This window comes from Achromobacter sp. Root170 (assembly GCF_001428165.1).
GTDB classification, from domain to species: Bacteria; Pseudomonadota; Gammaproteobacteria; order Burkholderiales; family Burkholderiaceae_B; genus Achromobacter; species Achromobacter mucicolens.
In genome coordinates, this window is sequence record NZ_LMHN01000015.1 from 110,903 (window position 1) to 167,497 (window position 56,595).

At 63.5% G+C, this 56,595-nt stretch carries 53 protein-coding genes and 1 pseudogene (2 of these 54 only partly in view); 25 read left to right on the forward strand and 29 right to left on the reverse strand.

Annotated features, from left to right (window positions below; genetic code table 11):
• Window positions 1–794 carry the 3' portion of a GTP-binding protein gene (locus tag ASD87_RS14920; protein WP_056322990.1) on the forward strand. Its footprint begins 208 nt before the window's first position, so the window shows 794 of its 1,002 coding nt (coding positions 209–1,002); its start codon lies beyond the left edge, outside the window; the stop codon is at window positions 792–794.
• Between the two features lie 110 nt (window positions 795–904).
• Here the strand turns inward: ASD87_RS14920 and ASD87_RS14925 are convergent, their stop codons facing one another.
• From ASD87_RS14925 to ASD87_RS14955, 7 genes are read right to left on the reverse strand one after another with little or no spacing between them, the layout of a single operon-like run.
• Window positions 905–1,852, reverse strand: a complete 948-nt coding sequence (locus ASD87_RS14925) for a 2-hydroxyacid dehydrogenase (RefSeq protein WP_056322994.1) — start codon at window positions 1,850–1,852, stop codon at window positions 905–907.
• A gap of 18 nt (window positions 1,853–1,870) precedes the next feature.
• Window positions 1,871–2,569 (reverse strand): GntR family transcriptional regulator, encoded by a 699-nt coding sequence (locus ASD87_RS14930; RefSeq protein ID WP_235512710.1) that lies wholly within the window; start codon window positions 2,567–2,569, stop codon window positions 1,871–1,873.
• A 5-nt stretch (window positions 2,570–2,574) separates the two neighbouring features.
• Window positions 2,575–3,576 carry a biotin-dependent carboxyltransferase family protein gene (locus ASD87_RS14935; RefSeq protein ID WP_056322999.1) on the reverse strand — a complete coding sequence of 334 codons (1,002 nt, stop codon included), beginning with the start codon at window positions 3,574–3,576 and terminating at the stop codon, window positions 2,575–2,577.
• The gene (gene pxpB / locus ASD87_RS14940; protein ID WP_056323002.1) at window positions 3,573–4,340 is read right to left on the reverse strand and encodes a 5-oxoprolinase subunit PxpB; all 768 of its coding nucleotides are present in this window, start codon (window positions 4,338–4,340) and stop codon (window positions 3,573–3,575) included. Before pxpB ends, ASD87_RS14935 begins: the two co-directional genes overlap by 4 nt.
• Entirely contained in the window at window positions 4,337–5,368 is a 1,032-nt protein-coding gene (locus ASD87_RS14945; RefSeq protein ID WP_056323004.1) for an ABC transporter ATP-binding protein, read from the reverse strand. Before ASD87_RS14945 ends, pxpB begins: the two co-directional genes overlap by 4 nt.
• Window position 5,369: 1 nt before the next feature.
• The gene (locus ASD87_RS14950; RefSeq protein WP_056323007.1) at window positions 5,370–7,076 is read right to left on the reverse strand and encodes an ABC transporter permease subunit; all 1,707 of its coding nucleotides are present in this window, start codon (window positions 7,074–7,076) and stop codon (window positions 5,370–5,372) included.
• Between the two features lie 52 nt (window positions 7,077–7,128).
• Entirely contained in the window at window positions 7,129–8,178 is a 1,050-nt protein-coding gene (locus ASD87_RS14955) for an ABC transporter substrate-binding protein (RefSeq protein ID WP_056323009.1), read from the reverse strand.
• A 143-nt stretch (window positions 8,179–8,321) separates the two neighbouring features.
• Here ASD87_RS14955 and ASD87_RS14960 point away from each other — a divergent pair, with 143 nt between their 5' ends.
• Complete coding sequence (locus ASD87_RS14960) at window positions 8,322–9,098, forward strand: LamB/YcsF family protein (RefSeq protein ID WP_056323012.1); 777 nt, start codon at window positions 8,322–8,324, stop codon at window positions 9,096–9,098.
• On the opposite strand, the gene ASD87_RS14965 is transcribed toward ASD87_RS14960, so the two are convergent.
• Window positions 9,092–10,030 (reverse strand): LysR family transcriptional regulator, encoded by a 939-nt coding sequence (locus ASD87_RS14965; RefSeq protein WP_056323015.1) that lies wholly within the window; start codon window positions 10,028–10,030, stop codon window positions 9,092–9,094. The two genes, ASD87_RS14960 and ASD87_RS14965, sit on opposite strands and share 7 nt — an antisense overlap.
• Before the next feature lie 299 nt (window positions 10,031–10,329).
• On the opposite strand from ASD87_RS14965, the gene ASD87_RS14970 reads away from it, so the two are divergent.
• The 4 genes from ASD87_RS14970 (at window position 10,330) to ASD87_RS14985 (ending at window position 14,967) form a co-directional block, all read left to right on the forward strand.
• On the forward strand, window positions 10,330–11,319 hold the full coding sequence (locus tag ASD87_RS14970; RefSeq protein ID WP_056323018.1) for an N-carbamoyl-D-amino-acid hydrolase: 990 nt from the start codon (window positions 10,330–10,332) through the stop codon (window positions 11,317–11,319).
• Between the two features lie 35 nt (window positions 11,320–11,354).
• Entirely contained in the window at window positions 11,355–12,383 is a 1,029-nt protein-coding gene (locus ASD87_RS14975; RefSeq protein ID WP_174245432.1) for a threonine/serine dehydratase, read from the forward strand.
• 137 nt (window positions 12,384–12,520) lie between these two features.
• Window positions 12,521–13,507, forward strand: coding sequence for a tripartite tricarboxylate transporter substrate binding protein (locus ASD87_RS14980; protein ID WP_082586294.1), 987 nt, complete (start codon window positions 12,521–12,523; stop codon window positions 13,505–13,507).
• Window positions 13,508–13,512: 5 nt separating this feature from the next.
• Window positions 13,513–14,967 carry an amidohydrolase family protein gene (locus ASD87_RS14985; RefSeq protein WP_056323022.1) on the forward strand — a complete coding sequence of 485 codons (1,455 nt, stop codon included), beginning with the start codon at window positions 13,513–13,515 and terminating at the stop codon, window positions 14,965–14,967.
• Between the two features lie 17 nt (window positions 14,968–14,984).
• On the opposite strand, the gene ASD87_RS14990 is transcribed toward ASD87_RS14985, so the two are convergent.
• The 7 genes from ASD87_RS14990 to ASD87_RS15020 form a co-directional block, all read right to left on the reverse strand.
• Window positions 14,985–15,818, reverse strand: coding sequence for a PhzF family phenazine biosynthesis protein (locus tag ASD87_RS14990; protein WP_056323025.1), 834 nt, complete (start codon window positions 15,816–15,818; stop codon window positions 14,985–14,987).
• An 83-nt stretch (window positions 15,819–15,901) separates the two neighbouring features.
• Entirely contained in the window at window positions 15,902–16,243 is a 342-nt protein-coding gene (locus tag ASD87_RS14995) for a DUF3325 domain-containing protein (RefSeq protein WP_056323027.1), read from the reverse strand.
• Entirely contained in the window at window positions 16,240–18,120 is a 1,881-nt protein-coding gene (locus ASD87_RS15000) for a PepSY domain-containing protein (protein ID WP_056323030.1), read from the reverse strand. The genes ASD87_RS14995 and ASD87_RS15000 overlap by 4 nt, the downstream gene beginning before the upstream one ends.
• Window positions 18,121–18,122: 2 nt before the next feature.
• Window positions 18,123–20,600, reverse strand: a complete 2,478-nt coding sequence (locus tag ASD87_RS15005) for a TonB-dependent receptor (RefSeq protein ID WP_056323032.1) — start codon at window positions 20,598–20,600, stop codon at window positions 18,123–18,125.
• 122 nt (window positions 20,601–20,722) lie between these two features.
• A complete protein-coding gene (locus tag ASD87_RS15010; RefSeq protein WP_056323035.1) occupies window positions 20,723–21,703 on the reverse strand; it encodes a FecR domain-containing protein in 981 nt (326 codons plus the stop codon).
• Entirely contained in the window at window positions 21,700–22,206 is a 507-nt protein-coding gene (locus ASD87_RS15015) for a sigma-70 family RNA polymerase sigma factor (protein WP_056323038.1), read from the reverse strand. The genes ASD87_RS15010 and ASD87_RS15015 overlap by 4 nt, the downstream gene beginning before the upstream one ends.
• Window positions 22,207–22,346: 140 nt before the next feature.
• The gene (locus ASD87_RS15020; protein WP_056323041.1) at window positions 22,347–23,264 is read right to left on the reverse strand and encodes a LysR family transcriptional regulator; all 918 of its coding nucleotides are present in this window, start codon (window positions 23,262–23,264) and stop codon (window positions 22,347–22,349) included.
• 142 nt (window positions 23,265–23,406) lie between these two features.
• On the opposite strand from ASD87_RS15020, the gene ASD87_RS15025 reads away from it, so the two are divergent.
• From ASD87_RS15025 to ASD87_RS15045, 5 genes are read left to right on the forward strand one after another with little or no spacing between them, the layout of a single operon-like run.
• Complete coding sequence (locus ASD87_RS15025; protein WP_082586295.1) at window positions 23,407–24,435, forward strand: ketopantoate reductase family protein; 1,029 nt, start codon at window positions 23,407–23,409, stop codon at window positions 24,433–24,435.
• Entirely contained in the window at window positions 24,432–25,172 is a 741-nt protein-coding gene (locus ASD87_RS15030; protein WP_056323046.1) for an SDR family NAD(P)-dependent oxidoreductase, read from the forward strand. Before ASD87_RS15025 ends, ASD87_RS15030 begins: the two co-directional genes overlap by 4 nt.
• Before the next feature lie 32 nt (window positions 25,173–25,204).
• Entirely contained in the window at window positions 25,205–26,122 is a 918-nt protein-coding gene (locus ASD87_RS15035) for a polysaccharide deacetylase family protein (protein WP_056323047.1), read from the forward strand.
• A 17-nt stretch (window positions 26,123–26,139) separates the two neighbouring features.
• Window positions 26,140–27,153 carry a tripartite tricarboxylate transporter substrate binding protein gene (locus ASD87_RS15040; RefSeq protein WP_056323050.1) on the forward strand — a complete coding sequence of 338 codons (1,014 nt, stop codon included), beginning with the start codon at window positions 26,140–26,142 and terminating at the stop codon, window positions 27,151–27,153.
• On the forward strand, window positions 27,153–28,355 hold the full coding sequence (locus ASD87_RS15045) for a M20 aminoacylase family protein (RefSeq protein WP_056323053.1): 1,203 nt from the start codon (window positions 27,153–27,155) through the stop codon (window positions 28,353–28,355). Before ASD87_RS15040 ends, ASD87_RS15045 begins: the two co-directional genes overlap by 1 nt.
• A 28-nt stretch (window positions 28,356–28,383) precedes the next feature.
• Here ASD87_RS15045 and ASD87_RS15050 read toward each other — a convergent pair whose 3' ends face one another.
• The 4 genes from ASD87_RS15050 to ASD87_RS15065 all read right to left on the reverse strand — a co-directional run bounded on the left by ASD87_RS15050 (window position 28,384) and on the right by ASD87_RS15065 (window position 32,074).
• Window positions 28,384–29,391 (reverse strand): tripartite tricarboxylate transporter substrate binding protein, encoded by a 1,008-nt coding sequence (locus ASD87_RS15050; protein WP_162256782.1) that lies wholly within the window; start codon window positions 29,389–29,391, stop codon window positions 28,384–28,386.
• Window positions 29,392–29,452: 61 nt separating this feature from the next.
• Window positions 29,453–30,082 (reverse strand): fumarate hydratase C-terminal domain-containing protein, encoded by a 630-nt coding sequence (locus ASD87_RS15055; RefSeq protein ID WP_056323059.1) that lies wholly within the window; start codon window positions 30,080–30,082, stop codon window positions 29,453–29,455.
• Entirely contained in the window at window positions 30,079–30,948 is an 870-nt protein-coding gene (locus tag ASD87_RS15060) for a fumarate hydratase (protein ID WP_156403430.1), read from the reverse strand. Before ASD87_RS15060 ends, ASD87_RS15055 begins: the two co-directional genes overlap by 4 nt.
• Window positions 30,932–32,074, reverse strand: coding sequence for a ketopantoate reductase family protein (locus tag ASD87_RS15065; RefSeq protein WP_082586334.1), 1,143 nt, complete (start codon window positions 32,072–32,074; stop codon window positions 30,932–30,934). The genes ASD87_RS15060 and ASD87_RS15065 overlap by 17 nt, the downstream gene beginning before the upstream one ends.
• Between ASD87_RS15065 and ASD87_RS15070 the strand changes: the two genes are divergently transcribed.
• Window positions 32,052–33,872 (forward strand): tripartite tricarboxylate transporter substrate-binding protein, encoded by a 1,821-nt coding sequence (locus ASD87_RS15070; RefSeq protein WP_082586297.1) that lies wholly within the window; start codon window positions 32,052–32,054, stop codon window positions 33,870–33,872. The two genes, ASD87_RS15065 and ASD87_RS15070, sit on opposite strands and share 23 nt — an antisense overlap.
• 98 nt (window positions 33,873–33,970) lie before the next feature.
• Here the strand turns inward: ASD87_RS15070 and ASD87_RS15075 are convergent, their stop codons facing one another.
• A complete protein-coding gene (locus ASD87_RS15075) occupies window positions 33,971–34,915 on the reverse strand; it encodes a LysR family transcriptional regulator (RefSeq protein ID WP_056323067.1) in 945 nt (314 codons plus the stop codon).
• 135 nt (window positions 34,916–35,050) lie between these two features.
• On the opposite strand from ASD87_RS15075, the gene ASD87_RS15080 reads away from it, so the two are divergent.
• The 6 genes from ASD87_RS15080 (at window position 35,051) to ASD87_RS27325 (ending at window position 40,504) form a co-directional block, all read left to right on the forward strand.
• Window positions 35,051–36,487, forward strand: a complete 1,437-nt coding sequence (locus tag ASD87_RS15080; protein WP_056323076.1) for an NAD-dependent succinate-semialdehyde dehydrogenase — start codon at window positions 35,051–35,053, stop codon at window positions 36,485–36,487.
• A 14-nt stretch (window positions 36,488–36,501) separates the two neighbouring features.
• Window positions 36,502–36,852 (forward strand): carboxymuconolactone decarboxylase family protein, encoded by a 351-nt coding sequence (locus ASD87_RS15085; protein WP_056323079.1) that lies wholly within the window; start codon window positions 36,502–36,504, stop codon window positions 36,850–36,852.
• The gene (locus ASD87_RS15090) at window positions 36,849–37,838 is read left to right on the forward strand and encodes an NAD(P)H-quinone oxidoreductase (protein ID WP_056323081.1); all 990 of its coding nucleotides are present in this window, start codon (window positions 36,849–36,851) and stop codon (window positions 37,836–37,838) included. Before ASD87_RS15085 ends, ASD87_RS15090 begins: the two co-directional genes overlap by 4 nt.
• 246 nt (window positions 37,839–38,084) lie before the next feature.
• Entirely contained in the window at window positions 38,085–38,861 is a 777-nt protein-coding gene (locus ASD87_RS15095) for an EAL domain-containing protein (RefSeq protein WP_056323084.1), read from the forward strand.
• 56 nt (window positions 38,862–38,917) lie between these two features.
• Window positions 38,918–40,183 carry a diguanylate cyclase gene (locus ASD87_RS15100; RefSeq protein WP_056323086.1) on the forward strand — a complete coding sequence of 422 codons (1,266 nt, stop codon included), beginning with the start codon at window positions 38,918–38,920 and terminating at the stop codon, window positions 40,181–40,183.
• A 117-nt stretch (window positions 40,184–40,300) separates the two neighbouring features.
• Window positions 40,301–40,504 (forward strand): zinc-binding dehydrogenase, encoded by a 204-nt coding sequence (locus tag ASD87_RS27325; protein ID WP_369818553.1) that lies wholly within the window; start codon window positions 40,301–40,303, stop codon window positions 40,502–40,504.
• Window positions 40,505–40,582: 78 nt separating this feature from the next.
• Here the strand turns inward: ASD87_RS27325 and ASD87_RS15105 are convergent, their stop codons facing one another.
• From ASD87_RS15105 to ASD87_RS15125, 5 genes are all read right to left on the reverse strand, one after another.
• The gene (locus tag ASD87_RS15105; RefSeq protein ID WP_235512712.1) at window positions 40,583–41,209 is read right to left on the reverse strand and encodes a hypothetical protein; all 627 of its coding nucleotides are present in this window, start codon (window positions 41,207–41,209) and stop codon (window positions 40,583–40,585) included.
• Window positions 41,210–41,248: 39 nt separating this feature from the next.
• Complete coding sequence (locus tag ASD87_RS15110; protein ID WP_162256783.1) at window positions 41,249–42,586, reverse strand: S41 family peptidase; 1,338 nt, start codon at window positions 42,584–42,586, stop codon at window positions 41,249–41,251.
• A 352-nt stretch (window positions 42,587–42,938) separates the two neighbouring features.
• Window positions 42,939–43,559 (reverse strand): hypothetical protein, encoded by a 621-nt coding sequence (locus ASD87_RS15115; RefSeq protein ID WP_056323093.1) that lies wholly within the window; start codon window positions 43,557–43,559, stop codon window positions 42,939–42,941.
• Between the two features lie 61 nt (window positions 43,560–43,620).
• A complete protein-coding gene (locus ASD87_RS15120) occupies window positions 43,621–44,784 on the reverse strand; it encodes a hypothetical protein (RefSeq protein WP_156403431.1) in 1,164 nt (387 codons plus the stop codon).
• Window positions 44,785–44,847: 63 nt separating this feature from the next.
• Window positions 44,848–45,246 carry a hypothetical protein gene (locus ASD87_RS15125; protein WP_056323095.1) on the reverse strand — a complete coding sequence of 133 codons (399 nt, stop codon included), beginning with the start codon at window positions 45,244–45,246 and terminating at the stop codon, window positions 44,848–44,850.
• 264 nt (window positions 45,247–45,510) lie between these two features.
• On the opposite strand from ASD87_RS15125, the gene ASD87_RS27505 reads away from it, so the two are divergent.
• Window positions 45,511–45,636: a hypothetical protein gene (locus ASD87_RS27505; protein WP_255357261.1), complete on the forward strand. Its 126-nt coding sequence runs from the start codon at window positions 45,511–45,513 to the stop codon at window positions 45,634–45,636.
• A gap of 219 nt (window positions 45,637–45,855) precedes the next feature.
• Here ASD87_RS27505 and ASD87_RS15130 read toward each other — a convergent pair whose 3' ends face one another.
• Window positions 45,856–46,152, reverse strand: a complete 297-nt coding sequence (locus ASD87_RS15130; protein WP_235512713.1) for a hypothetical protein — start codon at window positions 46,150–46,152, stop codon at window positions 45,856–45,858.
• A 264-nt stretch (window positions 46,153–46,416) separates the two neighbouring features.
• On the reverse strand, window positions 46,417–47,136 hold the full coding sequence (locus tag ASD87_RS15135; protein WP_056323097.1) for a hypothetical protein: 720 nt from the start codon (window positions 47,134–47,136) through the stop codon (window positions 46,417–46,419).
• Window positions 47,137–47,418: 282 nt separating this feature from the next.
• Here ASD87_RS15135 and ASD87_RS15140 point away from each other — a divergent pair, with 282 nt between their 5' ends.
• Both ASD87_RS15140 and ASD87_RS27120 read left to right on the forward strand, forming a co-directional pair.
• Entirely contained in the window at window positions 47,419–48,129 is a 711-nt protein-coding gene (locus tag ASD87_RS15140; RefSeq protein WP_056323098.1) for a hypothetical protein, read from the forward strand.
• Between the two features lie 433 nt (window positions 48,130–48,562).
• Complete coding sequence (locus ASD87_RS27120) at window positions 48,563–49,273, forward strand: hypothetical protein (protein ID WP_162256778.1); 711 nt, start codon at window positions 48,563–48,565, stop codon at window positions 49,271–49,273.
• Between the two features lie 148 nt (window positions 49,274–49,421).
• Here ASD87_RS27120 and ASD87_RS26610 read toward each other — a convergent pair.
• Window positions 49,422–49,601: pseudogene (locus ASD87_RS26610) on the reverse strand (transposase); the annotation flags it as partial.
• An 829-nt stretch (window positions 49,602–50,430) separates the two neighbouring features.
• Window positions 50,431–50,952, reverse strand: a complete 522-nt coding sequence (locus ASD87_RS15150) for a tyrosine-type recombinase/integrase (protein WP_235512714.1) — start codon at window positions 50,950–50,952, stop codon at window positions 50,431–50,433.
• A 345-nt stretch (window positions 50,953–51,297) separates the two neighbouring features.
• Between ASD87_RS15150 and ASD87_RS26615 the strand changes: the two genes are divergently transcribed.
• The 4 genes from ASD87_RS26615 to ASD87_RS15175 all read left to right on the forward strand — a co-directional run.
• On the forward strand, window positions 51,298–53,490 hold the full coding sequence (locus ASD87_RS26615; RefSeq protein ID WP_162256785.1) for an AAA family ATPase: 2,193 nt from the start codon (window positions 51,298–51,300) through the stop codon (window positions 53,488–53,490).
• A complete protein-coding gene (locus tag ASD87_RS15165; RefSeq protein WP_056323102.1) occupies window positions 53,487–54,824 on the forward strand; it encodes an McrC family protein in 1,338 nt (445 codons plus the stop codon). The genes ASD87_RS26615 and ASD87_RS15165 overlap by 4 nt, the downstream gene beginning before the upstream one ends.
• 443 nt (window positions 54,825–55,267) lie before the next feature.
• The gene (locus tag ASD87_RS15170) at window positions 55,268–56,230 is read left to right on the forward strand and encodes a tripartite tricarboxylate transporter substrate binding protein (RefSeq protein WP_056323105.1); all 963 of its coding nucleotides are present in this window, start codon (window positions 55,268–55,270) and stop codon (window positions 56,228–56,230) included.
• A 28-nt stretch (window positions 56,231–56,258) separates the two neighbouring features.
• Window positions 56,259–56,595, forward strand: partial view of a glutathione S-transferase family protein gene (locus tag ASD87_RS15175; RefSeq protein ID WP_056323107.1) — the 5' portion only. 308 nt of this gene lie beyond the right edge of the window; the window shows 337 of its 645 coding nt (coding positions 1–337); it begins with the start codon at window positions 56,259–56,261; the stop codon falls past the right edge of the window.

Here is a 56,595-nt window from a genome sequence, read left to right on the forward strand (position 1 = left end):
TCTGCTGCGCGGCGACAAGCTCGCTGCAAGACACGCTTGAGTCGCTGTACTACCGTCGCCAGCGCGGTGAAATTCCGCAATTTGAGCGGGTGGTGGTAGAGACCTCAGGGCTGGCCGACCCGTGTCCGGTCATCAACACGCTATCTGCCGACCCCCTGATCGCCCGCCATTACCGGTTCGGCGGCGTTGTGGCGACGGCGGATGCGCTGCACGGGATGGCGACGCTGGACGCCTATCGCGAAGCCAGCACCCAGGTCGCCATCGCCGACCGCATTGCGCTGACCAAGGTGGATCTGGCCGGGGATGGCGCGATTCAGGCGGTAAAGGCAGCGCTAAGGGGATACAACGCCAATGCGCCAATCCGCGCTGTGTCGCCTGGCACGGTGGACGAGGACGCGCCCGCGCTGTTTGACGGCCTGCGTCCAGAACATCTGGACGCGGCTGTGTTAAAGGAGGCAGCGCCAGCCGCCTTCAAGCCGGTGGCACATGTGTTGCGCTACGGCATTGTGTCCTATGCATTCCGGCAGCATACGCCCGTAACCTGGGAAGCCTATGCGAACTGGACCCGGCACATGCAACGCCATGTCGGAGAGCGCCTGTTAAGGGCCAAGGGCGTGCTGCGTTGGGACGACGGCAGTCTGCGCGCCGCGCATGGCGTGCGGCTCGTATTCGCCACGCCCGAGCCGATTGCCGAGCCGGAAGGCGCTGCACGGGCGACGGGCGCCATGGTCGTGATCGTGCAAGACCTTTCCGCAGATGAAGTTGAGCAAGCAATGCAGCCGCTAGGCATGTGAGGTCCGGGAAGCGCTTCCCCGGATGCGTGTCTGATACCAGGCACGGGTTCGGCTGGCAGCAGCGCCAGGCAAGCAGGGCATTTCGGCCCTGGCTGAATGACAATCCCGCCTCAAAGCGGCGTCAACAGCGGCTCGCCCGCATACACCCGGCGCGTATTTTCCAGGAATTTATCCACCATCAATTGCATGGCCTCAGGCGACCAGCCGGCAATGTGAGGGGTGAGCACCAAGTTGGTCAAGTCGGCCAAAGCCGCAGGCAACTCGGGTTCGCCCTCATAAACGTCCAGTGCCGCGCCGGCGATGGTCCGCTGGCGCAGGGCGCGTTCCAAGGCAACGGTGTCCACGACACTGCCGCGCGCGATGTTGATCAGGTAGCCGTTGGGGCCGAGCTGGTCCAGGATGGCGCCATCGATCAGATGGTGGGTTGAATCGCCACCTGGGATGGCGACGAGCAGCACGTCGGACCACCCGGCCAGTTCGCCTACGGAAGGAAAGTAGCGGTGCGGCGACCCCGGGCGCGGGCGGCGGTTGTGGTAACCGATCTGCATCTCGAACGCCTGCGCGCGCAGCGCCACTTTTTCGCCGATACCGCCCAGGCCGATGATGCCCAGCTTTTTTCCAGAGACGTTGGGCGGCAGGGGCAGCTGCGTGCGCCAGACGCCTTGCCGCGTGAGCTGGTCCAGGCGGGGAATGCCGCGGATGACGGCGATCATCAGGCCCATGGCGTGGTCGGCGACGCAGCTGTCGTTGGTGCCCGCGCCGTTGGCGACCTTGACGCCGCGCCGCCTGGCGTAATCCAGGTCGATCTTTTCGTAGCCGGCTCCCATCGAGTAGATCAGCTTCAGGTTGGGCAGCGCGTCGATCTGGCCTGCAGTCAGGCCAATCGCGCCGATGGTCATGACCACTTCGACGCGCGGCGCGTGCTCGGCGACGGCTTGCGCATACCGCTCCGGCGTCGGGGCGAAGACGACTTCGAAGTGACGGGCGATCTGGTCCCGGTCGGCCTGCGTGACCGGGTTCATGATGATGAGCAGAGGCTTCGGGGTGGGGAATGACATGCGGATAAAGGGAGGCAGTTAAATCTGGGTGTGGCGGGCGACCAAGCCAACGCGCACGTTGCAGAGGTGCGCCTGCATCGCGGCGCGCGCGGCGTCGGGGTTGCGATCCAGGATGGCCTGCAGGACGGCCATGTGCTCGTCGCAGCCCGGAATCAGCCGTTCGGGCGCGCCGTTCTGGTCGAAGCAGCGGGCCTTGATGCGCAGGTCGTGGATGGTCTGTGCCATCAGCCGGTTGCCGCTGGCCTGCGCGATGCTGTCGTGCAGCAGGTTGTCGACCCGATGGTTCTCCTCGTGGGTGGTTTCGTTGCGGCGCCGGATCTCGCTGACTTGCTCCAGGAGGGCTGCGGCCTCCTCCGGCGCCATGCGGGTGGCGGCGGCCGCGGCGGCGTCGCCTTCCAGCAGCACGCGCATCTGGAAGATCTCCAGGTATTGCCGCAACGAAGGTTCGGGCACGATGAGCTGCCCGCGCGCCGTGCGCATGGCGAATCCGGCACCGATCAGGCGGCTCATCGCCTCGCGCAGCGGGGTGCGCGACACGCCCAGCGCGCTGGCCAGGTTGCGTTCCTGCAGCGGTTGGTTGATGGGCAACTGGCCCAGCTGGATCATGTCCAGCATGGTCGAGTAGGCCTCGTCGACCAGGTCGCGCGCGTCGTCGGCGACCGGGGCGGCGGCCGTGGCGTTGAGCAAGGGGCTTTCCATGGCATGAATGATGGACATAGGAATCATGGAAACAGTAAGGGGAAGATGGGAAAGTTCGGGTCTGCGCGCAGGTCGTCTTCGCGGGCGTGGACCCATTCCGTGTAATCGCGCCAGCGCTGCACGGCCTGCGCCAGGTCCAGGGCTTCGAACCGTAGCGGCTGGCCCGGGCGGATCTGGGCAAGACGAGGCAGGTCGGCCGAGATGACGGTGGCGATCTTGGGGTAGCCGCCGGTGGTCTGGCGGTCGTTCATGGCAATGAGGGGTTGTCCCGCGCCCGGGATCTGGATGCTGCCCGCGGCGATGGGATCGGTGATGATGTCGGCGCCCCGGGCGTGCGCAATGGCCGGCCCATCCAGACGCAGGCCCATGCGGTCGGACTGCGGCGCCAGGCGATACGTGGCGCCGAGAAAGCGGTCGATCTCGGCGGGCGCGAAGTGATCCTGCTGGGGACCGAGGACGACACCGATGGGCGCATCCCGATAGAACCAGCCGGTGTCGCGGGCGGCCAGCCAGCGGCGCGGCGAACGGCGCCGGGCGTCGCCGGTGGCAAGCACGTAGCCGCGCGCCAGCGCACGGCCGTCCAGGCCGCCCAGCCCGGCACGCGTCAGGGTGGACGCGCTGCCCAGCACGGGCGTCACGGCGATGCCGCCACCGACGGCCAGATATCCGCGTACGCCGCGCTCCAGCGGCCCGATCGTCAAGGTGGCGCCCGCCGGTACACGGTGGGATTGCCACGGACTCAGTGACCGGGCGGGCGAGGCGGCCGTGGCGCTGGCGTGCAGCAAGGCGTCGCCGGCGAAGGCGACGGTGCAATCCGCATCCAGCACCTGCAACGCGCCGCCCAGCAGGGTGAATTCCAGTGCGGCCAGGCCGGGTGCGTTGCCGACCAGTCCATTGGCGATGCGCAGCGCGCCGGGATCCATGGCGCCCGACGGCGGCACGCCCATGTGTTCATAGCCCGGGCGGCCCAGGTCCTGCACCGTGGTCAGCAAGCCGGCCTTTTCGACGCGAAGGCGCGCGCTCATGGGCCGTCTCCTGGCAGCGGTCGCGGCCGGCGGGCGGGGTCGTCCTGCAAGGCGGCAAGGCGTTCGAACTCGTCTTCATCGATGGGGGTGAACACGATCTCGTCGCCGGCCTCGAACAGAAATGGATTCTCGTGGCGCAGATCGAAGCTGCGCCACGGCGTGCGGCCGATCAGGTGCCAGCCGCTGGGTCCGGACACCGAGGCGATGGCCGTCTGCTGGCCGCCGATGTTGATGCTGCCGGCGGGCGTGTGCGCGCGTGGCATGGCGCGGCGGGGTGTGTGCAGCGCAGGATCCAGGCCGCCCAGATACGCGAAGCCCGGCAGGAATCCCACCATGTAGATCCGGTAGACGGGCGCGGTGTGCCGGGCGATGACCCGCGCGGGATCAAGCCGATGCTGATCCGCCAGCGCCTGCAGATCCATGCCGTGGGCGCCGCCATAGCAGACCGGGACTTCCCAGCGGCGCGGTGCGGGGACAGGCGCGAAGGGGCTGGCTTGCAGGCTGCGGCCGATCAGCTCGCCAATGGCGTCGTGCCCGATCAGTAGCGGATCGAAGTTCACCGCGAGCGAACGGTATGCCGGCACCACGCTCAGGAGTCCGCGGACCTTGCGCAGGCTGCCCCGCAACGCCTTTGACAGCGCGAGCACGCGCGCATTGGTCTCGGCGTCGATGCGGTCGGGAAACTCGACCAGCAGCGTGCGATCGCCCGCCGCCACGATGCGCGGCGCGGCAGTCCCGCAAGAAGTTGGCGCGTCGGTCGTCATGCTGCGTTGGCGAATTCCATGGCGTCGTCCGGATGAAAGCCCCACGTGACCGCCTGTCCGGGCGTGCGCTGGGCTGAGTCAACATCCAGCGGCGCGTAGGCCAGGATCACCTTGTCGAAGGCTTCGATGAAGACTTTCCAGTGCACGCCGCAGAACGTCGACGCCACGATCTTGCCCGGGTGGCGCTGATCGGCGCCGGCCAGGCGGCTGCCCAGGCGCAGGTGCTCGGGGCGCACGCCCAGCACGCCGTCGTTGGCGGGCAGGAAATTGCATTCGCCCAGGAAGCCGGCGACAAAAGCGCTGGCGGGCTTGCGGTACAGGCTTTCCGGCGAGCCGGCCTCGACGATGCGGCCCTGTTCCAGGATGACGATGCGGTCCGACAGGTTCATGGCCTCTTCCTGGTCATGCGTGACGAAGACCACGGTCAGCCCCAGTTCCTGGTGCAGCCGGCGCAGCTGCAGCTGAATGGATTGCCGCAGATTCTTGTCCAGCGCGCCCAGCGGCTCGTCCATCAGCAGGATGTCGGGCGTGAACACCAGGGCGCGCGCCAGCGCGACGCGCTGCTGCTGGCCGCCGGACAGCGCGCCGGGCTTGCGGTCCTTCAGCGGCGCCAGGCTCACCAGGTCCAGCGCGTCAAATACGCGGCGGCGGATGTCCTCTTCGTTCAGGCGCCGCATGCGCAGCGCGAACGCGACGTTCTCGAACACGCTCATGTGCGGAAACAGGGCGTAGTTCTGGAACACCATGCCGATGTTGCGGTCCGCGATCGGCGTATGCGTGACGTCGCGCCCGCCGATCTTCACCACGCCGGCGTCCGGCGATTCGAAGCCGGCGATGATCTTGAGCAGCGTGGTCTTGCCGGAGCCGGACGCGCCCAGCAGCGTGCAGAACTCGCCGCGCGCCACGGTCAGGTCGACGTCGGGCAGCGCAATCGAATCGCCGTAGCGCTTGTGGATGCCGGCAAGCGTCAGCTCCTTGCCCTGGCGTTCCGGCGGGCGTTGCGGGAGGATGTCGTTGGCGATATGCATGTCAGTGTTCCTTCTTCCTGCTGATCAGCAGGTTTGCAAGCAGGATCAGCGCCGTCGCCCCGACCAGCAGGCAGGAGGCGGAGATCACGGTGGGATCGAAGTCGTTGGCCAGGCCCTCGAACATCAGCTTGGGCAAGGTGCGGTTGCGGATGGTGGTCAGGAACAGCGCCATGACCACGTCGTCGAACGAGCTGACGAAGGCAAAGACGGCGCCGCCGATCAGGCTGGGGATCAGGGCCGGTAGCATGACCAGCCGGAACATCGTCGGCCAGGAAGCGCCCATGCTCAGCGCGGCCAATTCCAGGCTGGGGTCCAGGCTGCGCAGCGCCGCCCGCATGGTGATGTAGACGTAGGGCGCGGCAAGCACGGTGTGGCCCAGAATGACCGCCATGGAATTGGCGACCCAGCCGATGGGCGCGAACAGGTAGTACAGCGCGACCGCCGTGACGATGGCCGGCACCGACATCGGGACGATGAAGAAGGCATCCAGCCAGCCTTGGTGGCGCTTTGCCAGCCGGCTGACGCCCAGCGCGGCGGCGGTGCCCAGGACCGTGGCCAGCAGCGTCACCACGACGGCGATCCGCGTACTGGAGGCCAGCGCGGCCAGCCATTTGCCGTCGGTGAAGAAGTTCTCGTACCAGCGCAGCCCGTAGCTGGGCGGCGGGAAGATGGGGAAGTCGGTGGTGCCGAAGCTCATCGGAATGACGACGACGATGGGCAGCAGCAGGAACACCGCGCACGCCACGCCCAGGAGGGCCGACATCCGGCCGCCCGGCGTGCGGCGATACCCGCTGGTGTTGCTGCCTTTGCCGGAACTGGCGCTGATCAGGCTGTTCAGGCCGAACAGCCGGTTGAACAGCCACAGCGACAGCAGCACGGTGGCCAGCAGCACGCCTGCCAGCGCCGAGGCCAATCCCCAGTTCAGCTCTTCGGTGATGTTGTGCGAAATGAGTTCGGCGGCCATGCGCTGGGCGGGACCGCCCATCAGCGACGGGGTGATGTAGTAGCCCACCGCGTTCATGAAGACAATGATGCCGCCGGCGACCGCGCCCGGACTGGTGAGCGGCAGGATGACCCGGCTGAAAATGCCCGCAGATCCCGCGCCCAGGCCTTGCGCGGCCTGCACCAGGCTGCCGTCCAGGGACCGGAACGACGCATACAGCGGCAGCACCACGAAGGGCATCAGCACGTGCGTCATGCCCACCATCACGCCGGTAAAGTTGTAGAGAAACGCCATGGGCTGGTCGAGGATGCCCACGGTCGTCAGCAAGGTGTTCAACGGCCCGTTCTTGCCCAGCAGCGCGATCCAGGCCGATGTGCGGACCAGCGCGCTGGACCAGAAGGGAAGGAGCACCGCGAAGAACACCACGCGCGCCACGGTCGGCGATACGGTCGCCATCAGGTAGGCGAGCGGATAGCTCAACACCACGCAGGCCACCGTGACGGCTGCGGCAATGGTGAACGTGTTGACCAGCACGATCCGGTAGATTGGCGTGTCCAGCAGGTGGCGGTAATGGTCCAGCGTCAGGCTGCCGTCCTCGCCCTTGAAGCCGTTGCCCAGCAAACCCGCAATCGGGCCGGCGAAAAACAGCAGGAGAAACAGCAGCAGCGGCAATGCAGCAAGGGCCGCGACGCGGCCGCGCCGGGAAGCGGCGGCCGGGCGCACGCTGGCGACGGGCAGGGGAAGGGCGTCGGTGCTCGTGGTCATGGCATTGGGGCGCCGGCGCACGCGCCGGCGTCTGAGTAAGGAAGCAGAAGGATCAGCGGGCGCGGACCTGGTTGTAGCGCTCGGTGATGGCGGGGCCGTGGGTATCCCAGAACTCCGAGTTCAGGAAGATGCTTTTCTTCAGGCGCTCGGTGGTCGAAGGCAGGCGCTCAAGCCGCTTGGCGTCGATCAGGGGCAGGGCCTGCTCGGTGGTCGGACCGTAGGCGATGTACTTGCTGAATTCGGCCTGGTGCTTGGGCTGGATCATGTAGTTCAGCAGCTTGATCGCCGCGTCGCGGTTGGGCGAGCCCTTCACGATGGCGAAGTAGCCGACCTGGGCGATGCTGTCGCCCCAGCCCATGGCGATGGGCAGGCCCGAGTCGATGCCGGCCTGGAAGCGGCCGTTCCAGCCCAGCGCCATCACGACTTCGCCGGTTCCCAGCGCGTTGACGGGTTCGGCGCCGCTCTTCCACCAGCGGGCGACGTGGGGCTTGATCTCTTCGATCTTCTTGAACGCGCGGTCAAGGCCCTCGGGCGTGGCCAGCACCTTGTACACATCGGCGGGCGGGACGCCGTCGGCGATGAGCGCCGCCTCGATCACCGTGGCGGGATCGTCCTGCAGGGTCCGCTTGCCGGGGAATTTCTTCACGTCCCAGAAGTCGGCGAAGGTGCTGGGTTGCGGCTTGCCGGCGGGGAAGGCCTGGGTCGAGAAGCCGATGTTGGTCGAGAAGATTTCCGACGGCACGCCATAGTCGTTGCGGGCACTGGGGATTACGTGGTCCTGGTTGACCATCTCCGGCGTGATCTTCTCGAAGACGCCCAGCTTGATGCCGCGCGTCAGGCGGGCGCTGTTCTCGGTAACCACATCCCATGTGACCGACTTGGTGTCGATCATGGCGCGGATCTTGGCGACCTGCGGATCGGTGTCTTCGTGGACGGTAATGCCGGTTTCCTTGGAGAAGGGCTTGAGCCAGGCGTCGCGGATCGCGCCCTGGTAGTTGCCGCCCCAGCTGGCGAAATTGAGTTCTGCCGCTTGCGCCACGCCAGTCGCCATCGCCAATGCTGCGGCCACGGCGCATGTGGCGTTCTTCCATTTGAAATTCATTGCTTGGACTCCGTTCATTAAAAAAACGCGGTGGGCAGACCTGCCCCGATCCTGGGCATATCGCCTCAGCAAGTCCTTGGCATGCAAATTGCATGCCAACGGTATGCCAAACATTGAAATTCGCTTTTTTCGGAGTCCTTCAGATGCGCGACGTAGACCTCAATTCCGACCTGGGAGAGAGCTTTGGCCACTACAAGATTGGTGCGGACGAGGCCATGCTGGACCTCATCACGTCGGCCAACGTGGCTTGCGGTTTTCACGGTGGTGATGCATCGGTCATGCACCAAACTGCGGCATCCGCGCTAAAGCGGGGCATCGATGTGGGCGCCCATCCGGGGTTCAACGACCTGTGGGGATTCGGCCGGCGCAAGATCGTCGGCGACAGCCCTCAGGCCATCGGCGACATGCTCGCGTACCAGATCGCCGCGATGCAGGGCATGGCCCGCGCCGCGGGCCATCGCGTGACGCATGTGAAGGTGCACGGCGCGCTGGCCACGCTGGCCTTCGAAGACCGGGCGCTGTCAGAGGCGCTGACCTGGGCCATGCGCACGCTCGATCCGGAGTTGGTGCTGGTCTGCACGCCGCACAACGAGACCGAGCGCGCCGCGCGCCGGGCCGGCATCCGCGTGGCCTGCGAGGTGTTTGCCGACAGGCTCTATGGCGACAATGGCCTGACGCTGCCGCGCAGCGAGCCCGGGGCGGTGATTCACGATCCGGCCGCGGCCGCCGCGCAGGCGGTGCGCATGGTGCGCGAGCAGGCGATCCGCACGGTGGGCGGCAAGGTGGTCGCCATGCCGGTGCACACGATCTGCGTGCATGGCGACAATCCGCAGGGCGTCGACATCGCGCGGGCTGTGCGTCAGGCGCTGCAGGAAGAGGGCGTGCGCCTGCGGCCGATCTCGCAGATGGATTTTCAGTAGGGCGCGTCTTTTTGCGCCTGCCGGATCAACGTCTTCAGCACGGTCGCAAAGCGCTTGGCGGTGCTCGATAGCGGGCTGCTGGCCGAATGCAGCAGATGGATGGCGTGGCTCAGGGCGGGTTCGGTGGGAAGCAGCACGAAGTCCTTGCCGAAGCTGGGGTGATAGCCGAACGATTCGATCAGCGCCACGCCCACGCCTTGGCGCACGAGCGCCAGCGCCTCGGGCGTCGAGCGGATTTCGATCTGCGGCTGCACCGGCGCGGGGCCGGAGTTCAGAAAGCGGCTGGCAAGCCGCCCGAAGGGCGTGTCGGCGCCATAGCCGATCAGCAGATGACCTTGCAGGTCTTCGGCGCGAACGCGCCTGCGCACCGCCAGCGGATGGCCGCGCGGCACCGCGCAGCCCAGCCAGCCCTGGCCGATCTCTTCGCTGACGATATTGGCATTGACCGGTGGCGGCATCGACGCGATGCCGAAATCGGCCTGTCCCAGCAACAGATGCGGCAGCAGCGCGTCAAAGGCCAGCGGCCGGTAGCGGATGGGCGTGTCGGGATGCCGCTCGCGGAACTTCTGGATGGCGTGCGGGATGAGCCATTCGCTGAAGCTGGGGCTGGACACCAGACTGACCGTGCCTGCCGAGCCTGCGCCCAGCGCGCCCGCCAGGGCATTGAACCGGTTGACGCGGCCGAAGATCTCTTCGGCCTCGACAAACAGGCGCCGGGCCTCCGGGGTGGGGTGCAGCCGCCCCTTGACGCGTTCGAACAGCCGATAGCGCAGCCGGTTCTCGGCCGAGGCCAGCACGCGGCTCACGGCGGGCTGCGTGACGGACAGCATGCGGCCCGCCTCGCTGAGCGAGCCGGTCAGCATCACGGCGTGGAAGACCTCGATCTGGCGAAGCGTCAGCGCTCCGGGCGCCGAGGGAAGGGGGCCGGCCATAGGGAAGGGGGCGTAAGTGGAAGGGATGTCAGCGCCAGCCATTTTATGGCCTGCAGGCCGGCGCGGCGTGCGCGCCACACGGGTGCCATGACGTTTTGCGCGCAGCCCATTACTAAATGCACAGTCCCGCGGCCGGCTGGAGCCTTGTCCGGCGGCGGCAAACCCTTTGTTTTCAAGGGTTGCGGGCCCGTTTTACGGCTCGCCGCGATCCGCGTCCCGCCTGGCGGACGGTCTTCCCGCGGCCGGGCGCGCACGTCATGCTGGCGTCGGATATCGCTCACACAACCCAGGATTACCACATGTCCCGCATCGTCACCGTCGCTGCCGCCCAATTGGGTCCGATTCAACGTTCCGAAGGGCGCGACGTGGCGATCGGCCGCATGGTCCGGCTGATGGAGCGCGCGCATCAACGCGGCGCCCAGGTCGTGGTGTTTCCGGAACTTGCGCTGACGACCTTCTTTCCGCGCTGGTACTGCGAGGACCTTGACGAGGCGGATGCCTGGTTTGAGCCCAGCCTGCCGTCGCCCGCCACGCAGCCGCTGTTCGACGCCATCAAGCGCTACGGCCTGATGGTGTACCTGGGATACGCGGAACTGGCCTGGGAACCGGACGAACGGGGCATCGTGCGCAAGCGCCGGTTCAATACGTCGGTTGTCATCGCGCCCAACGGCGAGATCGTGCTGAAGTACCGCAAGGTTCATCTGCCGGGGCACGCCGAGTTCGCCGAGCATCGCCAGGTCCAGCATCTGGAGAAGCGCTACTTCGAAGTGGGCAACCTGGGATTCCCGGTGGTGCGCGCGCCCGTTGCGCCCGGCGTGGACGCGAACCTGGGCATGCTCATCTGCAACGACCGGCGCTGGCCCGAGGCCTGGCGCGTGCTGGGCCTGCAGCAAGTCGAACTCGTCATGCTGGGCTACAACACGCCCAGCCGCAACCAGGATAACCGCGGCTTCGAGGCGCATCACCTGCGCGTGTTGCACTCGCACTTGTCCATCCAGGCGGGCTGCTACCAGAACGCCACCTTTGCCGCGGCCGTTGCCAAGGCCGGCACTGAGGACGGCCATGAACTGTTGGGCCATTCCATCATCGTCAACCCCCAGGGCGAAATCATCGCCATGGCCGCGACCTGGGACGACGAGCTGATCGTCGCCGATTGCGACCTGGACCTGTGCGAATTGGGCCGCAGCACCGTCTTCAATTTCGCCAAGCATCGCCGTCCCGAGGCCTACGGCCGCCTGGTCGAGCAGACCGGCAGCGTCGCGCCCGCCGTCTGGACGCCTTCGGCTTAACCCGTCCGAATTTCCCTACCTTGCTGGATAGCCTCATGACCGCGATGCTTCTGCCTCCGACCATCGAACACGAAATGCTCGGCACCCTGCGCGTGCCGCAATACGCCGACGTGACCGCCGCCGCCGAGCGCCTGGCGCCCTACGTGCGGCGCACCATGCTGTTGCGCTCGCCGGCCCTGGACGAACGGGCGCAGGCGCCCATCTGGCTGAAGCTGGAAAACCTGCAGGTGACGGGCTCCTTCAAGGCTCGTGGCGCATTCAACGCTCTGCTGAACATGGGCCCGGCGCAGCGCGAGCGCGGCGTGGTGGCCTATTCCACCGGCAATCATGGCCAGGCCGTTGCCTGGGCCAGCCGCTGCCTGGGCGTGCCGGCCACCATCGTGATGCCGGTGGATGCGCCGGAAAACAAGGTCGAGAAGGCGCTGCGCCACGGCGCCAAGGTTGTGCGCTACGACCGCACGCGCGAAAGCCGCGAAGAGATCGGGATGCGCCTGCTGGCCGAGACCGGCGCCACGCTGCTGCCGCCTGGCGACCATCCTGACGTGCTGGCTGCACAGGGCACGCTGGCCCTGGAGGCGTTGCAGGATCTGCCGGCCGCGGCGCGGGCCAACCTTGGGCTCTTTGCCACGCCTTGCGGCGGCGGCGGCATGGCGGCGGGCTGCTCGCTGGTGCTGCGCGAGCTGGCGCCGCAGGCGCGGATGGTCGCGGTGGAACCGCACGAATTCGACGACACGGTGAGGTCCCTGGCCTCCGGCAAGCGCGAAACCAACCCCGCAGGCGCCAAGACCTTGTGCGATGCGTTGCAGGCTGCGACGCCGGCGGAACTGCCTTACGCGATCAACAGCCGCTGCCTGAGCGCGGCCGTGTCGGTGAGCGATGACGAAGTCGCCAGCGCCATCCGCTTTGCGCTGGACGAATTGCGCCTGGTGGTCGAGCCGGGCGGCGCGGTGGCGCTGGCCGCGCTGCTGGCGGGAAAGCTGTCTGCCGAAGGCCGCGACGCGGTCATCGTGCTGTCGGGCGGAAACATCGATCTGCCGCTGTTGCGTCAGATCGCACTGGACTGAGCGTTCGCGCGACCGTCCAGGCCGGCGGGGCCGCAAGCCCCGCCGCGTAGTACCGGCGTCGTTCAGGCGCCGTGCAAGATCCGCGGGGGACGCAGAGCCCGCGCGGCTACACCTATAACAGTCCAAGGAAGAAAACCATGTCCACGTTCCAAAGCAGCGCCAGGCGCTGGCTCGCGGCCGCGAGCGCAGTGATGAGCCTGACCGCGGTGTCCGCCGCCCATGCCGCCTATCCCGAGCATCCCGTGACGATCGTGGTGCCGTTCAATACCGGCACCACGCCCGACCTTGTATCGCGCCTGCTGGCCGCCGAAATGGCCAAGCAGACCGGCGGCAACTTCGTCGTGCAGAACCGCACCGGCGCATCCGGCATCATCGGCACGCAGGCGGTGGCCAATGCCGCGCCCGACGGCTACACCATCGGCTTTGCCAATGTGGCCACGCTGGCGATCAACCAAAGCCTGTACGCGAAGCTGCAGTACGACGCCGACAAGCAATTGGCGCCGGTCGCGCTGACCGGTTCCGTGCAGAACCTGCTGGCCGTGCGTCCGGGCCTGAACGTCAAAAGCGTCGCCGAGCTGATCGCCCTGGCCAAGAAGGAACCGGGCAAGCTGGTGGTGTCGTCGGGCGGCAACGGCACGACGGGCCATCTGAGCGCGGCGATGTTCGGCGCGATGGCGGGCGTGGAGTTCATGCACGTGCCTTACAAGGGCGGCGTTGAGGCGGACCTGGCCGTGCTGCGCGGCGAAGCCGACCTGGTGTTCGACAATATTTCGTCCATCGCCGCGTTCGTGGACCAGGGCAAGGTCGTGCCGCTTGCCGTGACCGACCTGCAGCGCGATCCGTCCATGCCCAATCTGGCGACGCTGGACGAGCAGGGGTTGAAGGGCTATCGCGCCGTGGCCTGGACGGGCTATGTCGCGCCCGCCGGCACCGACCCCAAGGTGCTGGACTACCTGAACGGCGCAATCAATAAGGCGCTGCAGTCGCCTGACGTTCAGGAAAAGCTCAAGACGCTGTCCTATGTGCCGAACATCGGCCCGCGCCAGCAGCTGTTTGACCGCGCACACGCCGAGCGTCCAGTCTGGGCGCAGGTGATCAAGCAAGCCAACGTCAAGATCGACTGAGCCTTATGAATCACGAACGCTACGATCTGCTGATCCGTGGAGGCACGGTGATCGACGGGACGGGCGCCGACCGCGTCCGGGCCGACGTGGGCGTGCGCGACGGCCGCATTGCGGCCATCGGCGACCTGGCGGGCGCCGTGGCCGACCAGGTGCTGGCGGCGGACGGCCGCATCGTGTCGCCCGGCTTCATCGATACGCACACCCACGACGACCGCTACCTGTCGATCGATCCCGGCATGCCCGCCAAGCTGAGCCAGGGCGTCACCACGGTGGTGACCGGCAACTGCGGCATCAGCCAGGCGCCGTGGCGTTCGGGCTGGCGCAGCGAGGTGCCTGCGCCTGTCAATCTGCTGGGCAACGACGCCGGCGATTTTCCGTACGAGACGTTCCGCGCCTATCTGGAAAACCTGGATCGCCACCCGCCCGCCGTGAACGCGGCCTGCCTGGTGGGACACACCTCGCTGCGCGCCGCCGCGATGGACGACCTGGACCGGCCGGCAACCGCCGCCGAGATCGAGTACATGCAGGCGCTATTGCACGAGGCCATGCAGAGCGGCGCCATCGGGCTGTCCACCGGCACCGCGTATCCGGCCGCCATGCCGGCGACGCTGGATGAACTGATGGCGGTGGCCAGCGTGCTGCGCGAGTATGGGGGGCTGTACGCCAGCCATATCCGCGATGAAGGCGATCGCATCTTCGCGGCGCTGGATGAAGCGTTTGCGGTGGGGGCGGCGGGCGGCGCGCCCGTGCTGATCTCGCACCACAAGCTGATCGGTCCACGCAACCATGGGCGTTCGGTGCAGACGCTGGCGCACATCGGCCAGGCCAGCCAGCGCCAGGAGGTGGCGCTGGATTGCTATCCCTACGTGGCCGGATCCACGATCCTGCGCAAGGACCGCCTGGCGGTATCCAGCCGGGTCATCGTGACCAAGTCCGTCCCGTATCCGCAGTACGCGGGGCGGGATCTGGACGATATTGCCCGCGACATGGGGCTGAGTCCGGAAGATGCAGTGGATGCGCTGCAGCCGGCGGGCGCCATCTACTTCATCATGGACGAGGCCGACGTCGAACGGATTCTTGCGTACCCGGGCACGATGATCGGTTCGGACGGCATGCCTCACGATCCCGCGCCGCACCCGCGTCTGTGGGGCACCTTTCCGCGGGTGCTGGGCCACTATTGCCGCGACGTCGGGCTGTTCACGCTGGAACAGGCGGTGCACAAGATGACCGGCAAGCCGGCCGCGTATTTCCGGCTTCCCGCGCGAGGGCGCATCGCCGAGGGTTTCGCGGCCGACATCGTGGTCTTCGACGCGGATGCCATTGCGGACACCGCCACCTGGGCCGCGCCCACCCGCCAGGCACAGGGTATCGATCACGTATTGGTCAACGGGCGTTTGGCGTGGAGCTTTGGCGCCAGCACGGGAACACATGCTGGCAGTGTCATACGACCGAAGTCGTGACGGAACGGCCCGAGCGCCTAGCCGATGACAGACGACTTGCCGCGCACATTCACCGGGGAGCCCGGCTCCCCCGTGAATTCCACTTCGATTCGGCAGGGCATGCCCATGTCCTCGCCTTGCAGGATGACGATTTCGCCTTGCGCTTTGCGGCCCAGGTCGCGCAGCATGCCGGCAAAGGCCGCGGCGGCTGCGCCGGTTGCCGGGTCTTCCAGGACGCCGCCAATGGCGAACGCGTTGCGCGCGTGGAACAGGGTATCGGTCTCGCTGAACACGAACGCGATGGTTCCGATGCAGTGGGTTTGCATGAAGCGGCGTCCTTGATCGAGGTCGTAATTCATGCGCGCCAGCGCGGCGCGTGAAATGAGCGGGACAATCAAGTGGTCGATCCCCGCGTTGGCCATGCAGGGCGCGAGCGTGGGATCCAGGTCGTCCATGGCGTAGCCGAAGAGTTCGAGCGCCTCGGTCAACAACCCTGGGCTGGCGAGTGCGCTGCGCGTCGGCGGCGAGCGCAGCACGCTTACCCATTCGCCATCCTGGATTCCTGCCGACACTTCAATTTGGGCATTCGCCAGGGCCAGCGGATACCGGGCCGGCCCAAAGGTCTGACCGAGCACCGCGCCTAGCGCGATGGTCGCATGCCCGCAAAAGGCGACTTCGGCTTCAGGCGAGTAGTACCGGGTGCGCCACGAGCCATCGCCGTTAGGACAGGAGAAGACCGTTTCCGAATAGCCGACCTCGGCCGCCACCCTTTGCATTTCCTCGGGCGAGGGCAGTTGATCCGCAAGAACGACGCCGGCGGGGTTTCCGCCTTGACCGTGGCTGGTGAATGCAGCGATCCGGTTAATGTGCATGAGGATTTCTCTTTTGTCGTGAGGTGGCAATTGGGTATGGGGGGTAAGAATAAGGCAATGTGTCGATGTTCCGCCGGGCGGTTTCAGGCGCAGGCCAAGCCCAAGCCCAGAATGGCGGCCATCGCGGCCAGCGTCCGGAGCCGCCGTGGCGCATAGCTGAGCGTGAGGGTGGTCAGGATCGCGCCGCACGACAGCATGCCCAGCCAGACCAGCGCCGCCACCGTGATGCCCCAGGCCTGCAGGCAGGCGGCCATCGCGGCAAGCGCCAGCAGCGCGGCGCTCAGACGCAAGCCGCACGTGATCCCGAAGGTTATGGTTTCGTGACCGGTTGCCTGTTCCTGATGCCGGTCCATTGCCAGCGCCAGGCAGGCAAAGGTGGCAAAGGCCAGCGCCAGCGCGGCCAGGGCTGCGATCGTGGTGCTCATGCAATCCCCATCGCCCAAGCCAGCGCTGCCAGCACGGCAATGCCGGTCACCAGCCAACGCCACGCATCCTGCGCCGCGAACACCCACAGCGCCGCCACCGTGTAGATCAGAAAGCTCAGCAGGCTGGCCACGACCACCCCGATCGTGGGGCTGACAAGGCCGCCCAGCGGCAGGATTTGAGCCAGGACGATCGCGCCCACCGTCGCCAGCGCGTAGCCGCCCAACACCGCGCAGAGCACGCGCGCCAGCACACGCCAGCGATGGCCTCGCGGCGCGGCCGTCACGCGCGCCTGCCGCGGGGCGGTCCAGTCCCCCGCGCGCAGGCGCCACGCCAGCACGGTGAACAGGCAGCCTAGCACCACGATGGTGGACTCCACCATTGCCGCCTGCCAATTGCCGCGACGCACATAGGCCAGCGCATGTTCCCCGGTGGTCAGCACGTTGGTCACGGGCAGCAAGAGGCACAGCAGCGCGGTGCAGGCAACCTGCTCGACCCAGGCGCGCCGCACCGGCCGCACGCAGGCATGCGCCAGGCTCAACAGCCAAACCAGGAAAAAGCCCCTGATCTCCCAGGCGTCGCGGCCGGGCAGCGCTGCCGGGAGCAGGCGGTTGGCGTGGAAGTAGGCGATGCAGGCCAGACTGGCTCCCGCAATCGCCGCCACGTTGAGTGCTTCGGCAATGCGGTAGAACGCTGGCGTGGCGGCGCCGAATTCGCTTTGGCCCTTGTTGCGCCGCTTGATGGTGTAGAGGACCGCTCCCGTCGCCATCATCAGCGTGCCCGCCAGTCCGCAGACGAAGTACAGCCACTTGATCGTCCAGCCTCCATACGAGGCCACATGCAGGCGCTCCATCACTTCATGTGCGGCGTCGCCCGCTTGCCGGCCAGCGGCGGGATGCAGGGCGGAGAACGCGCCGCTGGCGCCGTCGAACACGGCGCGTCCCGCAGGGCTGGTGAGATCGCGTATCGTGGCCGCGGAATCCGGCCGGCCATACACGCTGATGCGCTCCCGCGGCTGACCCGGACGCTCCACCATGATCATGCGGGCTGGGCTTGCCAGTGCCGTCTGGGCCGCTTGCAGCAGGGCACCCAATTGCTGGCGCGCCGGCAGGCCGCCGTCCAGCTGAGGGCGTGAGGGCAACGTGGCGGCCCCGGCTTGCGGGGCCCGCTGGGCAAGCTCTGCCTGCCAGCGCGCCGCCCCTTGCTCGCCATAGACCGCGCGGAGCGGGCCTGGCATGTAGCTGGTGTAGAAGATTGCCAGCCCGGTATAGGCGATCATCAGCTGGAACGGCAGCGTGAGTACGGCCGATGCGTTGTGGCCGTCAAGCCAGGCGCGCTGGCCGCGCCCCGGACGAAAGGTGAAGAAATCCTTGAAGATGCGCTTGTGAACAACGATGCCCGACAGCAGCGCTACCAGCATACCTATCGTCAGCCAGCCCACCAGCCAGAAGCCGAACGTGCCGGCATGCAGGCTGTAGTGCAGCGTCATGAAATGGCGACCGCCTTCGCTCTTGCGTCCCCAAGGCTGGGGTAGCAGGGAGCCGTCACGCGGATCCATCGCGGCCTCGTGCGTGACGCCCGCGTTGGTGCGCCACACCAGCCGCATCGCCTGCGTCGCCGCTTCGGGCAGCTCGATGCGCCAGAAACGCGCGTCGCCTTCCTGGTCAGCCAGAAAGCGCGAGGCCGCCGCCAGCACCGCCTCCTGCGGCAGCACGTGCGTCGCGGGCGGCAAGGCGGGTTCGGCCGTCATCCAGCGCGTAATCGGCTCCCGGAACACGCTGATGGTGCCCGCCAGGAAGATCAGGCACAGCAGCCACGCGCACACCAGTCCGCACCAGGTGTGCAGCCAGCTCATGCGCTGGCGCAGACCGGTCTTCATTGTCAGAACGTGCCCCGCAGCGTCAGCATGGCATTGCGGGGATCGCCGTAATGCACGCCGTTGACCAGGTTGCCGACGGCGCTGTAGTACGTCTTGTCGAAGATGTTGTTGAGGTTGACCGTGGCGGCCCAATTGCGGTTGATCTGATACTTCGCGTAGGCGCTCCACACCGCGCGTCCGCTGGCGTGCACGGTGGTGGCGCCGATCTGGCGCGACTGCCCGCTCTGCACGTTGACGCCGCCGCCCACCGTGAAGGCGTTCAAGTCGCCAGGCAATTGATACGTGGTCCAGAGCCGGAAGATGTGCTTGGGCGTGTACCACGCAAATGCCTGGCCTTCGCTGTCCTGGTCCTTCAGGTACTTGGTCGTGTTGAAGGTGTAGCCGGCAAAGAGGTTCCAGCCTGGGGTCAGCTCGCCGCTGATCTCCGCGTCAAAGCCCTGGCTGCGCACCTTGCCCGCATCGGTGTAGCAGAAATAGCCGGCAGCGCAGGTCGGGCTGGTGTTGAAATCGACCTGGGCGCGGTTGTTCTGGTTGATCCGAAAGAGCGCGAACGCGGTATTGACGCGGCCGTCCAGCAACTCGCCCTTCAAGCCCAGTTCGTAGCTTTCTCCTACGATCGGCTTAAGGGACTCACCCGCGGCGTTCACCTCGCTTTGCGGCTGGAAGATGTCGGTGTAGCTCACATACGTCGTCCATTGCGGCGACAGGTCCAGCATCAGGCCGGCATAAGGCGTGAAGTGGGTGTTGGCCTGCTTGGTCTGACCGTTGACGAGCTCGCCGGCGGTCGTCGTGTCGGTCGTCCAGACCCGGTTGGAACGGCTGAACCGGCCGCCCAGCACCAGCTTCAGGGGATCGGCCAGTTGCAGGCGCGTGGTGCCGTAAAAGCCCAGTTCGCGGTTCGAGCCGATGCGCGCCTCATCAGTGCCTGCGCGTATCTCGGCCGTGGTGGGCTCGGGCAGGTCCGGATTGAAGTTGAACGCGTTGAAGGTCGCGTAGTTGACCAGATACGCGTAGGACGTGTCGATCTTGGTGTGTCCGTAGTTGGCGCCCACCACCACCTCGTGGGTGCGGCCGAACGCACGGAACTTGCCGGTCAGATTCGCGTCCACGCCCGAGGTGTCGATGTCGGCCACGGTCCTGGCCACGCTGACGGTCGCCATCTGCGTCACGGGGTTCACCGCCCGGCTCGACGCGGTGTATTTCAGATACTGACTTTCCTGCACGTAGGCGCCGGTCATCTTGAAGCGCCAGTCGTCATTGAACGCATGCGTGAAGTCGGCGTAGAAGCCCTGGTTCGAGGTCTCCTGGCGGTTCCAGTTTGCGCCGAAGCTGGTGGACCGCTTGAAACCGACCTCTTCACCGTTGCTGTAGCGCGGCAGGCCCGACATCGAAGGGCGGCCTCGCAGGTCTTCGTAGCTGTAGCCCAGATTCACCTGCGTGCGCGGTGAGAAGTCGTATTCGACCGTGGCGTAGACGGTGGTGTTCTTCAGGTTCACCCGGTCCACGAATGAGTGTTCGTTCTGGCGGTCGATCAGGGCGCGGCCACGCAGGCTGCCGTCTTCGTTCAGCAAAGCGCTGCCGTCGACCTGCATGCCGTAACGGTCCCAGCTTCCGGCCTGGGTCTCGACCATGAAACGGTCTTCCTGCAACGGCCGTTTGCGCACCAGGTTCACCGCGCCGCCAGGCGAACCGGAACCTTGCAGCAGGCCGGCCGCGCCGCGCAGCACTTCGACGCGGTCATAAAACGCGGTGCCGCCCGAGTAGTTGCTGGCTCGGCCATACATGCTGCGTTCCAGCGGCACGCCGTCATACTGGATCACGCTGTTGTTAAAGCCGCGGGAATAGATGTATTTGCCGCCCTGCGGGCTCTGTTGCAAGGTCACGCCGGTGGTGTTTTCCAGCGCGTCGTACACCGAGGTCAGGTTTTGCTCGTCCAGGCGTTGGCGTGTCACCACGCTGACCGATTGCGGAATGTCGCGCAGCTGCTGCTCGCCCTTGCCGATGGTGACCGCCGACGTGGTGTAGGAGCCGGTGCCTTCGGTCATGAGGCGGTACTCCTGCCCCGTCACGGTGACCGGTTCGAGCAGGGCCGCGCCGCCGCCGGGCAGGCGCCGCACGGCATAGCCGCCGCTGGAAAGCCTGACCCCCTCGAATCCGGTACGGGACAACAATGCGCTCAAACCGCGCCCGGCGCTCCAGCGTCCTTGCAGACCCTCGGTTCGCAGCCCGCTCACCTGCGCAGCATCGAACGACACATTCACGCCGGCGGCGCGGGCAAACTGGTTCAGCGCCGGCTCCAGCGGCCCGGCGTCGATGGCGAAGGTGTATTCCGTTTCCTGCGCGGCAACACCGGCCTGCGCCTGGACAGCGGGTGCAATGAAGCCTAGGGCGGCGCCGCATAGCAGGCCGGAAAGAACGGTGGACAACACGGTCGGGACGGGCGTCAGGCGCGCCGTCCTGGAGGTACGAGCGAGGGTCATTGCGAAATCTTGATAGGCCAGGTTGAAAGATGTCTTTCCCTGTAGGCCGGTCGAAAACGCAAATCCCCTCACTTTTCATGAAAAAAAATCGTGGCAGCCGAAAAACCGGGCGGGCAAGGGCTTCACGCGGGCCCGACGGCAACCCAGTAGCGGGTCCTGTAGCGCAGCCGGATCGGCAATGTCTGGGCCAGGAACGCAAGCGTCCGATCGGTGTCGTTCACATGATAGGTGCCCGACACGCGCAGATCGGCGACCTCCGGCGCGCAACTGATGCGGCCATGGCGGTATCGCGACAATTCGGCCAGCAGGTCCGCCAGCCTCATGTCCGTGCCCTCGATCGCGCCGTCCAGCCAGGCATCGGCCACCATGGCAGGCTTGCTCATCAGCCGTGCGCCCAGGCGGTCCAGCTGGGCGATCTGGCCTGTCTCGGCGATCACCGGGGCGGCGCCGTCGGCGGGCCGCAGCGCAACCGCATGCTGCTGCACGCTGACCCGGGCGCAATCGTCGTCCAGTCGCACCACGAATCGTGTGCCCAGCGCCTGGACCGCGCCGTACGGCGTCTGCACGAGGAACGGCCGCTTGATGGGTGACAGCGCATCGGCGCCGGTCTGGATCGAGATCTCGCCGCGATAGAGCACGAGCACGCGGTTGTTGCCTTCCATCCGGACACTCACCGCGCTGTCGGTGTTCAGCGCCAGGATGGTGCCGTCCTCCAGTGTCAGGCGGTCGCGCACGCCCACGCCGGTGCTCACGTCCGCCAGCATGCGCTGCCATGGGGTGTGCTCGCGCACGGCCCAGCCCGTGCCCGTCAGCCCGCCCAGCAGCAGCATGCCCTTGACCAGGGCACGGCGCTGCTGCCGCCGCGCGTCGTGCGCCGTTCCCATGGCGATGAGCGTGTCCAGCGCCAGCCCCTGCGGCACGGCGGTGAAGTCGGCATTCAGCGCCTGCATGCGCAACCAGGCCCGCTCATGCAAGGGCGCCGCGCGGCGCCAGCGCTCGAAGGCGGCACAGGTGTCAGGATCCGGTGAGCCGAAGTTCAGCTTGACGGACCAGGCGATGGCCTCATCGACCACGGCGGCAGGAATCGCGGCAGCCTCGCTCACGCGTCACCAAACCGGAAGGCATAGCATTGGCGCAAGCCCGCCGCCACGTAACGCTCGGCGGTGGCAAGGGACACGCCCAGACGTTCGGCGATCTGTGGGCAGCGCATGCCCTCCAGTTGCGCCCACAGAAACGCCTGGCGCACCTTCGGCTTGAGGGAATCCAGCATCTGATCGATCTTGATGAGCGCCTCAAGCACCAGCATCCGGTTCTCTGGCGACGGCGCCAGTTCTTCGGGTGTGCGCTCCAGCACCGCGAGCCAGGTCCGCTCGAGCTCGCGGCGGCGCCAGTGGTCCACCAGCAGCCCGCGCGCGATCGTACTGAGATAGGCGCGCGGCTCGCGCGTCTCGATCACCGCCGGCCGGCCCAGCAAGCGCAGGAAAACGTCGTGAGCCAGGTCGGCGGCGTCGGAGGAATTACCTAGTTGCTTGCGTATCCAGCCCCGCAGCCATCCGTGGTGGTCCGCATAGAGCGTCTCGACTTGGGCCTGCTTGGTAGGGGACATCGCATACGTTTGCAAATGATAATTATTCTTTATTGTAGAGAACTGCCGAGGCGCAGGCAAGGCGCGAAGTCACACATCAAATCGAGCGCAGACGACCGTCCGCAACCCATCTGCCAAAAAATGGACTCCGTCTCAAAAGCTCATTTCATGCTCAAAAGCCGCCGCAGTTCGGGAACCCTTTCCTTCGCGACGTTGCGCAGTTCATCGACCAGTTGCTCCGTTGCGGGGCTTCGGCGTTTGCCTTTGGGAAACACTAGTCCGTAGTGCAGCTTGACCGTGGGGCGGAATTTTCTGACGGCAATGTCCAGATGCCGCTGCGCGAGCGTGGCCATGGGGTCGGCCAGCGCAATGCCGCAGTTCATGGCCGCCAGCTGGATGGCCATGGTGCTGAAGGAGACTTCGAGCTCGCTGTGCGCGGCGGCGTTGGTGGCTTCGAAGGCGGCCAGGCAACGCTGTTCAAGAATGCTGCGGCGGCCCAGGCTGATGTAGGGCTCGGTCTGCAGGTCTTCGGGACCGATCTGCGAGCGCCCGGCGTACGGATGACTGGGGTGCATGACGGCGACGATTTCGCTTTGACATAACAGCTCGGTTTCGATGGCGGGGTGCTCCAGGGGAAGCTGGACCAGGGCCAGGTCGAATTGCTGCTGCGCCAGCCACCATTGCAGCTCGGCGGGCATGCGCGCGTTGAGCGCAGCGGTGAAATCGGGATTCTTCAGGCGGCAGCGGCCCACGGCCTCGATGGCCAGCCCGTCGATGATGTGGTTGGCGGCCAGGACTCGGACGCGGTCGCGACGGCCCTGGCGCATGTCTTCGGCGTAGTCGGCCACGGCGTCCTGGGCGCGCAGCAGGCCGTAGACGCGCTTGTAGAACTCATGGCCGTCGTCGGTAAGTTCCAGGCGGCGGCCGGTCTTGCGCAAGATTTCGAAGCCGGCTTCTTCTTCCAGCTGCGCCAGCAGGCGGCTGACCTGGGGCTGGGTGCGGTGCAGGCGCAGCGCTGCCTGGGCGACGCTGCCGCCTTCGACGAACGCGTGCAGCGCTTCGTAGGCGCGGTAATTCATGCAGACTTCCCTTCGCTGAAATACATGCGTTTGGTGCAAGTATTCGATCAAATTTCGAAATTGAATTATATGTCCGCAGCTTTCAGAATTTCTCCCTGAGGCCGTCGTTGAAGGCGCGCGGGTAACAAGGGAGTGATAGGCGGTGAGTCAGGATCCGATTGTTGTGTGGGGGGGCGGCGCGATTGGCGGCGTGGTGGCAGCAAAGCTGGCGGATGCAGGGCAGGATGTGCTGCTGGTGGACGTGGTGCCCGAGCATGTGGAGGCCGTGCGCACGCGCGGGCTGGAGATTGTCGGTCCGGACGGCAAGAGCACGTTTTCGCGGATGAAGGCCTGCCTGGCCTCCGAGGTGGACGGGACGTATTCCCGGATCATGCTGTCAGTGAAAGGGCAGCACACCCGCCCGGCGATGGCGTCGATCGCGCCGCGACTGGCCGCGGACGGGTGGGTGCTGGCGCTGCAGAACGGCCTGACCGAGGCGACGATCGCCAGCGTGGTCGGGCAGGCGCGCACGCTGGGCGCGCTGGTGAATTTTGCGTCGGACTACGTGGGGCCGGGCCGCATCCAGTTCGGCGGCCTGGGCAGCCTGCGCGTGGGCGAGATCGACGGCGGCGACACGGTCCGTTCGCGTCAGGTGGAAGCGCTGCTGCGCCAGGTGGATCCGCAGTCGGGCTGGACGGACCGCCTGATGGGCTACAAGTGGAGCAAGGTGGCCATCGGGTCGCTGCTGTTCACGACCGCGATGTCGAACGACACGATCGTGGAGCAGCTGGGCAACCGGCAGTATCTGCCGCTGTGGCGCGCGCTTTGCCGCGAGGTGGTGACGGTGGCCCGCGCCAGCGGCGTGGACCCGGCGCCGTTTGACGGCTTTGCACCGGATGCCTTCACTGCGTCGGCTAGCGTGGACGATGCCTGGGCGCAAATGCAGCAGATCACGGATCACTGCCGCCGCTGGGTGGGCAAGCCGCGTAGCGGCGTGTGGCGCGACCTGGCGGTGCGCAAGCGCCCGACCGAGGTGGATCCGCAGATCACGGACATCGTGGCCCATGGCCAGGCCGCCGGCATCGACACGCCGACGGTGTCGCGCCTGATCGCGATGATCCGCGAGATGGAGGCGGGCACGCGCGATTTCGGCAACGCCAACCTGGACGCGCTGATGGAAACCGCGGCATGAGCGCGGCCGATTTTTCGGACCGCCACGTGCTGGTGACAGGCAGCAACGGGCACTTCGGGCGCGAGCTGGTGCAGGCTTTTGCACTGGCGGGCGCCAGGGTGACCGGGGCTGACCGCGCTCAGGAAGCCGCTTGTGTCGGGGTAGGGCATCACATCGAATTGGACGTCACCGACTGCGCAGCCATCGAGCGCTTGGTCGCGGGCTGGGACGATCAGTCCCTGCCCCATGTGCTGGTGAACAACGCGGCGATCTTTCCGTTCGCGGACATCCTGGATGCGCCGCCGGAATTGTGCCGCGCAATCCTGGATGTGAACCTGCTGGGCCCCTTGCAGTTGATCCAGGCGCTGGCGCGGCGCTGGATCGCCGCGGGCATCCGCGGGTCGGTGGTCAACGTGAGCTCGGCGTCGGCCGAGGTGGCCCGAGGCAATGGCGCGATCTATGGGCCATCCAAGGCGGCGCTGGAGCAGACGACGCGCATTCTTGCGGTGCGGCTTGCCCCGCACGGCATCCGCGTCAACGCCGTCCGTCCGGGGCTGGCGCAGGGCGAAAACAGCCCCGTGCTGCCGCCCGCCCATCTGGAGAGCATCGCGACCGCGATCCCGCTGGGACGCATGATCCGGCCTGGCGAACTCTCGCGGGCGGTGCTGTTCCTGGCCAGCGACGCGGCGTCGTTCACGACGGGCCAGGTGCTGTCGGTGGATGGCGGGGGCGGCATCAACCGGCGTGCCGCAACCTAAACGATAAAGACGAATGATCAAGGAGAAATCAGATGGACACCTCCATGCGCGCAATCACGATGCACGACGACAGCCGTATTTCATTTCCGGCGTACGCATGGCCCGAGGGCAAACGTTGCGCGGTGGCGTTCACGCCGGACCTGGACGCCGAGTCCCCGTACTTCTGGACCGCGCGCGACAAGCAGCCGGTGGCGCTGGGCGAGCTGGAGCAGCGCCGGTATGGCCCGCGGCAAGGCGTGGCGCGGATCCTGGCGCTGCTGGACAAGTGGGGAATCAAGGGCGCGTTCTACGTGCCGGGCGTGGTGGCCGCGACCTATCCCGATCTGCTTCCCATGCTGCTGAAGGCAGGGCATGAGGTGGGCTACCACGGCTATTTCCATGAGCGGCTGGATACGCTGGACGACGCCACGCTGGACGATTACCTGGGACGCAGCATCGAAGTCTTCCGGCAGCAGACGGGGACGGCCTGCCGCGGCTACCGCGCCCCGTCGTTCGAGCATTCGCCCGCCAGCCTGGCGGCGCTGCGCCGCGCGGGCGTGGCCTACGACAGCTCGCTGATGGGCTTCGATCATCCGTATTCGATCGACGGGCTGGTGCAGGTGCCGGTGACCTGGACCATCGACGACGCGCTGTACTTCCGCTACACCAACGGGCCGCGCGACAAGACGCACCCGGCCAATCCGAACGCCGTGCTCGAAAGCTGGATCGAGGAATTCGAGGGCGTGCGCGAATGGGGCGGACTGTGCATGATCACCGTCCATGACTGGATCTCGGGCCGGGCGCAGCGCCTGCGCCTGCTGGACAAGTTTTTCAGCCATATCGCCAACGCCGAGGGCGTGTGGTGGGCGACGCCGATGCAATTGCACGACTATCACCGCGCGTCGGCCAACGCCGGCCGGTTCGAGGTCAGCGCGCACGTGGGCCGGTTTGCGCCGGATTCCAACAAATAAATCGACAAGGGGAAATCATGAACGAAAAACGTCGCGCCCTGTGCGCACATCTGGCCGGGCTGCCGCTGCTGTCGCTGGCGGGCGCGGGCGCCATGCCCTGGCGAAGCGCGCAGGCCGCACCCGGCTATCCGGACAAGCCGGTGTCCGTCGTGGTGCCGTTCGCGCCCGGCGGGAACACCGACATCGTGGCGCGCATGATCGGTACCGGGCTGGCCAAGCGGCTAGACGCCAACATCGTGGTGGAGAACAAGGCCGGCGCTGGCGGCAACATCGGGGCGGCGACCGTGGCGCGGGCCAAGCCCGACGGCTACACCGTGCTCTACAGCACGGCCAGCACCTACGCGATCAACCCGCACATCTACGCGAACCTGCCCTTTGACCCGGTCAAGGCGTTCGAGCCTTTGGCCGTCACTATCCAGGTGCCCGTGGTGCTCGTCGTCTCGGCCAGCTCGGGGATCAAGTCGCTCAAGGACCTGATGGCGCACGTCAAGGCCAATCCCGACAAGGCCAGCTTCGGCTCCAACGGTAACGGCACGTCGAGCCACATCGCGTGCCACGTGCTGGCGCAGAAGATGGGCGTGCCCAATCTGCTGCACGTGCCGTACAAGCAGGGGCCGCAAGTGTTGACCGACCTGACCGGCGGCCAGCTCACGTTCGCCTTCGACGCATGGTCGGTGCTGGGTCCGCAGGTCAAGGCGGGACGGCTGGTCGCGCTGGCCGTGTCGGGCACGGAACGGCTCAAGGCCGCGCCCGAGATCCCGACGGTCGCCGAGGTCCTGGAGACGGACTACGACATCGTGACCTGGAACGCGTTCTGCCTGCCCAGCGGCGTGCCAGCGGAGATTGTCGCAAAACTACGCGAGGCGGTGCAGGGCACGATGGAGGATCCCGCGATCCGTTCCCGCCTGGAGAACGAAGGCGTGCCGCCTTACGCGCCCATGTCCCAGGCAGAGCTGGACGCGTTCTTCAAGCGTGAGTACGAGAAGTGGGGCGCGCTGGTGAAGCTGGTCGGCGCTACCGGGATCGCGTGATGGCCACCCGTGACGCTGACACGCGCACCACGCTCGCCGACCTGCAGGACTTGAAGACCGAGCTTACGGCGCTGCGCCGCGCGCTGCACCAGCAGCCCGAACTGGCGTTCCAGGAGCACGCCACGTCGGCCCGCGTGGCCGGGCTACTGGCGCAATGGGGCTACGAGGTCGTCACGGGCCTGGCGGGCACGGGGCTGGTGGCCACGCTGACTGCTGGCGCCGGGAGCCGGCGATTGGGTCTGCGCGCCGACATGGATGCGCTGCCCATCGCCGAGACGACGGGGCTTGCCTATGCCAGCCAGGCCGAAGGGCGCATGCATGCGTGCGGGCACGATGGCCACATGGCCATGCTGCTGGGCGCGGCCCGTCATCTGGCGCGCACGCGGAATTTCTCGGGCGTGCTGCACCTGATTTTCCAGCCCGCCGAAGAGCGTGGGTTTGACAGCGGCGCCAAGCGCATGGTCGAGGAGGGGCTATTCAAGCGCTTTCCGTGCGATATGGTGCTGGCCATGCATAACCATCCGGGGGCGCCCGTGGGACATTTCCTGTCGCGCACCGGGCCGTTCATGGCCGCAGGCGACCGGGTGTTCGTGAAGGTCATCGGCAACGGCGGACATGCCGCGCGGCCACATCTGGCGACCGATCCGGTGGTCGCGGCCGCGGCCATCGTGATGGCGCTGCAGACGGTCGTGTCGCGCAATATCGATCCGTCGCAGGCGGCCGTGGTGTCCGTGGGCCGGCTGCGTGCCGGTGACGCGCTGAACGTAATTCCGGGCGAGGCCGAGATCGGCATCTCGGTGCGCTCGTTCAGCCCGCAGGTGCGGGCGCGGTTGCGCGAGCGCATCGTGCAGGTTTGCACATCCACCGCGGAAAGCCACGAGGCCAGCGTGAAGATCGACTACGTGGAGGGCTATCCGGTCGTCGACAATGCCGACGCGCCCACGGCGCTGGCGCTGGCCGTAGCCCGCGAGCTGGTGGGAGAAGATCGGGTGACGGGAGATATGCCGCCGTTGATGGGCAGTGAAGACTTCGCGTATATGCAGCAGGCCATTCCGGGCGCACTGGTGCGGCTCGGAAACGGGCCCGCCAGCGGTGGGCGCGCGTTGCATAACGCTAATTACGACTTCAACGACGACAACCTGTGCGTGGGCGCGGCTTTTTGGAGTCGGCTGGCGGAGACTTACTTGCGAGATGCGTGCTGAGTTTCTCCCGTCGCGTCTTGCCCGGTGTTTAGTCCATCCGCACGCCGGCCTGCTGCGCCAGCTTGCCCCATTTCTGGCTCTCGTTCCGAATGAAGACGGCGAACTCCTCGGGCGTGCCTCCCATCGGATCGGCGCCTTGTCCTTTGATAAACGCGTCGACCTCGGGTGTGCGCAACACGCGGCCCAGCGCGGCGTTGATCTTCTCCACCACATCTCGGGGCAGCTTGGCGGGCCCCATGATGCCGTACCAAGTCCCACTGATCACATCTGGCAGGCTTTCCTCGGCCGTAGTGGGTACCTGAGGCAGAGTGGAGATGCGATTGGAGGATGTGACCGCCAGAGCGCGTAGCCGGTCGTCGGCAATGAAGGCGGACACGGCGGGCGCGTCCGCGACCATCATGTCCACGGTACCGCCGATTACGTCGGCAATGGCGGGCGCGGCGCCACGGTAGGGGATATGTGTGATGGACACGCCCGCGGAACGCTTAAGCAATTCCGCGCCGAGTTGCGTGGTGGTGCCATTGCCCGCCGACGCGAAGTTCAGCGTATCGGGCTTTGCCTTGGCTGCCCCGAGCAGGCTTGAAAGCGATGTGTAGGGGCTTTTGGAGGCCACCACCACGACCTGCGGCGTGTTCACCGCCAAGCCGATGGCGACGAGATCCCGGTCTGGGTTGTAGCTCACGTTCTTCGTGATGGCGGGAATGATCACCAGTGCGCCCGTCGACGAGAAGAGGATGGTGTGGCCGTCGGAGGCCTTGGCCACTTCGGCGGCTCCAAGTGTGCCGCCCGCGCCGGCGCGATTCTCCACGATCACCGTCTGTCCCAGCTCGGGACCCAGGCGCGCGGCGATAAAGCGGGCCAGCGCGTCGGCGGGGCCTCCCGGCGCGAACGGGACGATCAAACGAATCGGTTGTCTTGGCCAAGATGCCGGTTGGGCTTGAGCAGGCGAAGAGAGCAGCAGTCCGCCGCAGGCGATCAAACTGGCCAATATGGCCGAGACGGCGCGGCGCCGAGCTGGAATCCGGGGATTTGTCATGTTGTCTCCTGTTATTGATCTATTTGGCCGCCGTGACGCCGGCAGCCAGGTCCTTGCTGATTTAGCTTTCGGGCGGCTTGCGCGTGCGCGCCAGCTCCGCCAGGATGTCGGGAAGTCTCTGCCGAGCGCTGCGGCGGACATCCTCGTACAGACTGTTGCCGTGGGCGTCGATTCCCACCGTGGTCGGCCCCAGCCCTTCGACGCGCAGGCGCACGATGCGGTAATGGGTCAGCATGTCGGGCCATCCCACTTCGAGCACTTGCTTTACGGCCTGGGTGAGCGGCGTGCACCCGCCGCCGAGGAATGACAGGTAGACGCCGCCCGTTTGCCGCAGCGCCTGGACACTCGCGGAATCGAGGCCGCCCTTGCCGCCGACGGCGTGCAGGCCCAATTCCCGGATCAGCGTGGGCATGTAGGGGTTGAAGCGGGTGCTGGTCGTCGGGTTGATGTAGCGCACGTCGAAATGGTGGCCGCGTTGTTCGCTGTAACTGCCGATATGGAACAGGCTTTGATCCTTCATCGCCAGCGGCAGCGGTTCATGCCCCTCCAGCGCGCGCAGTAGCCGTTGATGAGTGGGCAGCCCAGCCGTTACCAGAATTTCTCCGTCCAGCACCACAAGGTCGCCTGCGCGAAGCTTGAGCGCAGCCTCGGCGGAAAGCGGGAAGCGCAATCGGTGCAGGGTCGGCGTCATTCGATCACCTCAACGCGACCGTCGTTATGCAGGCGAGCCCGGGTGCGGCGGTTTATCCAGCAATTGAAGGCGACCGCTACTGGGATAAATCCGTGCCCGGCAGCGTAGTTGACGTGCACGGCATAGGCTGTGCTCGTTCCGCCCGTACCCATGGGGCCAAACCCGGTCTGGTTTACTGCCGCTGCCAGCCGGCGCTCCATGTCCGCCACGAATGGCTCGGGATGAACCTGTCCGATCGGACGCAGCGTGGCTTCCTTGGCCAATTTGGCGGCGTAGTCAAAGGTTCCCCCAATCCCCACGCCCACAACCACTGGCGGGCAGGGCTGAGTACCGGCTTCCATCACGGCCTCCATGATGAAGGCTTCGATGGTCGCCAGGTCGGGAAAACTGAATATCTTTAGCGCTGCCCACCGCCCGGAGCCGAGTGCCTTGGGACTGCAGGTAATGTCCAGGCAATCGCTGCCGTCGACGACGTCGAACGTAATGATGGGCATGCCCGGCCCGGTGTGGCCGCGCTGCAGTGTCAGCGGATGGGTGACATGGGGAAGCAGTGGCGGGTTGATGGTGTCCACCAGCGCTTCGTAACCGTCGACGATCGCCCGGCGCAGGTCGCCATCCAACTTTGCCTGCGTACCCACGCGCACGAAGTAGACGGGTATCCCTGCGTCGGAGCAGACGAAATGATTGGATTGTTTGGCTGCATCGGCGCTCTGCAGCATGATCCGCAACGTGTGCCTGGCGGTTTGATCTGATTCGCGTTGTTCCGCTTGCGCGAGCGCCAGGCGGGTGTCATCAGGAATGCCGCGCAGGGATCGGTCATACAGTTGCGCGCACACGGCGGCGATCAGTTCAGCGGAAATTGCCATGGGGCGTCTCCGTGTTGGATGCCGCGGCCAGCGACCGGGCTCGGAGCGCCGCCAATGCGTGAACCGTGCGGCAGTGGGGCATGTCCACGCCAGTCTGCGCGGCCAACTCGATTACCGCGCCCAGGATGGCAGCCAGTTCGACTGGACGTCCTGCCTCGGCGTCCTGAAGCATGGACGTTTTGACGTGGCCAAGGCGCCGCGTCGTTGCGATACGTTCCGCGGGCGACACCGTCGGCGCGATACCCAGGCTCTGTCCAAGCGCCAGTAACTCGCACATCATCTGCGTGAACACGCCACGTACGCCTGGATCGTCGATCATGACGTCGGTAGCGGAATCGGTCAGTATGCTGACGGGGTTAAAGCATGCGTTGCCGAGCAGTTTGCTCCAGACTTCTGTTCGGATGTCTTCCGTCGTATGCGCGTCCAGCCCGCAATGGCGTAGCAGCGTCACCCACTGCGATAGCCGTTCTTTGTCGGCATCTTGAACGACATTGCCGAAAACCAGCCGCGAACCCGCGCCGTGCCGGGTGATGCCGGGCTCGGGACTGGAACAGGACGGGTACACGACCGCGCCGATGATCCGATCTGGCGGAACCGCGTGGCCGAGTTCGCCATGCGGATCCGTGCTGGTCAGCGGCGCTGCCAGCGAAGATTTGCCCGCACCAAACCACCACGGAACACCATTTATCGCTGGCACGACGATGGTTCCCGGGCCGACCAGGCGCGCGAGCAGAGGGGCCAGCGATGGCAGGGAATGGGCTTTGACGGCCAACAGGACGACGTCCGGCATCCATGCATCATCCTGCTCGAAGCCGCTGCCGATCTCGGTGTCGAAGGCGAGAACGCTTGCGCGAATACGCTGGCCACCGATATCGAGCCGCCAGCCGTGCTGCCTGATGGCGGCCAGGGTCTGGCCACGTGCGAAGACGCGGACATCCACACCGGAGCACGCCATTTGAACGCCAAGAAAGCCGCCGATGGCGCCCGCGCCGATGACGCAGACCCGCGTTGGCGGGTTGGGTCGCAGGTCAATAGAACACTTTTCCATGCTTCGATCCTTCGGGAAAGTACTGAATTGAATCCGTTGCTCCGGCGCGAGATAAATGAATTCTTCGGCTAGACTCATAAGTTCAACTTATAAATATCGCGCCATGCATGTCACTTTGCGTCAGTTGCGAGTCTTACTCGCCGTAGCCGAGACGGGCAGTTTCAGCGCTGCGGCGCGGGTAGTGGGGTTGTCTCAGCCGGCGGTCAGCCAGAGCATCCGGTCCGTGGAGCAGGCGCTTGGGGTGTCGCTGCTGCAGCGAACCACGCGCCATGTCGTGCTGACGCAGGCTGGCGAACAACTGGTCTCGCCGTTGCGGGACGCGTTGAAGACGCTGGAAGACGTCCTGACACAAGCGCAGCAGGCGGGAGAGCGCATGCTGCACGTGGTGCGTGTGGCCGCCACGCCTTCGCTGTCCGGCAGGCTATTGCCGCGCTGTCTGGCAGACGTCGCACGGCAATTCCCTGGCGTTGCGGTGCAATTGAAAGAGCAGGCGCAAGACGCCGCGCTGGCATCCGTCAGGCAAGGGACGGTGGATTTTGCGTTGGCAGTCGGTGATTTTGGGCCGTGTGAGTTGCAGCGCACCTCGTTGCTAAAGGATCGCTTCGTGCTGGTCTGCCGCGGCGATCATCCATTTGCCCGTCGCGACAAAGTCTCGATTGGACATCTTGCCCTGGAGCGTCTGATCGTGCTTGACGCGGCGAACGGCGGACGCCGGGGGCTGGACCGTGTGCTGGTCGCGCACGGTGTCTCGGTCGACGTATTGCAGGAGGTCGCGTCGGCCTCGACCGCGTTCGAGATGGTGAAGGAGCGGTTGGGCGTGGCACTGCTTCCGGCCAGTTGTGTGCCGACGTTCTCAATGAAGCAATTGCGCTCGGTCAGCCTGGAGCCGGAGGTCTTGCGTGACGTGTCACTGTTCAGTCGCCGGCATGAGGACTTGTCCGAGGATGCACGCGCGGTACACGACATCATTCTTGCTCGGGCGCAAGGCGGTACGCGAGGCGTGCCGCGGCCGCTCACTGTCCTCGTTCCGTTTCCGAAGCGAGGACCGGTGGATAGCTACGGCAGAGCGTTCGCCAAGCTGCTGGCTGCGCGCCTGGGCAAGGATGTGGTCGTGACCAACACGGTCGGCTTGGGTGGCGCGCAAGGCGTGCACGCCGTCACGCGCTCGCGGGCGGACGGCTACACCATCGGTATCGCGGGCAATGGTGCGACCGTATTTACGCCGGCCAGTGGGCGGCAACCGTTGTTCGACGTCTTCGAGGACCTCACGTTTCTCAGCGGTCTGGTGCGTGTGGCTGCCGTGCTGGTGGTAGGGGCGCATACCGCCGCCCGCGATTTTGCGCAGTTGTGTGCCCTTGCCCGACTGCATCCTAAGCGTTTCGTTATTGGCGCGGCGGGAACGGGTTCGAGCCGGATGCTTGCCGAACTTCTGGGGCGCTTGACCGGCATCGAGCTGACCCATAAATCCTATGACGGGCTGGCGCCGGCGCTGGACGACCTCGCCAAAGGCAAACTTGACATGGTCTTCGGGGAGCCGGCCGGCGTGCTTGCGCTGGTGCGAGCCGGAAAGGCATTTGCGCTGCTCACGACCGGCGATGAGCGTTGCTCTTTGCTGAACGAAGTGCCGAGCGCGGCTGAGGCCGGCTTGCCGGATCTTGCGACTGACGGGGGATACTGCCTGGTGGCGCCGCCATCATTGCCGGCCAGCGTCCTTGAGCGGCTGTCAGGCGCGATCGCGGAAGTTCTGCAGTCCGACGAACTGAATCGGACTTTCGCCGCGCTGGGTGTTCGGCCCGATTTTCGAAGCGGCCCATATTACGAGAATTTCGTCAGGGGAGAGCAGTCTCGTTGGCAAGCATTTCTCGAGAGAGATTGATTGGTGTTCGATGGTTAGGTGCGAGGGAAATGTGCCGCTATCAAATTGGATTTCAGTAACCAAGCGCGCCCATTCGACAAAACGAGGGTAACCTTGATTCAAGTCATCTCCTTAGCCGCGATGCCCAGATCAGCCGCATAGTGTGCAAGCTGCTCCCCCACATGAAGCTTCAGCGCGTCCACGAACAGCTTGATCTTGGCATCGACGAACTGACGCGATGGGTACAACGCATACACGTTGCGTTGGTTCGTGTAGAGCTTGGGCAATACACGTACCAGCGTTCCCCGGCGAAGATCTTCGATCGCTGAGAAGCCCGCCAGCAGACCGATACCGGCGCCATCGCGCAGCGCGGTCGCCATTGCGTCCATGTCGTTCACGCAAAGGTGTCCGCCGGTCGGCCGGTGCGTGAACATGCCGTCCTCGCCTTCCAGATGCCATTCGTCGGGGGCATAGTCCACCGTGGTCAACAATACGCAAGCATGGTGGGCAAGGTCCTCGGGCGTTTCCACGGCAGGGTGCTGTTCAAGGTATTCAGGGGACGCCGCCAAGATGCAGTGGCTGACGCCGATCTTCTGGCTGACGTAGGTGGAATCCGGCAAGGCGCGCGCGATGACGATGCCGACGTCAAGCTGCTCTTCCAGCAAGTTCGGCATGCGCTGAGATAAAAGAAGGTCCACCGAGACGTCGGGGTGGGTCTTTCTGTAAGCCAGGGCGGCGCGGGCGACCAGCGTTCGTCCCAGGCCGGGCACCGCGTGAACGCGCAATACGCCGCGTGGCGAGACCGTTGCATGCGCCGCTTCGGCTTCCGCTTGCTCAACGTCGCTCAGGATCGCGATGCACCGGTCATAGAAGCGATGCCCCACATCGGTAACGACAAGCCGGCGGGTGGAGCGCTGAATCAGCCTGGCGTTCAGGCCTTCTTCCAATACCGTTACAGCGCGCGAGATGTTGCCGACCGTGGTCGAAAGATGGTTTGCCACCGCAGTGAAACTGCCCATCTCCACTACTTTCGCGAAAACCGACATGTTGTATAGCTTGTCCATCGTGCGTCCATTGTGTTCGTGCGACTTTTTCTCTGGAAGGAAAAGTCATTCTTCCGTAAGGGGCTAAATCCTCGCGTCCGTCATGCCTAGACTTCGTTCCAAGGTTTTCGATCAATCTTATCGGAGTTTGCAACCATGAACGGCGACTATGACCCGCTTTACCTCTTCATCAACGGCGAATGGATAGGCGCTAGCGAGCGCGACACGGCCAGCGTTGTCAACCCTGCCACGCGCAAGGAGCTGGGCCGCGTACCCCTTGCGACGGCAGCAGATCTGGATCGCGCGCTGTCCGCGACGCAGCCCGCCTTCGACATCTGGCGGCGGACGTTTCCCAATGCGCGGGCTGCCGTTCTCAATCGTGCAGCGGCCTTGATGCGCGAACGCGCCGGGCACATTGCCACGTTGATGACCCTTGAAGAGGGCAAGCCCCTGGCCGAAAGCCGCGACGAAGTGTGGCGCGCCGCCGAGTATTTCGAATGGTTTGCCGAAGAAGCCAAGCGGATTGACGGCCGTGTCGTGCCCGCGAACCGCCCCGGCGTGCAGCAATTGGTCAAGCGGCAGGCGATCGGCCCGGTGGCTGCGTTCACGCCCTGGAATTTTCCCGCGATCACGCCGGCCCGAAAACTTGCCGCTGCGCTCGCCGCCGGTTGCAGCGTCATCATCAAGCCGGGTGAAGAGTGCCCGGCCACCGCACTGGCGCTGGCCCGCGCCCTTGACGATGCCGGGTTGCCGAAAGGGGTGCTGCAAGTTGTCTTTGGCGTACCGGACGACGTGTCGCGGCATCTGATTGCGTCGCCGGTAATCCGCAAGGTGACATTCACGGGATCCGTACCCATCGGCAGGTTGCTGTCGGCGCGCGCCGCCGAAGGTGTGAAACCCATCACGCTGGAATTGGGCGGACACGGGCCGGTGCTGGTGTTCGACGATGCCGACGTCCAGCGCGCCGCGGTCGAAGGTGCGGCCAATCGCTTCCGCGGCACGGGCCAGGTTTGCATTTCATCCACGCGCTTTCTGGTGCAGCGCGGCGTTTATGGCGAATTCCGCGAACATTTCGTCAAGGCTGCCCGCGCGCTGAAGGTGGGTAACGGCCTTGATCCCGACACGCAAGTCGGGCCGTTGGCCAACCCGCGCCAGTTGGAGAAGATGCAGTCGCTGATTGCCGACGCGGTGGCATGCGGCGCCACGGTATTGACCGGGGGCAACGCCATAGATGGCCCTGGCTACTTCTTCGAACCGACGGTGTTGGCCGACGTCCCGATGCACGCCAAGATCATGCATGAAGAACCGTTCGGTCCGATCGCAGTGCTCATGCCGTTTGATGAACTAGCCGACGGATTGCAGGAAGCCAACCGGCTGCCTTATGGCCTGTCGGCCTACGCGTTCACCAGCAACGCCCGCACGGCGATAGACGTGGCCGATGGTCTGGAAGCCGGCATGATCGGCATCAACCAATATCGAATCGTTGCAACGGAGTTGCCCTTCGGCGGCATGAAGGAAAGCGGACATGGCTCAGAGGGCGGGGTGGAAGGCATCGAGTACTACCTCACGCACAAGGTCATCAGCCAGGCCTGAAAAAGGAGCATCCCATGTCGAATATCGATTTCAGCCAACCTCGCGAAGCGGCGCGTGCCTTCACCCCGGCGCTGTCGGCATTTGTCGACAACACCCTATATCCCGAAATCTGGAGCAATCCCGCGTTGGCTCCGCGAGACCGGAGTCTGATTACCGTGGCCGCCCTGATTGCCGCGGGCCATACGGATGAACTGCCGGCGCACCTGCGCCGCGCCGTCAGCAATGGGCTGACGCAGGATGAACTGTCGGCCGCCATCACGCATCTGGCGTTCTACGTCGGGTTTCCTGCCGCGATCACCGCCTCTGCGATTGCGCAAGCCACCTTGGCCGTGTCACACACAAACGACTTGAAGGATAAGCAATGAAAGCGATTATTTTTGAACAGTTTGGCGAGGCCGACGTGCTGGAAGTGGCCGATGTTCCCCAGCCAGAAATGCGGTCTGATGATCTCATCGTCCGCGTCCATGCAGCCGGTGTAAATCGCGCCGACCTGACCCACCGCCGTGGCGGCTACGGCCGCCCGAATTTCGGCGACTCGACCATCATGGGCCTGGAAATCGCGGGCGAAGTGCTGCAGGCTGGCAGCGCCGTGCGCGGCTTCAAGGCCGGTGACCGCGTGATGGGTGTGGTGGGCGGCGGCGCTTATGCGGAGATTGCCAGATTGGACTGGCGCATGGCTTTGCCCATTCCTCCCGAGCTGGACTACGTCCACGCCGCCGCCATCCCCGAAGTGTTCGTCACTGCGCACGAAGCCATGCTGCATCTTGGCCGCCTGAAAGCGGGGGAGTCCGTATTGATTCATGCGGCAGCTGGCGGCGTGGGGTCGGCAGCGGTGCAGCTTGCCAGGGCAACGGGCGCCACCGTGTACGCAACGGCCGAGGGCAGCAAGCTTGAGCAGGTCAAGCGACTGGGCGCCGACTGCGTCATCGACTATCGCACGCAGGACTATTCGCAGGTCGTGGCTGAACAGACGGCCAAGCGCGGCGTGGATGTCGTGGTCGACTTTATTGGCGCGCCCAACTTTGCGCGCAATATTGCGTCGCTGGCCAACGGCGGGCGGCTGGTTCAGGTGGGTATCCTGGGCGGCGGCGGCCAAGTCAGTATTGCGCTAGAGGACATCCTGTATCGTCATCTGCAAATTTTCGGCACCGTCATGAAGTCGCGTCCACAGGCTGACAAGCACGCCATGGTGCAGCGCTTTCGCGAACACTGGCTGGACCGCTTTACCAGCGGCGCCGGTCTGGTTCCCGTGGTCGACAGCACCTATCCGCTTGAACGTGCATCCGATGCACATCGCCGGATGGAGTCGGCGCAGAATGTGGGGAAAATCATCCTGACGATGACCGTTTGATAGGTGGGCATTTGACGGTGTGTCGGCCGGCGGCTTGCCGCAGCAGCGCGCTGCGCTTGCCGTCGGGATAAAGACGGCGCGGATTTAAGTCCGGGCGAAAAGCGACGTCAAGGTGTGCGCGTCCCCTGAGGAAAGGACCGCGCATCTGTTAAAGTCGCGCAATCAAAGACCGTAGGGCTGCGCGTTGCGTCAAGTCCATCGGCTGGGTGGGCTCCTTCCCCTCAATTTTCCTTACGGCTCCCCACCATGATTCCAATAAACCGCCCGGCCGGGTCCTCGGCATCAGATGGCCTGTGCCGCGCTTGCAAATCAGGTGAGAATGCGCCGATCGACATGACGTTCGCGTTTCAACCTATTGTCGACCTGACATCGGGCGAGGCATATGCCTATGAAGCCCTTGTGCGCGGGCCTCAGGGGGAATCTGCAGCTTCCGTGTTGGCGCATGTGGACGACAGCAACCGCTATCAGTTTGATCAGCGTTGCCGCACGACCGCGATCGAACTCGCTGCCGGGTTGGGGATGGACCGATTCCTATCCATAAATTTCATGCCGAACGCGGTCTATCAAGCCGCCGCGTGTATTCGAACAACCTTTGAGGCGGCGGAGCGGCACGGTTTTCCTATCAGCCAGATCATTTTCGAAACCATAGAAACCGAAAACATCATCGACCGGGCGCATTTGTTGAAGATATTCCAAGCCTACAAGTCATATGGTTTCCAGACGGCTATCGATGACTTCGGCTCGGGCTATTCGGGCTTGACGCTCCTGGCGGACTTTCAGCCGGACATCATCAAGCTTGACATGGCATTGGTGCGTGGCGTCGATGCGCATCATGCCCGCCAGCGCATCGTCTGCGGCATACAGAAAATCTGCTCGGACTTGGGAATTCGCATCATTGCAGAGGGTATCGAAACCATCGGCGAGCGCGACTTTCTAGCATCGCAAGGCATCACCCTCATGCAAGGGTATTTGTTCGCCAAGCCGGCGTTCAAGGCGCTGCCATCGATAGCCAATGCGAGTTAGTCATCGCGATCGCCGACTGGGCTGCCCGGCGATAGACGTACCACTGAGCGGGAAAAATGTCGCAACAGAAGCTATTTGAAGCTGCATTCATGCAGTCGTGGAACGCGTTGGTGATTACGGATGCGGACCTTTCGGCGGGATGCCGGGTCGAGTTCGCCAATCCCGCCTTCGTGGCCATGACCGGCTACTCCCTGGAGGAGTTGCGCGGACAGTCCCTAAGGATGCTTCAGGGTCCAGCTACCGACAAAGATATCCTCGCGCAATTGCGCGCCTGTTTGAAGGAAGGCCGATATTTTGAGGGTAGTACGACCAACTACCGCAAGGACGGCTCGGACTACATCGTCCGTTGGAGCGTTTCACCGATTCACGACGCTCAGGGAAGCGTCACGCACTTTGTGTCGGCGCAGGAGGATATTTCCGAGTTTGAGCGCGTCGACCGCACCAATCGTTTGTTGGCGCGCGCACTCGACGCGACAAGCGATCTGGTGATGCTGACGGACGCCAAGTCGCGAATCATCTTTGTTAACAAGGCTTTCGAAGATGCCACGGGCTACCCGCTGTCCGCAATCAAGGGCAAAACGGCGGCGATACTTAAATCCGGCAAGCACGATGACGCTTTTTATGCGGCCATGTACGGCACCCTTTCAAGCGGTCAGGATTTTCGGGCCAAATTCATCAACCGCAGGCGGGATGGGTCGCTCTTTCATGTCGAACAGACCATCTCGACGATTTTCGATGATCTCGGGCGAGCCACCCACCACATCAGCGTGAGCAAAGACGTTTCGAAGCAGGTGGAGAAAGAACAGGCCCTGTGGCGCGCGGCGACCAAGGACAAACTCACCGGGCTGTTTAATCGTTATCAGGGTGAAAAGACGCTGCGGGACGCCATTTTCAAAGCGCAGGCAGATGGCGGCGCGCTGAGCTTGCTCATTGCGGATATCGACTACTTCAAGCGGATCAACGATCGCTTCGGGCATCTCGCAGGAGACCGCGTCCTTACCGAAATCGCGAGAATTCTGAACGGTGCGGTACGTAGCCAGGACGCAGTCATTCGCTGGGGCGGGGAAGAATTCGTGATCGTGCTCGCCGATTGTCCGGTCTCTGAGGCGATCGAACTGGCGGAGCGCATCCGCAAACGGGTTCATGCTTATCGCGATGGCGAAGTCGGTTCTGTCACGTTATCACTAGGGGTCGCGCAGTTTTCCCCAGGCGAAACAATTGAAGCCCTGATCGCGCGCGCAGACACCGCGCTTTACGATGCCAAGCACTCCGGGCGAGACAGGCTGGCCGTCGCGGCCAAAGCGGGAAAGGCGCTGACTTGACACTGGCCGGCCGTTGTTCTGCCGGGACTCGTCGCATGAGGAATATCGGCGGCAAACCTGCAGGAGATCGAGGCACGCCAGCCGGCTCACGGCTGGGCCAATGCATCGATCGCCAGAATATTCTCCCTGTATCCGCTGCTCACAGGCCAGCATCGCGCTCACCACGGCGCGATGCTCCGCGAGGCGACATGGCTGGTCGAAGCCGGCAAGCTCATGCCGAATCTCGATCCTCGCCGGTTCGACCTGCGTTCCGCGGAAGTTGCCTACGAAGCTATCTCGACTGCAACCGCGAGGGGGAAAATCGTGGTGGAAGTGGCATGAGGCTCTCACCCTGCATTGCTGGTGGCGACATCGGTTGGCGATTGGCTGCGGACTCAATAGATCATTCCTTGCTCGGCGCTATGGTTCCGAGCCCCGGGATTTCGCGTGCCGCGCCGCAATCCATGACAAGGTGCCGACGTCGGCACCTCCAGACTCGATGACGGTGGTGCCGGCCATCATCAATCCGTAACCGTGTTCCTCGTCCCAGGCGCAGCGGAAGTCCAGGCCGATATAAGGCCCGCCTGCCACAGGGTGGAGCGTGATGCTGTTCAGACGGATCAGTTTCCGCAAGGCTTGGCCATCCCAGTGCTGTGGCAGGCGGAAGGCATCATCGTCCAGAACGATGCCATCCTGCTCGGCGCGCAGGCGCGGCAGATCCGCCAGCATCGCCTTCATTACCGCCTGGTAGAACGCCTCGTCATGGTCCAGCAGCCAGCGCGCCGCCTCGATCATCGTTGACGCCGGCGCTTCGCCGGAGCCATCGTCATTTTCAAGGTAAGCAATGACTTCCCCGGCTTGTGCGATCGCATCGTCGCGCGCGTAGCCCTTTGAAGCGGGGAGGGCATCGGCGCCGCGCAATCGCGACGTTGCGGGCAGTGGCAACGCGGTGATCCAGACGCACCAGGCACTTCTAGGCCCATAGAGCGTAGGCAGGCCCGTTATCGAAAGCGGCACATAGTCTGATGGAATCTGGCCGGTATGCATTGAATCGCTCCTTGAATCTTTGTTGAGGCGACGCCAGCCTCAATCTCCGGTCGTGGCTGCCGTCAGGGCCGTCAGCGCCGCCAGCAACGCCGTGTCGGCACCGTCAGGCGCAGAGGCCACCGCCGCGCGCACCCGTTGCGCCAAAGCGCTGTTGAAATCGGCCGCAATGTCGGCGCGCAGTGTGAGCCGCCTGCCGGTCTTGTCCAGAAGCATGTCCGGCGCTACCCCTACCAAGTCCAACCGGGCGCCATCGGCGCGGTGGACGCGGGCGGTGGTGATCACCAGCGCGCCCTGGTTGCCGGGCAGGGACCGCACGGTCTGGATCGTGCCAGCGCCCATGGTTGCCTTGCCGATCAGCAAGGCACGGCCGTGGTCCTGCAGCGCGGCCGCCACGATCTCGGCTCCGGCGCCCGTTCGGTGATCGATCAGCACCACCACCGGAACCCCTTGCGGCACGAGGGGGGCGCGGGCGCGCAAGGTGCGCGCATTGTCAGGCGTGCGACCGCGCAGGCTGCCGATCTCGGATCCTTCGGGCAACACCATGCCGGCGACTTGTTCGGCTGCGTCGAGCAGCCCGCCGGCGTTGCCGCGCAGGTCCAGCACCAGTCCCGCCAGCGGCGCTTCGGCATGTGCGGACGCTGCGTCGAGCGCATCTTTCAACTGGCGGCCCGTTCGGCTGTCGAAAGCGGAGATCCGGATCACCGCAAGCGCGCCATCCAGGTCCCAACGTACCGTGGGAGGCGCCTGTACGGGTCCGCGCACAGGCTGCGCCGTGATCGCGCTGGCCGAACCCGGCCGCAGCAGGGTGAGCGTGACGCGGGTGCCTGCCGCACCGCGCAGCAATGCGACGGCTTCTGGCAAGGGCAGGCCCGCGGTGGCACGGCCGTCCACGTGGGTCACGATGTCGCCGGCCTGGACGCCGGCGCGTTCGCCCGAGCTGCCGGGCAGGGGCCGCACGACGGTCAGGGCACCGTCCCGGATCGACAGCTCCAGGCCGACGGATGCCGGCGGGGCTGCCAGTTCGGCGCGCGTTGCAACGCGGCTGTAGGGGTCCAGACCCGCCATCATGCCGCGCAGGGCCGCGTCCAGCGCCATCTCGCGCGGTGTGCCGTCGGCAAAACGCAGGATCTCGCCGGTCAGGAGGCGGATCTGGGGTGTCATGCCTTCCGTCTGATGCCCGGTCAGGACGGCCTGTTCGATCGCGGCCTTGCGCGATGGATCTTCAGCGCCTGGCAGCGCCTTGAGCGCGCTCAGGCCGTTCGCCACAAGGACACGTGAATCCAGGGGATCAACGTACTGGTTTACAACCTGAGTCATGGCAGCCGCGAGCGTGGCTTCGATTTCCTGGCGCGTCATGGCGGCGGCAGACGCGTGCACGATGGTGCACGCCCACAGCAGGGCGCAAAGCGATTGTCGCAGCGAGCACCCGTGCCCGGCGTTTGATGCCTGCTTTTTCACGGGCGCCGGCCCCGCCCCGCTCGAAGGCGGCGATCGTAAGGGCGCGCAGAGGAGGGCGGTCCGGAACGCTTCAGCCCAAAAGGCAAAGGAAAGTTTCGTCATCCTGCGGAATGCGCCGCGTGCGCGTCGAATTGTCGAGTGCGCTGATGTTAGCAGCCATGAAAGCATCGCCAATTTGCGGTGAGAGTGTCGGGTCCGGGCTGCCTGCGCCTGGGGATCGCGCAGGCAGACAGTATGACAACCACTGCTGCGCGTCGCCGCAGGCCTGGTCTCAAAGACGGTCGAGTTGATCTCGCGGGTGAAACTCGGCGTCGTCTTTGCCGTCCAGCATCGCGTCCACCATGGCGTCGAATGCGCCAGCGGCATTCCCGAACGCATCGGAAGCCAGAAACTCGGATCTGCCTATTCCGTCCAGTCCAAGCGCAGCAACGGTTTCCCGTTCGCCTTCCTCGCCCCAGATGTAATCGTGAACCACCGCAAGGCCTCGACCATCCGCCTCGAAAAAATCTGCCGCGCCACGCGCTACCGTCAGAAAAACGATGAGGTCGTAGAGATTTTCGGAATAGGTCAGCGACCCTGCAACGAAGTGCGTCTCCGAAGAATCGTAGGCCGCAACCTTGATGTTGTCGGCTTCGGCGGATTGCAGGATGGCTCGCAGCGCCGCGCGATTGTCCGAATGGCGAGCCAGCATGGCGTCGCATTCCGAAACAAGCTTGCCCAAATCCTGGCCGCTGGAGGCAGCCAAATCCTTGCCTCCCGACAGATACCACTGCCCGCCAATGGTGCGCCAATCCGACCATCTTGATGCCGCCGGCACAGGGGCAGCGAGCCATCTGGCTAGATTCTCGCGGGGCATCTGGAATTTGAGAAAGGCGGAATAGGGTTCGGACATGGCAGCTATCGATCCTCAGGTGCTCAGCAACTTTGCTTTTATCAAAATGGCGCTGCAAATTCTACGGTTGCGTCTTCAGCACGGCCTGCCGCAGGATGTCGTAAACCGACAGGCCCGGAAGTCGCGAGAAGAACGTGTTCCTATCGGCGGAAGCTGTCCACGCAGACCACAGCGTCAGCACGGAAAGCTGACCATGCTTCCATGCGACGAGCGCCTCGATATCGCCCGCGTCGCGGCCGTTCTTGTCTTCGACGGAAAACCGGAAGGTGCGCGCGGAAAACCCCTGGTCCGCCAACGCACTATCCTCTTCGCTCGACAGCATCACGGGCGACCGCGCGTCGGATGTCTGCTTGACGAAGTAATCCTTCACGAGCGCGGCACCGTCTGTTTCAAGGTCGGGTTTCTCCTTCATGTTCTGAACGAAGAGCCAGACCAACCCGACATCCTTTCCGTTCTTACGCCTGACCATGTGCAGCTCGGCGGGAAGTGGTCCGTGAAAATCGTTGATGGGAACGTCCCATCCATTCGGGATGCGAATCCGGTGTTTCGTGGCGCCGATACGAAGCGGTATCTCCTGCATTTCCCGTCCGAAGCTCGATTGCTGCTGATTGGCCCATGAAAGGCTGTCAATGAGCGCAGTGGCGTATCGATCGGCTTTATGCACCAGGTTGTTCGCGGCATCCATGCTGGCGGCACGGCTCACGTCGACGATGAAGAAAATGCCCACGGCCTGTTTTTCGCGGACGAAGCAATAACTAATAGCGGCGCTCTTTGGCTTCCCGTTGTCGGCTTTCTGGGCCAGAAGTCCCACTTCTGTCAGGTCGTCCGAGCTTTTGGAGATTCGCGGTATATACCCGAGCGCTTCCACTTCGAAAGTGCAGAGTCGCCATGCCGTGGCGGGCGCCGGGAGGTTGTAGCCCAAAATGCTGGTCTCGATTTCCGGATTGTCTTTATCCGACGTGATTTTTCCAATCACCTTCACGTTGCCGATGGTGTCCGGCGGATTGGGCTCCATGGGCGCGGTCTGCACGTTCGCATCTCGTGGAACGGTGCTTTCGAAATTTAAGGCAGGTGCTGAAAAATCGAATTGCCGGGTTACCCGTGGTCCAACATCAGGCGATGTGTCATTGCCTAGAGCGAAGGCCGATCCCATGGTAGCCAGTGCCAAAATTGGCACCGTGAAGAACATGTTGGCAAGGGGAAAGTTCATCTTCTTGCTGCTCACTCGCGTTTCTCGAGGCGTCGCTAATTGACCGCATACCTTGGCACAACCGATACACAGGAGTGCTCAGTTGAAAGCGTCCTTGTTTGCCCGAAAGTAACCCCAAAGGTCCTCCATATCCACCATCTCGAAGACGAACCATCCCGCAGTAAATAGCTGCTGTTGCCTCTTGGATGCGCTGGCGATCATTCCCGTATCGTCGGTGGCCTTGGCTGCAGCGAGTTCATTGCCAGCTTCGGCTGTTAAGGTTTGCAGCGTGCCTTGAAGCGCCAAAATGGCGCCTCTAAATAGGTCTCGATAGGAAGGATTGCCTACATATCTGTTCAGGCAGTCTTGCAATCGCTCGATACAGTCCGGATAGTCCTTGAGCAGATCGCATAAGGATTGAGGGACCGAGGGAGGAGGGAGAGAGGGCAAGGAATACTCCATTTCAAGTGTTCCGTAGATGTCCGATGCTTCGATCATTGTGTCTCACTCAATGTCGCAAATTTCGCTCGTGACGGTCCTAGCACGCTGTATATGAATGGCAGCAGTTCAGCTACGTCCAACGCCGCAATGCTGCGCCCTCCTTCAATCCGACATCGAAGTACGTCGAAGATGGCGCCTTGCCCGCGCCCTTCGCATCGAACGGGGAATATATATAGAAGAGTTGTGCGCCCGGTCTAAGACGGGGGCTCTTCCAACGCGCTTTAAACCACAGCCTTCTCACAACACCAACAAGAGAACAAGTTGGAGGAAGCGCCTTTGGGCCGTGGCGTGAACTTCGAGATCAAGGTGAAGTCGATCGACACCTTGCACAAGCGTTTACTGGACGCCGGTTGGCCGCTCTACCGGGAACCCCAGGAGCGCTGGTAGCGATCCGAACAAATCGAGATCGGGGTGCGACAGTTTTTAGTGCAGGACCCTGATGGCTATCTGTTGCGCTTTTCCGCCTGGATTGGAAACCGCCTCCTATGATGCTGAAATGTCCGACGCGGACTCATACCGTCCGCTCGGACAAACAGCACCAACAGAACAGGGGCGCGCATAACCAGCCCCCTCATCACGCTCTGAGCAACCCCAGAACGCTTCCCGCTACAAGGTCGGCTGCGGAATCGGCGTGTCTTTCGGAACCGTGCCCGAAATCCGCTTAGGGCAATTTGAAATGCCCCACTTGGTCACCATGCCCTTTTCGATCATGAATTTCTCTGAACATATGTGATATGCGGAGATAGGGCCCCAGATGTCCTCGTACGAAATAATTTTCGCCCCGCTTTCAAGCGTGTAGCTCTTCTTGGGAGGTCCCCACTTGGAAATCAGCTGTTCTTCCGTGCTGCCGACCCAGACTGCATTGACATCGTTGTAGGTCTTGTTCCGCGTGCCCGTCAGCATGTTCATCTGTCCAGTAGTACATCCCGCGAGCAGTGAAGGCAGGACGACAAGCAGTACCAATTTTCTCATTTTGACCGTTACCCCAAAGGCTTCATTGTTGAGAGATGGGTGTTTTGGCGCGGCATGTCATTGAAATGACTTATTGCGCGCCTCCGACATGCCCGATGCAACCTGGCCGCGAAGCAGCCCCAGCTTGTTTTATTTTGGGCGTCACTGTATCAGAAACCTTGGCGCCAGACGCTTCGGTTGCGTCAGGCCCGTCACTCACCGGCCTTGAACGTCGCTGGCGATTTTCCTGGACGTCAATGTGATGACGAAAAACTCGCCGCGTCTGTCGGCCGGGACGGCGTCGAGCTGATTGCGGCCGTAGTCGGTATGTTGCCGCTGCTCGAAGTTGGGGTAATACCCTTTCCAGAAGTAGCGCGCCTGTGTGTCGCTAGCGAGCACCTTTTGCGCTGGCAGGCCTGCGACGAAGCGTGTATCAGCGCTGTCTGTTCGCGCGCGCACGGCGACGCGGGCTTCGGTCAACTGCCAATGGCATACCCCTCGCCCGTAATAGTCTTCGTCGAGCAGCATGTCGGCATATACCGTGCCTATATATTCGGTGGCCGATATGCGGGAAAGGCGGAATGGTTCATGGCTGGAAAGCGTTGGCACGTTGCCCGCCAGGGCATTGGATCGGCCGCAGCGGGCCGCGTTGCTGGCGTCGAACTGCGCGGTGCCCTCGACCACCGTAAACGGCGATTTGTCGTCGGCCGCGCTTGAAAGCTCGGATGCGTTGGAAAGGGTCAGCCGTATCTCGTAGGCGTGTGCCGGGGCGGGGTTCAGCTTGCGCAGCGCCGGCGCGCGCGTATTTGATGCGGCATCAGACTTGGCCGGGGTATCGGCGAGACTTGCGCCGCTGATTGCTGCGGCCAGCAGCGCCAGCAACGGCAATGCCCCGAGCAAGGCTGACGCAGAGAAAAATCGAACGCGTTGCGACAAGATGGATGTTTCCTATATGTGCGAATAAAGGGTTATTCCACTACCGGCGAATATTCGTGCGTCATCGCCCCGCCAAACGCGGATTATGGCATCGTCGGAACAGCGGCCTGGCGCGGCTTGCGCTTGCCGGGCCTCCTTCTAGGTTTTTCGCCGGCAATAATCCTGCCTGCGCCGCGATTTGCAGGCCGCAATACTTCGCTTGCTTCCGTCGATGGCTGCGCGCCGAATCTCCCACTCCAATTGCGTTAATCTCTGTCGCTGGCAAATCCTGGATGGCACGATATGTGGCGCACGTTCTGCAAAATCTCGCTGGTGGCGGGTTGGATGCTTTGGCTGGCCGCCATGGCGTGGTTCGCGGTTGGCATGTTCCGGTATGTACCGTCCGCCGACGCGACGCTGGCGCCGATCACGCTTACGTCCGGTCAGACAGCACACGCCGAGGTTTATCGAATCCGCGAAGCGCCCCTGTGGATGGAGGCGCGTTTCGGCGGCCCGATGGGCACGGAGCGGCCCGAATTGGGGGAATACACGACACGCGTGGGCGCGCCGGACGCGAAGCGGGGCTTCATCAACCCCGGAGAGCCGGTCCGGATTCGGGTGCGCGACGGCAAGGGACTGGACGTCGTGGTGGCCGCGGCCCCGCGCAGCGGCAATAGCGCCACGCATTTCTACCGCAAGTTCTGGCCTGAAAGCCATGTCGATGGCGCGCTGCTGGAGACCGAGGGGCCTTTTCCGAAGCTGGCGAAGGGGACTTCGCAGCTCACCTTCACGGTGGAGGAAGCCGGGCCGGCGCTTCAGGGCGAACAGATTGAACTGGAAATCAGCGCGCCCATCGGGCTCAAGCGTACGGCGCCCGGCTGGGAGGATGTCTCCACTTTTATCTTCTGGCCCTTCATGGGCGCGATCCTTGGCGCTTGGGCGCTGGTGTGGGCGGGGCTCAGCTGGTGGTATCGCCGCCGGGCTCGGCGGACTGCTCAGAAGGCACTGGCCTGAGTTCGCAAGCGGGGAAGCCTGTGCGTTTGCAATGCAAGTGCGCATACTGCGTTGATTCAGCACCGGTCTTGCAACGCAGAGCACTAGATGTATGCTGAACTGCATCGGAACAGGCTACAGCAACGCCCGCCGAGCGACAGTAGGGTCGCCTAGAATGACCAGGGTCTGCCTGGCTATCGCAACGTTTGGTGTAGCGTTGCCGCCGTTCGGGAATCAGGTACGAACATTTCCGCACCCATGCCGGACCGGCTTTCCCGAAAAATATGGCAGACCGCTTCTGGCCGAGAGCCGTCCTTGTTGACCGGCCGATGACGACCCGAAGCAGCCATTCAATTCGCCGATTTCATTGACGAAATGGAGTGGCGTACGCATCGTTTTCAGCCGAGGCCGTTGGTCAACGACCGACAACGTACAACCCAAAAGACAAGAAGAGATGCGCAATTACACCCCAGCGGAAATTACCGATATCGCAAATCAAGTGTGTGCCGCCTACATAGGGGAAAATTCGCTACCCATGTGGTACGCAGCCTACCAGTGGCAGGATGAGCCGGTGGGGCCTTCATGGTTGGCAAGGCAGGAGTTACAAGCAAATCTTCTTGCGACCGGCTTTGCCCTCCCCGAGTTGCAGGCCATCCACCGCTGGGGTTTCAACGGTGCTTCCTGCCCTGCCATGAACGATCCTGAAATCCTGGCATCGCTCCAAGCCTGCCTACACACATTTCGGGCTGGGACACGCGCTCAACAGGAGGCATCTCTCACGGACTTTCTTGCTCAGCAACGTACAGCCAATGCCGGAATCGGGCTGGCGCGTGTATCCAAATGGATCTGCTTCGTCGACCAAGCCCGCTTCGCGATTTTGGATTCCAGGGTTTCTAGGGGCCTCTATCCAGTTAGCGTCGCGCCAGGGCACCGCGCGTTTCCCGTCTTGGCGGGTAGGGCCGCTGGGGCGGCCGACCCAATAGCGAATTGGAGGCCAGATCGTCTGGCCCGCATGTATCTCAACTACCTGGACGTGATGCAACAAGTCGCAGAACTGCAAGACGGCATGCAACCGGCTCAAGTCGAAATGGCTTTGTTCATGATCGGACAGCCTGCACTTCCAAGGCCTCTGAACCCCCGACTTCGTCGCACGATGTGGTGCTGATATTGGTGATGCAGTTCTGTGGCAAGGTAAGCGCCCAAACCACGCGCAAGCAGTCATCTAAGAGCGCGTCCGAGTGACAACTACGGGTCGGAGGCGGTGTAGGCGAACGCATGCTTCCGCCCCAAAGGCGGCTAAGGCGCGAGTCTCCAATCTCTTGCTCCAGCTCCTTCAGTCGCTGAGCGTCCGAGACGGTCATACCGCCGAACCTCGCCTTCCAGTTGGAGTAAGTCGCCTCCGAGATCCCGTGCTTGCGGCACATTTCGGCTGCCCCGAAGGGATAGTTTCGACAGCCACTGCGTGGCGCTGACTTTCTTACCCTATATGACAACCCGGGCAACACGTGGGGCGTTGTGCGTGCCGCACTCGGGAAGCTAGCCTGGGAGATTGGCCGGAACGCGATTTCAGTTGCCGGCAGCGGAATGCGCTTCTCGTTCTGGCGCAGGATGGCAAGAGGCCATTGCAGACTCGGGTCTATCGCCGCAGGCTTGCGCAACGTCTACTCGAGGATCCGGGTGCGCGGGTAGCGGTGGAGCGTCAGACGATGCTGGACGCAATCTTCCACCGTGGCGAATAGCAGTGGTCAAACGGGTTTCGATATTTCGGCTTCGGCTTCGGCATTGGCTTTGCTTCCGTCTTTCGGCTGTGGGCGATGCAACTTAAAGTTTGATATTAGGTAGTCCCCTCCAACTTCATGCGGCAGTCCCGTGTCATCGGTCACTCGCAGCCTCTCCGAAAGCCGAAAGCAAACTTGGTATAGCTGTCCGCGAGTGAATACTCGAACGCTGTTGCCAGTCTCGTCCTTCTTGAAAATATCTGATAGAGGTTCAATCGCGACAATGTATGCAAGGCAAAGGGTGCCGTTCAATTTATTCTCCAGAATGAGACGGGTGATTTGCGTCTGCCTTCGTAGGGCCTACGGTGGAAGTCGCAAAGCGTACCAGTGATTGGTGCTTCAAGCTCAGCCTGTGCGTACTGGCGGAAAAGTTCGGTCTTTGAAGGCGGTTGCGGCGAGGTCATGTCCCTTTTTCTGCAAGGAAGATGAGCGTATTCTCCTCGTTGCTCATCTGATGGCACATCAGGGCCAGAACTCGCAATGACAGTTCTGCCCCTGGTGTATGCTTCTGGCCGGCAAGCGACCGCTCGCCGGCCGGGATGCATCAAACCTCTGTTTGTTCAGCCATCTCAAGAGCATCGTCGACCTCGATGCCAAGGTAGCGAACTGTGCTTTCCAGCTTCGTATGCCCGAGCAGCAGCTGTACGGCTCGAAGATTCTTGGTCCGGGGGTAGATCAGCGAGGCTTTTGTACGGCGCATAGTGTGGGTTCCGTATGCGGTATCGTCGAGGCCAATCGATGCGACCCAGCGATGCACAATCCGGGCGTACTGCCGCGTCGAAAGATGCGGCGACGTATGCAAACGGCTCGGAAACAGAAAATCCGCCGCCTTTAGGCCTAGCGCTTCGATCCATGCGTCAAGGCTCTCACGGGTTTGCTCCGTAATCTCGAATTGGACGGGACGCTGGGTCTTCTGTTGCATGACGGTAGCTCTCGCGGCTACGTGGCTTCCGTGTCGGATGTCCTGTACCTGCAATCGCGTGAGATCGCACGCTCGAAGCTTGCTATCAATTGCGAGATTGAACATCGCGAGTTCCCGAGTGTTCGAAGCCATCTGAAGTCTCATTCGAATTGCCCAGATTTCTCAGAGCTTTAGGGGCGGTTTCTGCCCGGTGAGCTTTCCCTTGTTCCATGGCACACGACGGTCAACGGCGGCATTCGCGGATTCCATGACAATCTCCTTTTGAGTAAAGGGAGATTCAGTGTGCTCCTACGCAGGGGCGCTGTCCGACCCGAAGTGGTCTTTCGGTTTGCCATAAGGCGGACGTTCGAAATAATACGCACGCTTCAAAAGTCGCACTTCGTGCCACCGTCAGACCTATAATGCTGCAGTTTGGCCGTCGGATCCGAAGGCCATTAGCCTTCAGTGATAGTTGTCCGTTAGATGAAGCTAATTAGGGGAAACGAAAAAATGCAGGAAGCTGAGTTCAAGGCGTGGCTTGAAGCGCAGAAATACAATGATGCGACTGTCGCCATGCAGGTGAATCGCGCACGCCGAATTTCTCAGAGCTACGGCGATCTCGATGAGCTTTTCAAAAGTGGCGGACTTGAGCGATTGCAACAAGAGCTCGCCTATTCGAAAGAGGATGAGCGATCTCAAAAACCGAATCCTGCGAAATTTTCGATAGACGGAAATATCTACAATAACATGGCCACCTATCGTAAAACGATAGATTACTATCGACAGTTTTCAATGAACGGAACGAAAAAGCAGATTAAAAATCGAGACGCAACCAAAGAATCCATCGAGGCGGCGATGGATGAATTTGACGAAATTGGACTTAACGGGTTTAAAGAAAAATATGGCTTTGGAAGTCCGCAAAAATATTGGGTGCTGCGACCGACAAATGGAAAGCGCTACCCTGCGAAAGCCATTGTAGGCGTTTCGTATGGTCATTTTGAAGATGGATTTCCACTGAAGGTAGCAGATTTCTCTGGCGGGCAAGGTGAGCAAGCCGCCAACGGTATATTACGCAAGCTGGGGTACGAAATCGTAACCTCCGGGTCGGAAGAACCCGAAAGTCCAGAAACCCAAGTTCTTAGTGAAATGCTGATGCCCGGCCCCACAAACCTCATTCTCTATGGCCCTCCCGGCACCGGTAAAACCTATCACACCGTGCGGGAGGCTGTAGCGCTATGCGATGGGATAGCGGACTATCCTGCATCAAAGGAGGGGCGCGCAGCGTTGATGGCACGTTACAACGAGCTGGTAGCCAAAAACCGGATTGGTTTCGTCACGTTCCATCAGAACTACGGCTACGAGGATTTTGTTGAGGGTCTGCGGCCCGTTCCGATCACGAACGGGAATGGGGAGTCGGTTGGCTTCCATTTACAGCCAGAGCCCGGCATCTTCCGCCAGATTGCGGAGCGCGCAGCAACCGAGCGGCTCGTTGCGGGCAGCGAAGCATTCAATCTGACTGATCGTGCGATTTACAAGATGTCGCTGGGCGACGTGGCCGATTCCGCATCAGATTTCGTCTTCACGGAATCCATTAACGGCGGTTACGCCCTGCTCGGTTTTAGTGACACCGACTGGAGCGATCCACGCTTCGAAGATCGAGACGAGATTTTTTCTGCCATTAAAGAGCGATTTCCCGATGAAGGCATCACGGCGAATAAGGGATTGGTTCAGTCGCCCGACGTGTTCCGTAATCAACTTGAGATCGGTGACGTCCTGATTGTCGCCAAGGGAAACCATCGTTTCAGGGCAATCGGCATTGTTGACGGCGGCTATGAATATGCCCCTCGCCCGAATGGGCGATATTGTCATCGTCGTAAGGTTAACTGGTTGTGGCACAACAGGGAGGGTTTGGAGGTAGGCGAGCTCTACCCACCTAAGTTCATTCAGAAAACGATCTATCGGTTGAAGGATTCCGAGCTGAATCGCCCACTGATCGCGCAGCTCATTTCTGATAGCGGCGATGCCGGTGAAATGACTGAGCCTTTGTCACATGTTCTTGTTATCGACGAAATCAACCGCGCCAACGTGTCCAAAGTGTTTGGCGAGCTGATTACGCTTCTTGAGGCGGACAAGCGCGCAGGCATGGGGAATGCGTTGTCAGTGACGCTCCCATACTCAAAACGGTCTTTCTCCGTCCCGGCCAATCTCCACATTGTCGCTACGATGAATTCGGCCGATCGGTCGATTGCATTGCTCGACACGGCATTGCGGCGACGATTCAGTTTCCGAGAGATGGCACCCGATCCTACTCTGTTAGGCATGGTGGAAGGCATCGACCTCAACGTCGTCCTTGCTACCCTTAACCGCCGGATCGAATATCTTATCGACCGCGAACACCGCATCGGACACGCCTTTTTTATCAATTGTGAGACCAAGGAACAAGTCGAAGACGCGATGCGTGACAAGGTAATCCCGCTGTTGCAAGAGTATTTCTTCGAGGACTGGAGTCGGATCGCGGCGGTTCTAGGAGACGGATTTATCCGAGAAGAAAAGATCGATCCGCCACCCGGAATAGAAGGGGACAGCCAGTCAAGTTGGTCGGTGCTTTTGCCGTTCAAGGATGACGCCTTTGCGAGATTGGTGGGCAAAACCGTGGCGGTGGCCGACTCCGCGCCCCTGGCTGCTAACGAGTCTGGAGAATGACTCACATCACTGTCCACGAGTGGGGCCGCATACCCGTTTGCACAGAAAAGATTGGCAGCGGCTCGCATGTCTTCTCCCGCGCCCAAGCCAATGCTTTGCTCACGGCAGCACGCTCACACCCCTTAGCGAACCAGCATGGCACTAACATTCTGATCGACCGGCATAGCGAAATCATTGCAGGTCAGATGGTCGGTGTGATCGCTGCGCCTGGATGCAGCCTTGAGATTCTGCCCAAGATCGACTCCGAAGCCATCGAACCGGACGCCACAATCCGGCATCGTCTGGTGCGAATGCTCGATGTCGCTCTCGGTCTTGAAATAGGCGCCGGGCAAGCCGCAGCGATGGCGCGGCAGGCCGAAACCTTGCTCGACATTTTCACACGCTTGTTCGCCGACCGGCTGCTGGCCGAAGCGCGACGCGGATTGCCGCGCGTCTATCTGGAGCAGGAAGACGACTTGCCTGCACTGCGAGGAAGGCTTAATGTCAGGCGACAATTCACCGAGCTCGCTGTGCGGCCTGACCTACTTGCCTGCCGCTATGACGCGCTGTCAGCTGATACGGCGCTGCTCCGTATCATGAAGGCTTGCGTCGCTCTGCTGCGCTTCCATGCTCGCACAACCGAAACCATCCGCCGTCTCGATGAGTTGCGCTTCCTGTTAGCCGATGTCAGCGACGTGCCCCCTAGCAATCTCCCGTGGTTGCAGGTTCGCATCGATCGGACAAACCGCCGCTGGGAAACGCTCTATAAATTTGCGCGTTTGTTCCTGAAGCGAGAATGGCAGGCAACGCATTATGATGGCGGCGGACAGCATGGGATCACGCTGCTATTTCCCATGAACGACCTATTCGAGACTTATATCGGGGCGCTCGCCAAGCGGGCGCTGCGTGGCACAGAATGTACGGTCCATACTCAAGGCGGCGGCTTGTTTTGTCTGATCGAAGAAGGCGAAGGTGGTAGGCAACGCTTCCAGACCAAGCCCGATCTGCTTATCAAGAAAGGCCACAATAGTGTGGCCGTAATCGATACCAAATGGAAACGTATCGGTCGCAACCCGGAGGACGCCAAGCGCGGCGTGTCACAGGCCGATATCTATCAGATGATGGCCTACGCCCGGCTCTATCGCTGTCCCGAAGTGATGCTCCTCTATCCGCACCACGCGGGACTTGGCACCTATACTCTGAACGCCGCCTATCGGATTTTGTACGGCGAGGAACATTTGCGAGTGGCAAGTGTCGATCTGGTGTCTGGTGAGGCCACTGTTATCGAGCAATTAATCGACTTACTCTCAGCAACCAAGCCGCGGCCGGTGCGGAAAACCACGTCGGTCGACTAATTGGCGCTGGTCATCAACAGTGGGATTTCCCTCCGGGAGTTGTGACCATCTATCCACTGCAGCATGGGCCCAATGCACCGGGTGGCACGAGAATATTGAATTGCCCGCTATCTTGGACCGGACTTCAAATGTCCGTTCCTGGCCGGAAGCGGCCACTGACCACAGGGGTATCGGAGCCCTCCATGCCCGAATCCGCGGGCTTAGACCGTTGCGCGAATTTAATCGCACCTATCGCGAAGTAGGCCTTTTGCAACTGCAGGCTCTCCGTTCGCACAGACCAAGAATCGCCCACGCATTGGCCGGCATCACCGGGCAAAGCCACCTGCCGAACTCCCTCCCCCCCGCCCCAGGTTTCCCCTAATCAAATTCCCCTTGCGGAAAATCAATGCTCTATAGGACACTTTGTGTCATAGCGCCGCGACGGCGCATACAAGGGGAATGGCATGAAGGTCTTGGGCATGGTGGCAGCGTTGGCGATGACGGCGGGATTGGCGGGGCACGCGCAGGCGGCGTTTCCGGAGCGGCCGATCCGGCTGGTGGTGCCGTTTGGCGCCGGCGGCATTACGGATATCGTGGCGCGGCAGGTGGGCAAGGGAATGGGGGACGTGTTGGGGCAGGGGATCGTGATCGAGAACCGGCCCGGCGCGGGCGGCGTGATCGCGGCGCAGGTGGCGGCGACGGCGCCGGCCGATGGGTACACGATATTCATGGGGACAGTGGGCACGCAGGTCGTGAACCCGTTGATCTACGCCAAGCTCAGCTATGACGCGGACAAGTTTGCGCCGGTGGGCATGGTGTCCGGGTCGCCCTATTTGCTGGCCGTGCGGTCGGGTTTGCCCGCGGCGTCGTTCGCTGAGTTCGTCAAGTATGCCAAGGCCAATCCCGCCAAGCTGAATTTCGGCTCGGCCGGCAACGCCAGCTCGCCGCACCTTGGCCTGGAGCTCCTGAAGCTGACGGCGGGCGTGGACATCGTGCATGTGCCGTTCAAGAGCGGCAGCGAAGCCGTGAATGCGGCGATCGGCGAGCAGGTGGATGTGGTGATGGATGCCAGTCCGGTCATCATGCCGCACGTCGCGTCGGGCAAGTTGCGGGCGCTGGCGGTGGCGTCGGACAAGCGGCTGCCGTCTGCGCCCGCAGTGCCAACCAGCGTCGAGGCGGGCGATGCGGGCCTGCAGATCAGTTCGTGGAATGCGTTCTTTGCACCCGCCGGCACGCCGCCGGACGTGGTGGCTGCGTTGAGCGCGGCCTTGCAAAAGACGCTGGCCTTGCCCGACTTGAAGGAACGGCTGGCCGCGCAGGGCACGCAGCTCTACACGGGTACGCCCGAGGAATATCAGCGCTTCATCGGCGGCGAAAAGACCAAGTGGGCAGAAATCGTGAAGCGCGCCAATATCAAGATGGAATAGGAGACACGCAAATGGAAAGGAGCTACGCATGAATACCGGGGCGTCCCACCCGCTGGCGGGCAAGCCGCTGGAACTGGCCGATACGCTGCGGTCGGGCAACGCATGGAAGATCCGGCTGGCCTGCGGGCTGATGGGTCTGCCGCTCAAGCGGCGCACGTTCGACATCGTTCAGGGCGACCTGGAGACCGAGGCGTTCGCGCGCATCAATCCGTGGCGGCAGGTGCCGGCGCTGTTGACGCCGGAAGGGCAGTGGCTGGCGGAGTCGCAGGCGATCCTGTGGTATCTGGGCATGGGCACGTCGTGGCTGCCCGAGGACCGGCTGGCGCAGGCGCAGGTGTCGAGCTGGTTGAGTTTCGAGCAGACCC

Coding starts and splice junctions, on each gene's coding strand:
- ASD87_RS14925 (WP_056322994.1), bottom strand. CDS start 1,852: ATGTCATTCCCCACCCCGAAGCCTCTGCTCATCATCATGAACCCGGTC.
- ASD87_RS14930 (WP_235512710.1), bottom strand. CDS start 2,569: ATGTCCATCATTCATGCCATGGAAAGCCCCTTGCTCAACGCCACGGCC.
- ASD87_RS14935 (WP_056322999.1), bottom strand. CDS start 3,576: ATGAGCGCGCGCCTTCGCGTCGAAAAGGCCGGCTTGCTGACCACGGTG.
- pxpB (WP_056323002.1), bottom strand. CDS start 4,340: ATGACGACCGACGCGCCAACTTCTTGCGGGACTGCCGCGCCGCGCATC.
- ASD87_RS14945 (WP_056323004.1), bottom strand. CDS start 5,368: ATGCATATCGCCAACGACATCCTCCCGCAACGCCCGCCGGAACGCCAG.
- ASD87_RS14950 (WP_056323007.1), bottom strand. CDS start 7,076: ATGACCACGAGCACCGACGCCCTTCCCCTGCCCGTCGCCAGCGTGCGC.
- ASD87_RS14955 (WP_056323009.1), bottom strand. CDS start 8,178: ATGAATTTCAAATGGAAGAACGCCACATGCGCCGTGGCCGCAGCATTG.
- ASD87_RS14960 (WP_056323012.1), top strand. CDS start 8,322: ATGCGCGACGTAGACCTCAATTCCGACCTGGGAGAGAGCTTTGGCCAC.
- ASD87_RS14965 (WP_056323015.1), bottom strand. CDS start 10,030: ATGGCCGGCCCCCTTCCCTCGGCGCCCGGAGCGCTGACGCTTCGCCAG.
- ASD87_RS14970 (WP_056323018.1), top strand. CDS start 10,330: ATGTCCCGCATCGTCACCGTCGCTGCCGCCCAATTGGGTCCGATTCAA.
- ASD87_RS14975 (WP_174245432.1), top strand. CDS start 11,355: ATGACCGCGATGCTTCTGCCTCCGACCATCGAACACGAAATGCTCGGC.
- ASD87_RS14980 (WP_082586294.1), top strand. CDS start 12,521: ATGTCCACGTTCCAAAGCAGCGCCAGGCGCTGGCTCGCGGCCGCGAGC.
- ASD87_RS14985 (WP_056323022.1), top strand. CDS start 13,513: ATGAATCACGAACGCTACGATCTGCTGATCCGTGGAGGCACGGTGATC.
- ASD87_RS14990 (WP_056323025.1), bottom strand. CDS start 15,818: ATGCACATTAACCGGATCGCTGCATTCACCAGCCACGGTCAAGGCGGA.
- ASD87_RS14995 (WP_056323027.1), bottom strand. CDS start 16,243: ATGAGCACCACGATCGCAGCCCTGGCCGCGCTGGCGCTGGCCTTTGCC.
- ASD87_RS15000 (WP_056323030.1), bottom strand. CDS start 18,120: ATGAAGACCGGTCTGCGCCAGCGCATGAGCTGGCTGCACACCTGGTGC.
- ASD87_RS15005 (WP_056323032.1), bottom strand. CDS start 20,600: ATGACCCTCGCTCGTACCTCCAGGACGGCGCGCCTGACGCCCGTCCCG.
- ASD87_RS15015 (WP_056323038.1), bottom strand. CDS start 22,206: ATGTCCCCTACCAAGCAGGCCCAAGTCGAGACGCTCTATGCGGACCAC.
- ASD87_RS15020 (WP_056323041.1), bottom strand. CDS start 23,264: ATGAATTACCGCGCCTACGAAGCGCTGCACGCGTTCGTCGAAGGCGGC.
- ASD87_RS15030 (WP_056323046.1), top strand. CDS start 24,432: ATGAGCGCGGCCGATTTTTCGGACCGCCACGTGCTGGTGACAGGCAGC.
- ASD87_RS15035 (WP_056323047.1), top strand. CDS start 25,205: ATGGACACCTCCATGCGCGCAATCACGATGCACGACGACAGCCGTATT.
- ASD87_RS15040 (WP_056323050.1), top strand. CDS start 26,140: ATGAACGAAAAACGTCGCGCCCTGTGCGCACATCTGGCCGGGCTGCCG.
- ASD87_RS15045 (WP_056323053.1), top strand. CDS start 27,153: ATGGCCACCCGTGACGCTGACACGCGCACCACGCTCGCCGACCTGCAG.
- ASD87_RS15050 (WP_162256782.1), bottom strand. CDS start 29,391: ATGACAAATCCCCGGATTCCAGCTCGGCGCCGCGCCGTCTCGGCCATA.
- ASD87_RS15055 (WP_056323059.1), bottom strand. CDS start 30,082: ATGACGCCGACCCTGCACCGATTGCGCTTCCCGCTTTCCGCCGAGGCT.
- ASD87_RS15060 (WP_156403430.1), bottom strand. CDS start 30,948: ATGGCAATTTCCGCTGAACTGATCGCCGCCGTGTGCGCGCAACTGTAT.
- ASD87_RS15070 (WP_082586297.1), top strand. CDS start 32,052: ATGAATTCTTCGGCTAGACTCATAAGTTCAACTTATAAATATCGCGCC.
- ASD87_RS15065 (WP_082586334.1), bottom strand. CDS start 32,074: ATGAGTCTAGCCGAAGAATTCATTTATCTCGCGCCGGAGCAACGGATT.
- ASD87_RS15075 (WP_056323067.1), bottom strand. CDS start 34,915: ATGGACAAGCTATACAACATGTCGGTTTTCGCGAAAGTAGTGGAGATG.
- ASD87_RS15080 (WP_056323076.1), top strand. CDS start 35,051: ATGAACGGCGACTATGACCCGCTTTACCTCTTCATCAACGGCGAATGG.
- ASD87_RS15085 (WP_056323079.1), top strand. CDS start 36,502: ATGTCGAATATCGATTTCAGCCAACCTCGCGAAGCGGCGCGTGCCTTC.
- ASD87_RS15090 (WP_056323081.1), top strand. CDS start 36,849: ATGAAAGCGATTATTTTTGAACAGTTTGGCGAGGCCGACGTGCTGGAA.
- ASD87_RS15095 (WP_056323084.1), top strand. CDS start 38,085: ATGATTCCAATAAACCGCCCGGCCGGGTCCTCGGCATCAGATGGCCTG.
- ASD87_RS15100 (WP_056323086.1), top strand. CDS start 38,918: ATGTCGCAACAGAAGCTATTTGAAGCTGCATTCATGCAGTCGTGGAAC.
- ASD87_RS15105 (WP_235512712.1), bottom strand. CDS start 41,209: ATGCATACCGGCCAGATTCCATCAGACTATGTGCCGCTTTCGATAACG.
- ASD87_RS15115 (WP_056323093.1), bottom strand. CDS start 43,559: ATGTCCGAACCCTATTCCGCCTTTCTCAAATTCCAGATGCCCCGCGAG.
- ASD87_RS15125 (WP_056323095.1), bottom strand. CDS start 45,246: ATGATCGAAGCATCGGACATCTACGGAACACTTGAAATGGAGTATTCC.
- ASD87_RS15130 (WP_235512713.1), bottom strand. CDS start 46,152: ATGCTGACGGGCACGCGGAACAAGACCTACAACGATGTCAATGCAGTC.
- ASD87_RS15140 (WP_056323098.1), top strand. CDS start 47,419: ATGTGGCGCACGTTCTGCAAAATCTCGCTGGTGGCGGGTTGGATGCTT.
- ASD87_RS27120 (WP_162256778.1), top strand. CDS start 48,563: ATGCGCAATTACACCCCAGCGGAAATTACCGATATCGCAAATCAAGTG.
- ASD87_RS15150 (WP_235512714.1), bottom strand. CDS start 50,952: ATGAGACTTCAGATGGCTTCGAACACTCGGGAACTCGCGATGTTCAAT.
- ASD87_RS26615 (WP_162256785.1), top strand. CDS start 51,298: ATGCAGGAAGCTGAGTTCAAGGCGTGGCTTGAAGCGCAGAAATACAAT.
- ASD87_RS15165 (WP_056323102.1), top strand. CDS start 53,487: ATGACTCACATCACTGTCCACGAGTGGGGCCGCATACCCGTTTGCACA.
- ASD87_RS15170 (WP_056323105.1), top strand. CDS start 55,268: ATGAAGGTCTTGGGCATGGTGGCAGCGTTGGCGATGACGGCGGGATTG.